This is a genomic window from Acinetobacter sp. T_3_1, from assembly GCF_025377055.1.
GTDB lineage: Bacteria > Pseudomonadota > Gammaproteobacteria > Pseudomonadales > Moraxellaceae > Acinetobacter > Acinetobacter kookii.
The window spans coordinates 1-54,405 of sequence record NZ_JACHVD010000018.1 but is presented as its reverse complement, the minus strand read 5'-3'; the positions used below and the strand labels follow the sequence as shown (position 1 = coordinate 54,405).

Here is a 54,405-nt window from a genome sequence, read left to right as displayed (position 1 = left end):
AATAAGACCAAACGCAAAGTCATAACAGTTGTGCTGGCGACCATAGCAAGAGTGAACCACCTGATCCCTTCCCGAACTCAGAAGTGAAACCTCTTAGCGCTGATGGTAGTGTGGGATTACCCATGTGAGAGTAAGTCATCGCCAGCTCATTATTCCAAAAGCCCCCTCTAATGAGGGGGCTTTTTTTTATGCGTAGAATTTTTATTAAAAAGAAGAATGATTCAAAAAAACAATTCAATTTTACTTTCCTTGCCCCCAATTCAGCATTGTCAATTTAAAAATGGTTAAAAACTAAACTCAAGGGTCTAGAATTCTGGTCATTTTTAATACTTTAGTAGAGTGTTTACTCGAAAATGGCTGTGTTCAACTTAGTCTGTTACGAAAGCATACTGCTATAAATCATCGAAAATAATAAAAAGATTACAGATCATGTGCTGTGTCGTAGTAATAACAATTAATTAAAACTCACAATTGGAGGTGAGAAAAAAATGGCAGCAAACACGGTTAGTGTGAATGATGTGATTGATCAGGCAAAATTCACTAAATTTCACTTGAGCATTGTATTATGGTGTTTATTCATTGTTCTATTTGACGGATATGATTTAGCGATCAATGGTGTGGTTCTGCCTCTGCTGATGCAGGAGTGGGGCATGAGTGCTGTTCAAGCCGGTATGCTGGCAAGTACAGCACTCGCTGGCATGATGTTTGGAGCAATGCTGTTTGGTATGCTTGCAGACAAAATTGGTCGTAAAAAAGTTATTTTAATTTGCGTCTCTTTATTTAGTGGTTTTACATTTTTAGGTGGATTTGCAACGAATCCAACAGAGTTTGGTATTTTACGTTTTATTGCAGGTTTAGGGATTGGTGGCGTATTACCGAATCTCGTTGCTTTAACATCTGAATATGCGCCTAAACGTTTAAAAAGTACACTTGTAACCACAATGTTTAGTGGTTATGCCGTAGGCGGTATTATGGCTGCATTATGTGGTTCCTGGTTTGCACCAAGCTTTGGCTGGAAAATTATGTTCTTCATTGCAGGTATTCCATTACTTTTTGTGCCACTTTTTTGGAAATTCTTACCTGAGTCTTTAACTTTCCTGGTTAAAGAACAAAAAATGAATGAAGCACGTCGTTTTATCAAACGAGTTGAGCCAACTGCAGACGTACGAGCAGATACTGAACTCGTTCTAGCAACAGGCGATCAGACACACAGTGCATCTGTAAAAGCTTTATTTTCAGAAAATCGTGCAACAGGAACATTCTTATTTTGGGTTGCTTTCTTCATGTGCTTACTCATGCTTTACGCACTTGGAAGTTGGTTACCAAAACTGATGATGGCTGCAGGTTATTCTTTAGGCAGCAGTTTAATGTTCTTATTAGCACTGAATATTGGTGCAGTGATCGGAACGATTGGTGGTGGTATTTTAGCAGACCGTTTTGACTTTAAACCTGTTCTTATTGGCATGTTAATTGTCGGTGTACTGTCTTTGGTTGGTTTAGGCTTTAATTCTCCACAGCCTGTTATTTACTTACTTGTCAGCTTGGCAGGTGCATCATCGATTGGTACAAGTATCTTGTTATATAGTTTTGTTGCTCAATACTATCCTGTTGCAGTACGTTCTACTGGTATTGGTTGGGCTTCTGCTGTGGGACGTACCGGTGCAATTGTTGGTCCAATCGTGATTGGTATGCTGCTTGGTATGGAATTACCACATAAATGGAACTTTATCGCGGTTGCAATTCCAGGCATTATCGGCATGATCGCTATTTCAATGATTCGTCAACCAAAACCTGTTCGCGTTGTAGTGAAACAATTGAAAACAGCCAAAATTTAAACTGCCGTCATTGGTCCATCCAGTTAAAAAAGCCCCTTTGAATTAAGGGGCTTTTGCATATCTTTTGTACAGAATCAAACCCATCAAAAAAGATAATCGATCTAAAAGGCCTGAATAGCCTAATTTACTTATAAAAATGATCATAAATTAATCTAATAATAATGTGATATATCAATCAAATAAATGTTATTCCAGTGCTCATAGAAGAATATCAATTAGTCTTATTGTGCGTTAAATCCGGCTTGCGTATATTGCGTCGAATTAAATATTCAGCCGAATATTTAAAGGATGTTACGGACAAGTACTCATGGGAGATGAGAACGATGACAATGGAAACTGTAGATATAAATTCTGTAGTCGACAATGCGAAATTTACGCCTTTTCACTTCAATGTAGTTGCTTGGTGTTTACTGGTAATTTTATTTGATGGTTATGATTTGGCAATTAATGGTGTAACTTTACCACTATTAATGAAGGACTGGGGCTTAAGTGCCGTTCAAGCGGGAATGCTTGCCAGTACAGCTCTTGCAGGCATGATGTTTGGTGCGATGATCTTTGGTTCCTTGGCGGACAAGATTGGTCGTAAAAAAGTGATCATGATCTGTATTGTTTTATTCAGTGGTTTAACCTTTGCAGGTGGTTTTGCTTCTAACCCAACTGAATTTGGTATTTTACGCTTCCTGGCCGGTCTGGGTATTGGCGGTGTGATGCCAAACCTGGTGGCATTGACTTCTGAATATGCTCCACAAAAAATGCGCAGCACACTTGTGACCACCATGTTTAGCGGTTATGCCGTTGGTGGTGTGATGGCGGCATTATTAGGTTCATGGTTTACGCCTGATTTTGGTTGGCAAATCATGTTCTTTATTGCAGGTATTCCTTTATTTTTGCTGCCTGTAATCTGGAAATTCTTGCCTGAATCTTTGGCGTTTATGGTAAAGCAAAACAAGCAGGCTGAGGCACGTCGTATTGTGCGTCGCCTGTCGCCAAATACCAAGGTTACGGACCAGACCACATTTACTTTGCCACAGGAAAGTGTACCTGAAGCGGCAAACGTAGTGAGCCTATTCCGTCGTGGTCGTGCAACCAATACCTTATTGTTCTGGGTTGCATTCTTCACCTGCTTGCTGACCATGTATGCCTTGAGTAGCTGGTTACCGAAGCTGATGATGGCGGCAGGTTACTCGATGGATAACAGCCTGATGTTTATGATGGTCATGAACGTGGGTGCAGTGGTCGGTATTGTGGGCGGCGGTATTCTTGCAGACCGTTTCCACTTGAAACCGGTATTGATGTGTTTAGGTATGATGGGTGCGATTGTGATGAGCTCAATGGGCTTTGCGTCTAACCAGTTCTTACTTTACATCTTGGTGTTCTTGGCGGGCGCGGCTTCAATCGGTTCACAAATGTTGCTGTATAGCTACGTGGCGCAGTTCTATCCACTTGCAGTACGTTCGACAGGTATTGGCTGGTCGTCTGCGATTGGTCGTATGGGCGCGATTGTAGGGCCGATTTTGATTGGTGGCTTACTGGGCATGAACCTGCCTGCACATTTCAACTTTATTGCAGTCGGCTTACCGGTGCTAATTACTGCAATTGCAGTTGCATTGATTATGCATGACGATGAGTCTGAAAAGATTAGTTCAGCTGAACCGGCTGTGTCTAAAGCTTAAAAGTTAAGTTTAAAAAGAAGCCTCCGAAAGGGGGCTTTTTTATTTACTGATCATCTAAAGCAATTTAAATTAAAAAATCATGAGCTTAAAATTTATAAAAAATGGATTATCGCGAACAATGGGAAAGCTTTTTAAATCCTGAAGTATTTAGAGATCGAATAATTAATATTTCGATGTATATAACTATTTATGAAATGTTGAAAGATTCGATTATTAGTCGAATCAAAGACTTTTATGTTATGACTTTAATTGGTGCTAAGGATTTAGAAGGAGAGGAAGAATATAGATTAGAAGTTTTATCAAGACATAAAAATCATTTCTACGCTTCTATTTCTTGGTTAATAGAAAATGAAGTAATTAATGAAGAAGATAAGGAAAATATTGAAGTTTTAAAAAGTTATAGAAATTATTTGGCACATGAAATGAGTGATATCGTTTTTAATGGTGAAAGGCTTTGTTGCATAAAGATTTTAAAGATAGAGCTTTCCTAAGTTGTTCAAATTTAAGTGACAACCTGGGTGTGAGGTCGGCCGAGCTCCGTAAACTTATTTAAGATGGCCACACGTGCATGCATCTCGTTGACTTGGCTATCAAAATTCCGAGCACTGAGCTTATCGCCTAATAATTTGATGCAGTGCATCTTGGTTTCTACCAGACTTCGCTGATGGTAGCCCGACCATTTTTTCCATAGTGTCCTGCCTAAACGTTTAACAGTGCGAAGTAATTCATTTCGCTCTAGCGAATGAACTTTTGTACCTTTCCAAGGCTTCGCATTTTTTCTGGGTGGAATAATCGCATGGGCATTTCGATCTGTGATCAACTGGCGACACCGCTTTGTGTCATAAGCACCATCGGTATAAACGGAGTCAATATGCTCATCTTGAGGAATCTGATCGAGTAAATCACCAAGTACTTGTGAATCACTGACATTATTTGTCGTAAGCTGAACGGCACGTATTTGCAGTGTTTCAGCATCTATACCAATATGCAGTTTACGCCATTGCCGACGGTATTCAGGCTGATGCTTCTTACGCTTCCATTCACCTTCACCTAAAAATTTTAAACCCGTAGAGTCGATGAGTAGGTGTAACCCATCACGACTTTTCTGGTAGCTAATTTGAATATCAATATACTTTTGTCTTCTACAAAGCGTCGTGAAGTCTGGTGCTGTCCAATCTAATCCGCAAAGTTTAATTAAGCTTTGAACAAAACCAGTAACCATGCGTAAAGTGAGTCTAAATAGAGATTTAATCATCAAACAGCATTGAATCGCTATGTCGGAGTAGGTTTGACTTCGACCTTGTTTGCCTTGAGGTTCTGCATACCATTGTGTTTTTGGATCGAACCAAATGGCAATATTCCCACGATTAATGAGAGCTCGGTTATATGCGGGCCAATTGGTTGTGCGGTAGATTTTGTGTGTAGGCTTCTTCATTTGGAAATTATATTGCCGAAGGAGTCCTTAAGAACAGCTTTGTGCAACAAAGCCATGGTGAAATAAAAGACCTGACGAAGAACTTTCTATGTGCTTACCAATTAATTCATAAAATTGAAAACTGGTGGATCGTTAACTTTGAAATGGCAATCAATCCAGATTTTACTGATGCTAATTTGGAAGATATAGATATCGATAATATACAATCAGGGAAAAAATTAATGATTGATATGGCTTTGTCAGTGTTATCAGGAAGTGAAGAACTATTAAAAAAATTCAAAAGTAATTAACCAAAGATTTATATATGATGAACTTTCTTGATGTTGACTGGATAAAATCAACCATTTCATAATTAGAAAAATTTTAGGTAATACAATTATGACTATTAAATCATTCTCCCCAATCCCTGAAGATGATGACGAACTACATCTTCCTGAACTGGTTTATTGGGCATCACTAGGCGACATCGACCAGGTTGAACAGGCTTTACAGGAAGGTCTGGACGTCAACTCTGCCGATGAAGAAGGCTATAGCGCCTTACATGCAGCAGCTGAAAATGATCATTTAGAAGTCGTTAAACTATTGATCAGTAAAGGCGCAGATGTCGATCATCGCAGTACCTATACCGCTTTGGAGCTTGCTGAAATGGCAGGTAATAAAGAAGTCGTAGCTTACCTTAAAAGCTTAAAAGGACTATCCTGATAAAAAAGAAGCCCCATCATCCTGATAGGGCTTCTTTATATGGGTTGCCTAGGTATAACTCCTGTCGTACCTCACATCCTGATGCTCAAACATTATTATTGTTGTTTTCTGTTTGGGAAACTTCCTGTCTCCTGATGAGTTCAGAATAAGAAATTTATCTTGAAGGAGATAGAGGCCAATAGAACCATTTTGTGTACGCTATGTCTTACATAACCCACCAGACCAAATGAAAGTTTGTTACCAATAAAAAATAGTGATTTTCAATATTGTACTTAGAATAAAACGGGTGAGCTCTTTGAATGGCAGAGGATAATCAGAATGAAAATATTCCGACAGCGTATGCTGAGCACCATCATATTGATCAGTACAGCAGGTTTAACCGCATGCAATGCACAAACTGACGCTGTCAATCCAGCAGCCAAGTCAGCCGCAGAAACTGCAACTTCCAAACCTTCTTCAGGTTCAGTCAATCAAAGGTATAAACTGACGCGCATTGCAGAATTTAATGAACCCTGGGCCATGACAGGGCTGAAGGATGGCCGTTTACTGGTCACTGAACGAAAGGGAAAGTTACAGCTATTTGACCCCAAAACCAGACAAAAAGTTGAAGTCAAAGGCATACCTAAAGTGGCCTATGGCGGGCAAGGCGGTTTGGGCGATATCGCCTTGCATCCACAATTTGAACAAAACCATATCATTTACTTCAGTTATGCCGAAGCAGGACAGGGCGGTTATGGTGCTGTCGTTGCCCGGGGTGAATTAGATTTATCTAATAGTCAGAAACCGCAAGTTAAAAATTTAAAAACCATATGGAAACAGGTACCTAAAGTACAAGGGCAGGGACATTATGCCCATCGGCTCCTGTTTGGTCAGGATGGAAAGTTATGGATTAGCTCGGGTGAACGCCAAAAGTTTGATCCGGCGCAAAATATGCAATCCAATTTAGGCAAAATATTGCATCTTAATGAGGATGGAACGCCTGCTGCAGGTAATCCGTTTAGCAGTCAGGGCGAAGTTGCAAAACAGGTCTGGTCGTTGGGACATCGCAATCCATTAGGCATTGCATTTGATGCACAAGGCAAACTTTGGGTGGTTGAAATGGGTCCCAAAGGTGGCGATGAACTGAACCTGATTGTAAAAGGTGAAAATTACGGTTATCCGCTGGTTTCAAATGGCGATCATTATGATGGCAGAGATATTCCTGACCATCATACCCGCCCTGAATTTAAAGCACCTGAAATCAGCTGGACACCTGTCATTTCCCCATCCAGCCTGATTTTTTATCAGGGTTCCCAATTTCCTGCATGGAAAAACAAAGCCCTGATTGGCGGTTTATCTTCCAAATCCATTGTGGTGGTGGATACAGCGATGAAACCTGTGACTGAAGTACAACGCGTGGATATGAAGCAACGTATCCGTGATGTGCTGGAAGCCCCGGATGGCTCTATTTGGGTGCTGGAAGATGGTAACAATGCCAGACTGCTGAAAATGACGGCGAAATAAGGTGATTAATAGATATCTTTCATAAATCAAAAATATGTTCAATCTTAATTTTTTTTAATTCAGCACAGCCTCATTTGATGGATTTCATTTTGATGCCTTTGCGTAGGCAATATCGCTACTTTTGAANATCTTAATTTTTTTTAATTCAGCACAGCCTCATTTGATGGATTTCATTTTGATGCCTTTGCGTAGGCAATATCGCTACTTTTGAAAGGTCAAAAGTAGCCAAAAACCTTTTGTTTCCCATACACGACTTCCTTGTCGTGATGGGAAACGTGTGGCATCCATGCCACACTCATGAATCCAATACCTGCTAAAAAATCAATTTTTTATTTTAGTATTATTAAATACTTATAGTCATTGAAAATGATTTATGAAATAAATTTAATAAAGTTCAAAAGCCCCTGATGGGGCTTTTAGAATAATTGATATTCATGACTGCACTGAATCAGGCTGCGTAATGTTCATCTGTATTAAACGCATTGGCCTGAATCTGGATCAGTTTACGGTCGCCTTGTTTGCCATTCATGCGCCAATCGACAATCCTGATATTAAACACAATGGCTACATCACCTTTCTGTCATTGTAGTAACAGGGCATCACGGTAGGTACATGGCATCAAAAAAGGTCTGCTTGTCTTGATCGTTCCATTTTATTGTTTTGTTCAGGACGGCTGAAATAATTCTGAGGATTATTCCTTTGATTCCTCATTTTTGCATGGGTGTAATTATAGAGTTTGAAATTTGCATCTCATGTAAATTTTGATCGTTTGGGTTCAAGTTCTCGATAAATGGTCATTCAGATCACAATCATGTATAAAGAAAAAACCCCGACATCCTGTCGGGGTTTTTCATATTCATTCTAAGGTATAACTCCTGTCGTACCTTGCAGCATCCTGCTGTTATTTTCGCTTATCTTTTTAGTTTTAAGCTTAGAGACTTCCTGTCTCGGTATGAGTTAAATATATCGTGAAAAATAATGTGTGAAAAGGAGATATATTCTTCAAATCTTGTAAGCTTAAACGTACAACGTTTTCCAACACATCAAGAACTTACGTATTGAATCAGTTTATTCAGCACGTCCTTTAAGGTCTTCTGGTCAAACTCATTTGGTTCAAATTCTTCGGTTTTATTACGTGAAAAAATATCGCGAATTTCAATGACCGCATTACTGTCGATTAAACCGAGTTGTGTGCCCACCTGGCGAATCTGGTCTATGGAACGGGAGCCATTGGTTGCACCGTAGCCAATATAGGCAGCCGGTTTGCCTTGCCATTCTTTACCGACGTAATCGAGTGCATTTTTAAGCGCCGGACTGTAGCCATGATTATATTCAGGACTGATAAAAATAAAGGCATCGCCCGAAGCCACTTTATCTGCCCAGTCTTGTTGTTTGGGTTGATCATAAATGCCTGTTATGGGCGGATGGCTACCGGCAAAAATCGGCAGATTCCATTCTTTTAAATCGACCAGTTCGGCCTGAACGGTACTAAAATTGGCCTGATCTATACTGCGCTTTACCCAGCGTGCCACTTTAATGGCGGTCCGCCCTTCACGCACGCTACCCACGACAATATATATTTTCATGTATGCTCCCTAGTTTTTTGAATTTTCGTCTTTAACTTATTATGAATGTTATTTATTGAATATTAGGGATTTGTATCTTCTAGCCTGTTATAAAAACAGAAAATAAAAAGCTCCCGAAGGAGCTTTGAAAGGTATAGGGCTGAAACCTTACATAATTTTAATGCCTTGCTGACCCGCAGGCGTTACTTTAAAGATTTCCACTTCAAAAGTAATATCCTTACCGGCAAGCGGGTGGTTAAAGTCAATTTCGGTAATGTCTTCACCGACAGATTTCACCACACCAAACAGGCTTTGCTTGGCTTTATCTTCAAACTCAATCATATGACCCACAACAGGTGTCTGTTCGAATTTAACCGTGTCAAACTTTTGTACGTTTTCAGGATTCCATGGACCAAAAGCCTCTTCAGGAGGAAGACTCACGGTACGACGGTCCCCGGCACGTAGACCAAACAGGGCTTTTTCGAAGCCCGGCAACAAACTGCCATCACCCATTACCAGGCTGACAGGCGTTTCACGGCTGCGGGTGTTGTCAATTTCCACGCCATTTTCAATAGCGACCGAAAAATGCAGCTCAACTTTAGAGCCTGCTGCAATTCGGGTTTCTTCATTCGGATTAATAATTTCAGTCATTTTGTTGCGCTTCCGCACGTTGAATACGGTGTTTTTCCAGAAAAAACGTATCGATCAGGAGCAAGATCGTGCCTACGGTAATGGCACTATCGGCAATATTAAAAGCAGGAAAGTGGCTGTTGTTGTAATAAACGTGAATAAAATCGACCACATAACCCAAGGTGACCCGGTCAATCAGGTTACCGATGGCGCCACCTAAAATCAGGGCAATCGCCATGGGTAAAATCACGATTTTTTTCGGCATACGCATCAGCCAAAATACAAAAATCACAGACACTAACGCTGCCAGTGAAGTAAAGAAATAACGTTGCCATCCACCGGCATCGGACAAGAAACTAAAGGCTGCGCCATAGTTATGTAGCAATGTCCAGTTTAAAAAGGGCAGTACAGGGACCGGATCTGCATAGTTCAGATGGGTCGTTGCAAACCATTTGGTCCATTGATCCAGAATAATCGCCACAATGGATAATCCGACCCACACTAGATTGTGCGGGTAGAAATGAAATAAGCCCTTTTTGTTTTGCGGATTAGGCATACTTTCTCTCTTCGCCTTGACCTGTAGGAAGGTTAATAATACAACGAGAACAAAGACCTGGATGTTCATGATGTGTATTCACATCAGGCAGGACATGCCAGCAGCGTGCACATTTTTCACCATCGGCCGCTGAAACTTTCACGCGTAAACCTTCCAGATCGCTTGCTTCGCCTTGTGCTTCATCAAAGGCATTTACCGCCACTTGTGAAGTAATCAGGACAAAACGAAGTTCATCGTTTAACTGATCCAGTACCGCTTTCAATTCGGCATTGGCCCACAGTTCAACTTTGGCAGACAGGTTAGAACCAATCAGTTTGGCATTACGCGCTGCTTCAATTTGCTTGTTCACCGCAGACTTAACGCTAATTAAAGTCTGCCAGTCAGCTTCTGAAACCAGATTGGCAGTTGAAGCCACCGGAATGTCATACCACTCGGCAGTGAATACGTATTTCTCGCTTTGACCTGGAATTAAAGGCCAAGCTTCTTGTGCAGTAAAGCTCAAGATTGGCGCCATCCAGCGTACAAAGGCCTGTACCAGATGATACAAGGCAGTTTGGGCAGAATGACGTGCCTGTGAATCTGCCTTGGTGGTGTATTGACGGTCTTTGATGATGTCGAGATAGAAACCACCCAAGTCATTGATACAGAAGTTAGTCAAGGTATTGGTGACGATATGGAAGTTCATATCTTCATACGCTTGCTGAATGGTTTTTTGTACGTCCGCAGCACGTTGCAGGATGTATTGATCCAGCGCGATCAATTGATCCACTGGCAAGGCATCAGTAGCTGGCTGGAAGCCATTCAGGTTGGCCAGCAAGAAACGCAGGGTATTACGAATACGGCGGTAACCATCCGAAGCACGGCTAAAGATTTCTTTACCGGCGGTCATTTCATAACGGTAATCGGCAGATGCGATCCAGAAACGCAGACCGTCAGCACCCATATCTTTAATGATGTCTTGCGGGGTAATGATGTTACCCAGTGATTTAGACATCTTGCGGCCTTTTTCATCGACTACGAAGCCGTGAGTCAACAAGCCCTTATACGGTGCGCGTTCGTTAATCGCAATTGAAGTCAACAATGAAGACTGGAACCAGCCACGGTGCTGGTCTGAACCTTCAAGGTACAAATCAGCAGGGTCTTGCAGTTCTTCACGTTCACGTAATACCGCGTAGTGGGTTGTACCTGAGTCGAACCACACATCTAGCGTATCGCGTACGGCATTGTAGTGTTCAGCATCATCACCAATGAAGTCTTTCGCTTCACGGTTGTACCAGCCATCAATGCCTTCCTGTTCGATCAGCTTCGCAACTTCTTCGATTAGTTCAGGGGTACGCGGATGCAATTCGTTGGTGTCTTTATGCACAAAGAACGGGATTGGCACGCCCCAAGTACGTTGACGTGAGATACACCAGTCCGGACGGCCTTCAATCATCGCCTGAATACGGTTTTTACCCCAATCCGGCACAAAGCTGATTTCATTTTCAATCGCGTTCAATGCACCTTGGCGTAAACCTTTGGCATCCATACTGATAAACCATTGTGGCGTAGCACGGAAGATAATCGGGGTTTTATGACGCCAGCAGTGCGGGTAGCTGTGCTTGATTGGGTGATGCGCCCAAAGTTTGCCCGCTTCACTTAATGCTTCAATGATTTTTGGATTGGCTTTATAGATGTGTTCACCGGCAAAAATAGGTGAAGTTGGCAGGTAAACACCATTACCACCGACCGGATTATCGACTTTTAGGTTGTATAATAGGCCGACTTTATAGTCGTCCACACCGTGGCCTGGCGCGGTATGTACTGCCCCTGTACCACTGGTTGCAATGACGTGTTCACCCAGGATGACCGGTACTTGACGATCAGCGATTAACGGATGTTGCAGTTGCAGGTTTTCAAGTTTTGCGCCGGTAAAATCGGCAATCACTTCAACAGTGCTAAAGCCATAACGTTCAGTCGCAGATTCAACCAGATCTTTGGCCAAGATAAAGTTTTGCGGTTGTTTATCTTCACCACGTGCTTTGACCAATTGATATTCAATTTCAGCATGCAGGGCAACGGCCTGGTTGGCAGGTAATGTCCAAGGTGTTGTGGTCCAGATCACGATGTCAGTGCAGTCAGTTACTTGAACGCCTAAACGTGCAGATAGGTCTGCTAAATCAACCACGCTGAAACCGACGTCAATCGCGTCTGATTTTTTGTCTTCATATTCAACTTCAGCTTCAGCCAATGCCGAACCACAGTCCAGACACCAGTTCACCGGTTTTAAACCCGGTTCGATATGGCCTGCTTTGGCAATTGCACCTAATGAACGCACGATGTCGGCTTCTTGTTTGAAGTTCATGGTGAGGTAAGGGTTATCCCAGTCACCGAACACGCCCATACGCACGAAGTCTTTTTTCTGTAATTCAACCTGGGTGTAGGCATACTCACGGCAGTGCTTGCGGAAAGTGGCGGCATCGACTTTCACGCCGACTTTGCCGACTTTTTCTTCAACTTTCAGTTCAATAGGCAGACCGTGACAGTCCCAACCCGGAACATAAGGGGCATCATAACCATCCATCACGCGGCTTTTGATGATGATGTCTTTAAGGACTTTGTTGACGGCATGGCCTAAATGGATTTGACCGTTTGCGTACGGAGGGCCATCATGAAGCACATATTTTTTCTTGCCAATACGCGATGCACGAATCTGCTGATAAATGTTGTCGGCATACCACTCTTCTAACCATTTTGCTTCACGTACTGCCAGATTTGCTTTCATTGCAAATTCAGTACCTGGGAGGTTTAGCGTGGCTTTATAATCCACTGCATTTTCAGGAGTTTGCTTATCGCTCATGCAAGTTGTCTTCCAATTTAATCAGTCTGAGGCTGACGCGTTTTACAATAAAAAATCTGGGATTTAAAAGGGAAAATGCGGCGTGTTTTGTCGAAACTCAAGCAGTTTCTCAACATCGTCATCAATTCCGGCTTTTAATGCTTCAAGCGAAGGGTAGTCCTTTTCGCCATGTAAATAGTTCAAGAATGTCACCCGCATTAACAGGCCATACAGATTAGCAGAAACATCAGGAAAATGTACTTCTAATCGCCATTCCGGATGGACTTGTTTGATGGCCGGTCGGGTACCGACATGTCCGGCACCGAACAGGGCGGTAGGTTCATAGCCTGCAATGCCTGATTTTTCAGGATTGTCGGCTTTCACTTTATCTTTTAACGATAGGGTTTCACACATCACCTCTACGCCGTAAATGCCTTTCAAGCACGGTTTATGACGGTTTAGCGCGACATTAATGGTTGGAAAATCAAGGGTTCGTCCAATCTGGTCACCGTATTGTACCCGACCGGTGATGCTATAGGGACGGCCAAGTAATTTGGCAGCAAGGGCTAAATCGCCTGCTTGCAAGGTCTGGCGAATACGGGTCGAACTGACGCGTTCACCATCCAGTGCAACCGTAGTTAAATTGGTGACCTGAAAACCATAGGCTGTTAAAAATTCACTATTGCCCTGACGGTTTTTGCCAAAGTGGAAGTCATCGCCCAATACCAGGCTGTGGGCATTCAGTTTGAGTTTTAACAGCTCAGCAAAGCTTTCCGCATTTAGACTGCGGAAATGGTTATCAAATTTTGCAACGGCAATGTAGTCCACGCCCAGTTTGGTTAGATATTCCACTTTTTCACGCAGTGAGGTAATGCGTGGAGGAGCATCATAACCCTTAAAAAACTCTAGAGGTTGCGGCTCGAAAATCATCACCAGCGTTTTTAGATTTTCTGCGGCTGCCAGCTGTTTTAACTGGCTAATCATTGCCTGATGGCCCAAATGTACACCGTCAAAATTACCAATGGTTACGGCCGTTTTTGGCAATTGAAAATTGGGCGCTAAAGCATTCAGGCGGAGCAGCTTCATAGGCGAATCAATAAGTGAAAAGTTATCAGGGCTATATATTGCCATAATCTTACGCGTTCGTCTTGTTGTTGTGTTTTCATACAAAAAAATATTAAATTTCTTGCAAAAATAGTATTTGAAAAAAATCTGCATCCAGAAGATTCATTGCATGGAATGGCTTCGAAATCGGTGATGACAAGAAGAATAAATTTAAATATTCAAGTGAATCGGGGGATCGAATTTTTGTACGGGAACGTGCTTATGATTTTAAATTTGCACTTAATTGGTAATTCTTTTCTAATGTGCACAATTTTAAAATTTGCGCATCGATAAGGTTTTGCTATGTCTGATCTGGCTTTAATTATGGCTTTGCCCAGTGAATCTAAAGGTCTGTTTGAACAGGCAGGCATCGAAGTCCATTACAGCGGTATAGGCAAAGTCAATGCGGCGTTTAAAGCCTTCGAGGTGATTCACAAGACTGGTTGCAAGACCCTGCTCAATTTGGGTACCGCCGGAAGTTCGCATTTTAATGCGCATGAACTGGTAGAAGTCAGCACCTTTGTGCAACGGGATATGGATGTATCCCCGCTCGGTTTTGCAGTCGGAGTTACGCCTATGGATGAGGATCATCCGGCAGAAATTCATTTGCAGTCCTATTTTCAGCATTTGCCTCAAGGCATCTGCGGAACAGGGGACAGCTTTGAGACAGGCTTACCCAAAGTGCCATGCCATCTGGTAGATATGGAAGGCTATGCCATGGCCAAAGTCTGTAAAAAACTGGGGGTAAGATTCGTTTCTGTAAAATATATTACCGATGGTGCCAATGATACTGCGCATCTGGATTGGGAAGAAAATTTATTGTTGGGTGCGAAAAAACTGTCAGAATTATATCAAATGATAAAATAAGATGGGTAACAGTAGTAATTTGGCGACCATAGAAGGCTATGGTCGTATGCCAAAATTATCCTTGGGGATAATTTAACAGTTATGAACGAGGAATGACGCCATATAACATCATATGTACAGTATGTTGAATACAACGTTGTTGCATACTGCGGTTGCGTAAGGTTTTACCCGTGACCATTTCCATTTGTGTGGCAAAATCTGCATAGTTTTGCGTCAATGCCCAAATATTCAAAATCAGCAGTTCAGGATCAATTTCTTTGGCAATTTTCCCCTGTTCCTGCCATACGCTAATCACTTTAGCCTTGCGCTTAAACAGTTTCTTTAAAGGACCTTTTAGAATTGGCAAAATATGTGGGGCACCTTGAATCACTTCCAGCGCAAACAGGCGGGATGCTTTCGGTTGAGTACGTGACACTTCAATTTTTTGCAATAAATAATTGGTAATCGCTTCTTCGGGTTCCAACTCTGATTCCAGCATTTGCAGTGGCGCAAGCCATTTCTGTAGAACGGTGGTGAGCACTTCTACATATAAAGCTTCTTTATTTTCATAATAGTAGAAAATATTCGATTTATGCATTTCAGCAATCTGAGCAATCTCGTCTAAGCTTGCCCCATTAAAACCGTAAAGGGAAAATACATCGAGTGCAGCATTTAGCAATTGATGTCTTTTTTGTGTACTCTTTTTTTGTTCCATTGGCAAATTTAAAAAAATTAAAGGGGAAAGGCAAATTGTACGGCAAATCGACAGATTTGTGCATTACTAAAAATTGCATTTTTATCATAATTGATAGTTTATTCTGTAGGTTAGCTATTTAATGAGTTAAAAATCCTATAGAACCTACCGATAGGCAATGATTGCATTTCTTATATAAATGATTAAATGGGATTGATTTTTTTTGGTAAATGATACGACTGGTTTTTTGTGTTTAGATTTGGTGCAGTTTTAAAAAAACTAAAGAGTATGTTTAAGCTGGACTAAAAGATGCATAAACCGAGGAAGGATAACGGATCGTTTAGATTCGTTATCGCCGTGTTGCATGCTCAGGTTGCCAATACAGCCTTTAATACTTGCTGTTCCAGCTCGGTAAATGAGTAATCTTTTTTACGTGGTCGAGGCAAATCCACTTTAAACTGCTGGGCAATGTGCCCCTTATCTAACAGGATAATCCGGTCGGCCAGTTGTACGGCTTCACTGACATCATGAGTGACTAAAATGGCGGTAAAGCCCTGTTCAGTCCAGAGTTTTTCAATCAGGTTCTGCATGTCCAAACGGGTGAGTGCATCCAGCGCACCTAAAGGCTCATCAAGCAGCAAAATGCGAGGTTTATGCGATAAGGCTCGGGCCAGTGCAGTACGCTGACGCTGACCGCCTGAAAGTTGTGATGGCCAGAGTCCGGCCTTTTCTTTCAAGCCGACTTTTTCCAGTAGTGCAGAAGCGTTGGCTTGCTGTTCTTTGGCTAAACCCAATTGTACATTTTGCTCAATGCTACGCCACGGCAACAGTCGTGGGTCCTGGAACATGACCCGAATGTCATCGCTGGTGATGCCTTCGCGAATATGACGTGCTGATTTAAACTTGATTTCGCCATAGCTCGGTTGTTCCAGATCGGCAATCAGACGCAGCAGGGTACTTTTACCACAGCCACTGCGTCCGACAATGGCCAGGAATTCACCCGGTTGAATATGCAGGTCCAGATCTTCCAGAACTTTCACTTCGCCATAGAATTTGTGCAGCTGTTCAATCAGAATTTCTGCACCCACCACTGCGTTAGGATTGATATCTGTAGGGTCAGGTTGTTGCGATATTGAGCGTTCTTCAGATACATGACGCCCGATGCTTAAATCAGTCATGTCTTATTCCTTATTTTTGATAGCCAGCGTGCCAACGCAGCAGGTATTTTTCTAAAGCGACGGCCAATACATCGGCCAGTTTGCCCAGCAGGGCATACAGTAAAATCCCTACCAAGACCACGTCAGTTTGTAAAAACTCACGCGCATTCATGGTCATATAACCAATGCCGGATTGTGCAGAAATGGTTTCGGCCACAATCAGCAGCACCCAGACCAGACCCAGTGCAAAGCGTAAACCGACCAGAATCGACGGCATCGCACCCGGTAAAATAATTTCTTTATACAACTGCCAGCGCGTTAAACCGTAACTTTTGCCCATCTCGATCAGCTGCGGATCGACTGAACGAATGCCATGATAGGTATTGATATAAAGCGGAAAGAATACCCCGACAGCAACCAGAAACAGCTTGGCAGATTCATCAATGCCGAACCATAAAATCACCAGCGGAATTAAGGCCAAAGCCGGAATATTACGGATCATCTGTAACGTGGTATCCAGCAGGGTAGAGGCGGTTTTAGAAGAACCATTCAGCAGGCCGAGTAATAAACCCAAACCGCCGCCGACCAATAAACCGAGCAGGGCACGTCCGGCACTCACCTTGACGTGTTGCCAAAGTTCACCACTGACCAGCAGCTGCCAGAATGCGGCCACGACCGCCGTCGGTGCAGGTAGAATGCGGCTTTCCAACAGCCCGGTACTGGAGGCAATTTGCCAGATAACAATCAGTGCAATCGGGAACAACCAGGGCAGCAAACGCTGCCCAAATTGTGTTCCACGTGAAACCTTGAGTTTCTCCAAGGCTCCCGCAGAAATGCTTGTGTTCATTAAGCCGGCTCCTGATGTTTCACTTCCTTCTTGGCCTCATCAGCAACATAGTTATTTGCCACGATTTCGCCAAAAGGACCAGTCAAGTTCGGTTGAGCCAGTTTTTTACGGGTTTCTAAAGGCAACAACGGGAATACCAGTTCGGCAAAACGGATGGATTCTTCCAGATGCGGGTAGCCTGAGAAAATGAAGGTATCAATGCCTAAATCGGCATATTCCTGAATGCGTGCAGCCACAGTTTCAGGGTCACCGACCAGTGCCGTACCTGCACCGCCACGAACCAGGCCTACACCTGCCCAAAGGTTTGGAGATACTTCAAGTTTAGTACGGTCACCGTTGTGCAGTTCAGCCATACGGCGTTGACCGACGGAATCCATCTGCTTGAATTTTTGTTGTGCAGCCGCAATGGTGGCATCATCCACATATTGAATCAGCTCTTCAGCAGCAGCCCATGCCTGTGCATTGGTTTCACGCACGATCACGTGTAAACGGATACCGTAACTTAAACTACGGCCTTTGGCGGCAGCTTTGGCTCTGACATTTTCAATTTTTTCTTTTACGGCTGCTGGTGGCTCACCCCAAGTCAGGTAAGTATCGACCTGGTCGGTGGCCAATTCCACGGCTGCATCGGAAGAACCGCCAAACCAAAGCGGTGGATAAGGCTGCTGTACCGGTGGATAAAGCAGTTTTGCATCATCGACACTTAAATGTTCACCGTGGAAAGTGAAGCTTTCACCAGTATGTGAACGTTTTAAAATTTCACGCCAGATGGTGGTGTATTCAGCCGCAGTTTTATAGCGCGTCGCGTGATCTTCATACACGCCGTCACCTTTCAGCTCTTGCTCATCACCACCGGTGACCAGGTTCAGCCGAACGCGACCGCCAGACAAACGGTCAAAGGTTGCTGCCATACGCGCAGCCAGTGCAGGCGTGGTCACGCCTGGACGTAATGCCACCAGGAATTTCAGGTTTTTGGTGGCATCGATCAGGCTGGCGGCGGTAATCCATGGATCTTCACATGAACGGCCGGTTGGAATCAGTACGCCTTCATAACCCAGGTTATCTACCGCGACCGCAATCTGTTTCATATAAGCATGATCGACCTGACGAGCGCCTTTGCTTGTGCCTAAATAACGACTGTCACCATGCGTAGGAATAAACCAGAAAATTTTCATTGCATTGATCCTTAGATTATTTGCCTGCCCAAACGGCTGGCTGAATATTGATAGATTTCGGAATGATTTTGAGTTCGCTAAAACGGTTAGCCAGTTCTTGCTGATCGGCAATCACTTTTTTGTTGAGCAGAGCAGCACCAGACGGGTTCGGACGGCGCTGGATAAAAGTCTGGCTGACCACCGGTTTCAGACCTGTGCTTTTCGCAAACAGGCTTGCGGTAGCGGCTTTATTGTTTTGTACCCATTTATCTGCAACGTTCACTTGCTGGATAATGCCTTTAAGTGCCTGAGGATGATTCTTAACCAAATCATTTGAAGCCAGATAGAAGGTGTAATTTGGGCTTAAGCCTTTACCTGTAGTCAGTACCTTGGCTTTATCTTCCAGTTGTGCCGCAGCATAGTACGGATCCCAAATGGCCCAGGCATCAATCGCGCCTTTCTGGAACGCTGCTCGTGCATCAGCCGAGCTGAGCCAGATGGGTTGAACATCTGTCCATTGCAAACCAGCTTTGCGTACTGCCTGCACCAATAAATAATGCGAGCTTGAACCGCGATGCACTCCAATACGTTTGCCCTTCAACTGGCGGAGCTGGGTAATTTTGGAGTTGCTTGGCACCAAAATGGCAGAAGCCAAAGGTTTTGCCGTTTCATACGCAAAATAATGCAGTGGCTTGTTGCCTGCCTGAGCGTACACAGGCGGCGTATCCCCTGTGGCACCGATATCAATCGAACCGACCGCCAGGGCTTCTAAGATTTGCGGACCACCTGGAAATTCATTCCAAGTGATTTTTGCATTAGGAAATTCCTGTTCAAACAGCTTTTGTTGCTGCGCAATCACCAGATTGACGGAAGATTTTTGATAACCGACGCGTAGCTGTTTTACTGAAGCATCCACAGCCCAGGTGGCGCTTGAACCCAACATCGCGCAAGCAACCAATAGGGCATTCATGCCATGACTGGAGGTTTTGAACCATGTGTTTGCTTTGTGGTGTGGCTGATGCTGAGTCATGTTAAATCCCCTAAGTTTTATCTATGCTTTACTTCGCTAAAATTGCGGCTTGAATATTGAGTTTGTTTGGAATCAGTTTCTGGTTATAAAAGGCATCGGCAACATATTGCTGCTTTTGCACCACTTCAGCAGAAATCGGTTGTACCCCAAAGCCCATGCGGGAAATGGAGGTTTTCAGGATTTCGTTAGACAGTCCTGTTGGTTTTTCCAGCAGCTTGGCGGCTTCGTCCTGATGCTGGGATACCCATTGGGTGGTGGTGTTGAGTTCATTCACGACCGCTTTCAGCACATCCGGATGCTGCTCGGCAAATTTGCGGTCAGCCAGATAGAACTGATGGTTACTGACCAGGTTTTCACCGGTGGCAATGACACGGGCACCAATCTGCTTTTCTGCAGCAGCAAAGAACGGATCCCAAATTACCCAGGCATCGACCGCACCCCGTTCAAAGGCAGCGCGTGCGTCCGAAGGCGGCAAGTACACCACCTGGATGTCATTTAGAGTGAGCTTGTTGGCTTCTAACACTTTTAACAGTAGATAATGAACATTTGAGCCTTTATTGAGGGCAACACGTTTGCCTTTTAAATCCTGGATGCTATGAATGGCTGAATCTTTTTGTACAATCAGGGCTTCAGCTTTAGGCGCTGCCGGCTGGTTGGCGATATAAACCAGATTCGAATTGGCTGCCTGCGCGAAAATTGGCGGCGCTTCACCTGCTTCGCCTAATACAACACTGCCGACATTCAAGCCTTCAAGTAATTGAGGACCGGCAGGGAATTCCACCCATTTCACATTGACGCCCTGGTCTTTCAATGCCGTTTCTAAAGTGCCGCGTTCTTTAATAATCGGTAACAAGCCATATTTTTGAAAGCCGATATTTAAAGTGACCGTTTCAGCTTCTTTTTTTCCGCAACCTGACATCATCATTGCGCCAGCAACTACTGAAGAAAGGACCAGTGATTTCGCCCAGAATTTTGCTTGAATGGCGCTCATGTATGTGTGCTCCGCAATAAGGAAGTGTTGAATATTGAACACATACGCTAAAGCCTTTTCTTTTTCGAAAAAAATAAGAAAAGATAAATTTCTAATGAGGAAAAAAGATAAATAAAAAAAAGAAAAACTTATGCAGAAATGTGATTTATCAGGACAACTTAATATCCAGTTTTATTTTTTTAAAATATTGATATTAAATAATTTAAATTCTAAATCTTTAGCATGGATAAGGATATGCAAAAACGCCATAAACAAATCAGGAAGACTTTCAAGAACTTCATCATAAAGATATAAAAAATAAAGCTATAGCAGGCGTAAAAAAAGCCACTTTAGAGTGACTTTTTAAAGACCAGGGAATTTCGTTGATAGTTGTACAGCGCCTGACGGGCATTGGGCAAGTCATCCACACTGGCTGCTTCAAAACCATGTTCGACAAACCAGTGTGCAGTACGTGTGGTCAGTACAAACAGCTGCTGAATGCCCAGGCTTTTGGCCTTGTCTTCCAGGTAATGCAGAATCTGGCTGCCGCGGTTAGATTTGCGATAGGTTGGATCGACCGCGACACAGGCAATCTCGGCCGATTTAATTTCATTGGCTGAGGTGGGAATAGGGTACAGCGCGGCGCAGGCCAGAATCATGCCATCCCGTTCAATCACGGAAAACTGTTCAATTTCACTTTCTAATCGTTCACGTGAGCGATACACCAGAATGCCTTCAGCTTCCAGTGGACGAAGCAGATTCATCAAGCCGCCGACATCCTGAATGGTCGCCGTACGCACATCTTCATAATGGGCATCGGTCATCATGGTGCCTGCACCATCACGGGTAAACAGTTCTTCCAGCAAGGCACCATCGTAAGTATAAGAAATCAGATGCACACGATGTACCCCTTGCAGTGAGGCATTTTTGGCACCGCGCAATTGCAGGGCAATATCCGGGTTAGAATCCTGATATTGCAGGATCTGCCGATCCAGCTGATGCGGTGCTATTTCACGCTGCAATTGTCCAAATTCATTGACCAGACCTTGCTGTTTCCCCAAAAAGATCAGCTTGTCGGCTTTTAGCAGAATGGCGGTATTGGTGGCCACTTCTTCCGCGACCAGGTTAAACACTTCACCCGTGTTGGAATAACCGGTTGGACCCAGCAACACAATATTGTGGTTTTTCAGATGTCTCTGAATGGCGTCGGTATCGACGGTACGCACTTCACCCGTCAGCTGGAAATCCACGCCGTCCCGAATGCCATAGGGTTTGGCAGTGACAAAATTGCCCGAGATCACATCAATACGGGCACCGTACATGGGTGAGTTGGCGAGTCCCATGGAAAGCAGGGCTTCAATTTGCAGGCGAATAGACCCCACCGCATTCATGACGCAGCTTAAGGATTCTCGTGTGGTAATCCGGCGGTGGTTATGAAAAGGGGTTTGAATACCGCCGGTTTTCAGGTTCTGGTTGATTTGCGAACGGGCGCCATGTACCAGAATCAGACGAATGCCTAAAGAATGCAGCAGGGCAATGTCATGAATAATATGCTGGAAATTTTCATGCTGTACCGCTTCACCATCAAACATGATGACAAAGGTTTTGTTGCGATGGGCATTGATATAGGGCGCAGAATGTCGAAACCAATGCACATATTGCAAATTTGTGCTTTGTGAAGTTTCAGATGAATTCGTTTGCATACCTATCTCAAAATTAAAAAATTTCTTTCCTTGATTCTAATCAAAAAATGACTGGGGGGAAGCTAAAAAATAAAAAAACACCTGAATGGAGTTCAGGTGTTTTTTTTAGGGAAGAGGAAACTTAGGCCGTTTTAGTTGATGATGCGCACAATACGGTCGGTACGTTCATTCACTAACACATAGTCACCATTGATTTTATACCACTGTTGATAACGGTTGGCATTTGGTAAGCGGCGTGCTTCACGGTCGCTGACTTTATAACGTGATGAGTCGTAAAAACGTGGGAAACTCTGGCCAGCACGCCAGTCACGACTTGGGTTGAGCTTTTTATTGTCGTAACGGTTGTGGTCATAACGGTTATTATTATCCCAACGTTTATCCTGATGTGATGGGGCATGGTTATAACGATGATCATCATAACGATGGTCCGGTGCGGCCATTGCAGAAGTTGCCATCAATGCAGATAAAGAAAGCGCAATTGTAGTCAGAACTTTTTTCATTACTTTCACCCTGAATCATTTAGGAAGATGTTTTCGATGATTCAAAATTAGAAGAAAAGTAGAGATAAACGATGTTGGAATCTTAGTTGAATTGTGAAATTGATGGAGAAAAAAAGAAGATTGTAAAGGTCTGAAAGTTATAGCGTTAAAAAGGGGAATTTGAAAATAAGAGCATAAAAGTAAAAAAAGCCCAAACTGAAGTTTGGGCGTGGAGAATTAAAAACGGCGTTTAGAAACCTTGAATACGTACAATATTATTGCTGTCTGTATCCACTAAAATATAGTCATTGTTGATTTTGTACCATTGCTGGTTACGCGACGGTTTGGGTAGGTCATGGCTTTTATAGTCCACCTTGTAGCCATTGCCACGATAATGCTGTGGCATCACATATCCCGGTTGCCATTTATGCTGTTGGAGACGCTTAAATCCGCGTTCTTCACGCATACGGCGTTTGTCCTGCATATCATTATCATCTTCACGAAAATCACGGCCTTTATTGAATTTTGGATGATCGGATTGATCCCAGCCACGATTATCATGTTTTTCATGAGGTGCAGCAGTAGTGATACTGTTTGCCATCAATGCACTGAAAGAAATTGCCAGAATTGTCAAAATCTTTTTCATGTTGAGCCCTCATAAAAAAAGTATTAATTTCATTGATGCTAATGTACGCAAAAATTGCAGAGAAACTGTGAAGATAAATCACTCATTTCTTAAAAAATGCAGAGATAATAAGGATATTACTGGAAAAATATCTCATCATTTAAAAATCTTCAGCAATTTTATAGGGCTATTAAATACTAAAAAACTTTGTGTTGATGAAAACTTTGTATCAAATTTTTGAGATCACGCTTATTCATTCAAAAATGTTCTCAGAAACTGGCTGCACAGCTGGTCTGGTTTGACTGCCCAATACCATTTTACTTTTAGTTCCATTGTTCAACCAGACCTTGTAGTGAGCTGACTGCCTCAGCAATGGCTTCTGCCTGTTTGGCATCCTCCAGACCAATGATTAAAGTATTTGATAGCTGGAGTTTTTCAATACCACGAATCGTTTCAATTTTACGTTTTTGGTCTGCCATGTTGCACTTCCTCATGTTGAAGGTTTTTTCATGCTGTTCAGCATAGCGGTATTTTCATTATTTATAAAAACGAATATTTTTGTAAAATTTATTTGAAAATTCGATTTAACATTTGGAACACTCAGAATCTGCTTTTTAAGTTTTTTTATCAGTTTGCATCTGTAATAAAAAAGGAGCGGTATTCGCTCCCTTTTCATCTTTACAGATCAGTCTTGGGCATCAATGCTTTGACCATTCAGATGCAGGCTGTCATCTCCCATTAAATACAGGTAAGCCGGCATAATGCTTTCCGGTGTTGGCAAGGTTTTTGGATCTTCCTCAGGATAAGCCTTGGCACGCATGGCGGTCCGGGTGGCACCCGGATTGATGCAGTTAAAACGCACATTCGGATAGACATTTTCCTTGGCAAAAATCTGGTTCACCGCTTCAATGGCAATTTTAGAGACCGAATAAGCGCCCCAGCGTTCCCGCGCTTCACGTCCTACACCGGAACTGGCAAATACCACCGAAGCATGCTCGGATTTTGCCAGTAAGGGCAGCAGTTCCTGGGTCAAAATAAAGGGAGCACGCAGATTCACCGCCATTACATCATCCCAGGTATCCACCGGGTAATGCGCCAGTTCGGTACGTTCTCCCAATATGCCGGCATTGTGCAAAATGCCATCCAGGCGGCCGAACTGTTGCGTTAAAGTATCGACCAGCAATTCATAGTCACGAGGAGAGGCGCTGGAGAGCTGCAAAGGCAGAATAGCCGGTTGTGGCGCACCCAGGCTTTCAATTTCATCATAGATGACTTCAAGCTTGTTTAGGGTGCGTCCATGCAGCACTACAGTGGCACCATGCAGGGCATAGCTTATTGCAGCCGCACGGCCAATACCATCGCCCGCACCTGTAATCAGGATAATGCGATCTTTTAACAGATCGGGGCGAGGCTGATATTCTGAATATTTCATTGCATACCTCCTCGTTTATATTGTTATGTCGTTATGAAATGAGTGAATGATGATCTTGTTTTACGCCGACTAGTTGATTAATCACTTGATGTAATTCTGCAACTGTCTTCACTATACAATCCGCCTGCCATGCTGTTAAGTCATCTTTGTGTTGCAATGGTAAATAGCCATAACCCGCCAGGATGGTGTACATATGGGCATTGCGGCCCGCATCGATGTCACGCGGATGGTCACCGACATAAATGCAGTCTTCAGCTCTGACCTGAATTTGCCTGGCTGCCAGATACATCGGTTCCGGATCGGGCTTGGTGTTGCTGACATCTTCCGGGCAAACCAGAACCGCACAGCGTTCAGTCAAATTCAGTGCCTGAAGCAAGGATTCACTGAGCCAGCGTGGCTTGTTGGTGACAATTCCCCAGGGAATATTCTGACTTTCCAGTTGCTCCAGTAAGGGATACATGCCTTCAAACAGGTCAGTCTCTACCGCAATATCTTCGCCATACAAATCCAGAAAGCGCTGGCGATGTGCAAGGAAAACAGGGTCGTCGACTTCCAGTTCTGGATAGACCAGTTTCACCATGGCGCGTGCGCCTTCAGACACCTGGGTACGAATTAAATCAGCCGCCACGATGTCACAGGGTTTATCGCGGCACATGTCCTGAATAATGCGAATGAAGTCGGCCGCCGTGTCAATCAGGGTGCCATCCAGGTCAAACAGTACAGCTTTCATCAGGCACCTTCTTTTACCGTGTGAACCATGTAGTTCACATCGACATTCGGTGCCAGCCAGTAACGTTTGGTGAGCGGGTTGTAATGCAGGCCGGTCATGTCTTTCAGTTTCAGATTTGCCGCACGGATATCATGTGCCAGCTCGGAAGGTTTAATAAACTTGCTGTAATCATGTGTGCCTTTGGCCAGCATACGCAGGACATATTCTGCACCAATAATGGCAAACAGATAGGATTTCGGATTACGGTTAATGGTCGAGAAGAATACGTGACCACCCGGTTTGACCAAGGTCTGGCAGGCCTGGATAATCGATGCCGGATCGGGTACATGTTCCAGCATTTCCATACAGGTGACCACGTCATATTGTCCAGCCTGTTCTTGTGCCAACTGCTCTACTGGAACCTGGCGATATTGAATATTCTGTACGCCTTCCTGTTCGGCATGAATGCGTGCCACATTTAACGGTGCTTCACCCATGTCGATGCCCAAAACATCGGCGCCACGACGCGCCATGCTTTCCGACAGAATACCGCCACCGCAACCGACATCGAGCACTTTTTTACCGCTGAGACCGCCAGCATGCTCATCAATCCAGTTTAAACGCAGCGGATTGATCATATGCAAGGGGCGGAACTCAGAATGCTGATCCCACCATATGGCAGCGAATGCTTCAAATTTGGCAATTTCTTGTGGATCAACATTCAATTGCGACATCGGTATCACCTTAATCAAGTCGTTATAATTTAAAAAAGTTACAGAAGCTTAGTGTAGCGTTAATTCTAAAAAAAGCGATAAATGCCGTAAAAAAGTTCACAGAATGAAAACGAAATCGGCATAATTGATTTATAGTGATCGCATAAATTAAGCATAATGATTTAGAGGACAATAAGGTCAATGAAAAAATTTCTTTTAGGTAGCGTAGCGACGGCTATTTTTGCCTTATCCGGCACTGCAATGGCAGCAAATTTTGTTGCAGGTAAAGATTACACCGTGGTGGCCAACCCGGGTAAAGTTCAGGTACCTGGAAAAATTGAAGTGCGCGAATTCTTCTGGTACGGCTGCCCGCACTGCTATCGCTTAGAGCCACATATGCAGACCTGGCTGAAAAAAATGCCTAAAGATGTCAACTTTGTGCGTACTCCGGCTGCCATGAATCCGGTTTGGGAACAAGGCGCACGTGGCTACTTCGTGTCTGAAGCATTAGGCGTGCGCAAGAAAACTCACCTGCCTTTATTCCATGCCATTCATGCCAATGGCCAGCAGATTTTTGATCAAAACTCACAAGCCAAATTCTTTGTAAAATATGGTGTTCCTGAAGCCAAATTTAACAGCATGTTTAATTCATTCGCAATTACCTCAAAAGTGGCACAAGCCAAGCAATTGGCACAGCAATATCAATTGAGCGGTGTGCCTGCGGTCGTGGTCAATGGTAAATATGTGGTACAAGGTGAAGATGCCAAAGTGACGCAAGTGATCAGCTACCTGGTCGAAAAAGAGCGTAAAGCCAAATAAGCAACAAGCTCTAAAAAAACCGCAATCATGGTTAATGCTGATCAGTTAAGGAGTTTAGAAATAAACTCCTTAATTTTTAGTAATTCATGACGGAGTCTTACCGTTTTAAATCAAACTTTTGCAGCTCATTTGTTACTTTGGTTTCGCCCTGAGAAGCACTGCTTCGTAAGACCAAAGGCATCTTGCGGAGCAATGCTCCTCACCGCAAAACTCGTCAGCCACTATCAACTAGCAAATCTGTCGCAGAAACAATCATTTTTTTATGTAGTCCTGCCTCAAACAGTTGCAGATGACTTTCCCACATATTAAATACAATCATGAATTTAAAAAAGAAAATGCCAGTCAGTTTGTTAACTGACTGGCATTAGCCATTATGGCGGTTTTTTATATCGGCTAGTCTTCAATTATGAAGAGGCAGAATCTTTGGATGGGTCCCAGTTGGAGATGCCACGGAAAATCAAATGCACTTGAGTCATGGTTTGCAGCTTAAACTGGTTTTGCTGTGTTGACCGTTCCGGACCCTGAAATTTCCGGCTAATGTCCATCCAGGTCATGGCCCAGGTAAAAGACAAGTTAATTAAAATATTGGAAAATACTTGCAGGTCTTGGGCATTACCAATGTGCTGCATGGTCTTAACTTGACCCAAATCGTTGGCCAGGTCTTCAATTAAAAAATTAATTTCCCGTGCAATGGCATGGCGGATCACTTCTGAGCCACCCCAACGCTCGGCAATCATAAAGACCCAAGGTTCAGGATGATGTTCAACCGCCTGAAAAAACAGGTCCAGGCTGATTTCGGTTTTGGTATTCGGTTGATAGATATAGGCCTGTCCCAGCTGATGCAAAATGCCTTTTAAATGCATGGCAACCTGATCGACCAGTTCCAGTCCCAGCTCGTTCATGTCCTGAAAATGACGATAGAACGCCGTCGGCACCAAGCCGACATGACGTGCGATTTCACGCAAACTGATGCTGCTAAAAGAACGCCCAGACGTGCTTAAAGCCAGCGCGGCATCTAAAAGTGCTTGGCGGCTCTGCTGTTTACGCTCATCCCGTATCGACATTCGACTACTCTAAAAAAATTCTGCATGAAGTCTATCAAAAAAAAACAAAATAAACGATGAATGTCAGTGAACAGGTGTTGACTGAATTGAAAAATCCTTATAGTGTACAAGTGTTCACTGTAAGAACACCTGTTCACTCAAATAAATAGCCAGCAATAAAAGAGGAACGTCATATGAGTCATGTGATGCAATATCAGCCGCAATGGATTCGAGAAGATTTTGTCGATTTTATTGCCGAAAAAATCAATCCGGTATGGGCCTGGAAAAAAGTCAAAGCCAGCATTGTTGATGTACACATGCTCAGTTCCGATTTTTATCAAATTGAGTTGCAGCCGAATCATAATTTTCGCGCTGACGCTTTTCGTGCCGGACAAAGTATTTTAGTGACTGTCATGATTGCAGGTGTGCATGAGCAACGCAGTTATTCCATTGTCAAAATTGCCGCAAACGGTCATGTCGTGATTGCAGTGAAACGTCAGGGCAAAGTGTCCAATGCTTTAACCCGTTTGACGGCGGGCAGCGTGGTGGAAATCTCTCAGGCTCAAGGTGATTTCACTTTAAGTTCATCTCAGGCGCCTATTCTGTTGTTGGCTTCTGGAAGTGGCATCACCGCTATTTATGCCTTATTGCACCAGGCGATTCGTCAACAAGTCAGCCAGATTGATCTGATTTATTTCACGCGTGATGATGCTTTTCATAATGAATTGCAGCAATTCGCCGAGCAACATCCTCAGTTTAAATATCATCATTTTAATACTCTGGCACATAAGCAACATTTAACCGCAGAACTGCTTGAAAGTACCGTGCCGGATTTTCAGCAACGTCAAAGTTATGCCTGTGGTGCCCAAGGCATGATGCAGAGTCTGAACCAGATTTATCGACAGCTAGGAATTGCCGACAGACTTAAACAGGAATATTTCCAGGTCGTGGTTGATGAAAATGCAGCAGTGCAACCTGTGGTGTTTTTACGTGCTCAACAACAGTTTGAAGCCAAAACCAATTTGCTGGAAAGTGCCGAACAGGCGGGATTAAGACCCGCACATGGTTGCCGTATGGGTATCTGCAATACCTGTACCTGTACCAAAGTCAGTGGTTCGACCAAAAACCTGCTGACCGGTGAAATCGACCACGATAGCAATACCCAGATCAAGTTATGTATTAGCCAGGCCGTGAGTCCGGTAGTGATTAACCTTTAAAAAATAAAAACGCTTTAATAGCGCCGTTTAGTGAGTGATCGCACTTTTAAAAACAGGGTTAGATGCTCACTCAGGAGAAAAACAATGAATATGTCAGTGAAGTTTCAAGAAAACAGTAAATCAAAATATTTAAGCCCTGAACAAATTGCCGAATTTGGTGAAAAAGTCGATGCCATTCGCCGTGAAGTGATGGACAATATTGGCGAAAAAGATGCCGAATATATTTATAAAATCCGCGATTTTGTCCGTTATAGCGAAATTGCCTCCCGTGGCATGTTGATGTTTGGCGGCTGGATTCCGCCAGTCTGGTTATTGGGCACAGGCTTGTTGGGTATTTCCAAAATTGTGGAAAATATGGAGCTGGGCCATAACGTGATGCACGGTCAGTTTGACTGGCTGAACGACCCGAATCTGAACGGTGCCAATTATGACTGGGATACCATGGCAACCGGAGATGACTGGAAATACACCCACAATTATATCCACCATACCTATACCAATATTATTGGCAAAGACCATGATGTGGGTTATGGCCTGATTCGGGTCAGTGAATCGCAAAAATGGGAACCGCGTTTTTTATTTAATATTCCTTTAACCATTCAGCTCATGCTGTTCTTTGAATGGTATGTCGGCGTACAGGGTTTACATCTGGAAGATGTGCTGGTTTATAAAACAAAAACCTGGAAAGAGGTGTGGAAAGAGTCGGCAAAATTCCGTAAAAAAGCCACCCGTCAGATTGCCAAAGATTATGTATTTTTCCCGTTAATTGCAGGTCCGAATGCACTGCCGGTCTTTGCCGGCAATGCCGTGGCCAATGTCATTCGGAGCCTCTGGGCATCCGCAGTGATTTTCAATGGACATTTCACGGAAGATGCTGAAACCTTTGAACCGGACAATACTGAAAATGAAACCCGCGCCGAATGGTACTTACGTCAGATTCGTGGATCGAGCAATTTTAGCGGCACAGAATGGCTGCACATTTTAAGCGGTAATTTGAGTCATCAAATTGAACATCATTTGTTCCCGGATATGCCGGCAAACCGTTACGCAGAAGTGGCGCCTAAAATTCGTGCCTTATGTGATGAATATGGCATTCATTATAACGAAGCCAGCTTTTTTAAACAGTTCGGCAGTGTCTGGGTACGTTTGGCCAAATGCTCATTGCCAAATTCATGGACCTCAACCCTTGAACAATCCAAACAGAAATTAAAAGGCTTATTGGGCTTTTAATATTCCCTCACAAGCTTAAGGACATGCAGGGCAGGTAGCGAATTTCATGAGAGCTTAAATGGACGCGTCTGGGCTTGATGGTTTTTGCCAATGGAGAATCTCCGGGCAAAACCTGAGAGCCCGCTTCTGTTATACTAGGCCGCAATGAATTTTAGCCAAAACAAGGACTCATTATGCGTATCGACCAACGTACATTAGATCAATTACGTGAGGTAAAAATTACCCGTAACTATACACGTTATGCGGAAGGTTCAGTGTTGATTGAATTTGGTCATACTAAAGTTCTTTGTACCGCAAGTATTGATAATTCGGTACCGCGTTTCTTGAAAGGGAAAGGACAAGGCTGGGTGACTGCGGAATACGGCATGTTGCCACGTTCTACCCATACCCGTAGTGACCGTGAAGCCGCGCGTGGTAAACAAAGTGGCCGTACTCAGGAAATCCAGCGTCTGATTGGTCGTAGCCTGCGTGCCATGGTCGATTTGAAAAAACTGGGTGAAAACACCATTACCATCGACTGTGATGTGATTCAGGCGGATGGCGGTACCCGTACAGCCTCTATTACCGGTGCAGCAGTGGCTTTAGTCGATGCCATGAATGTATTGCTTGAAACCAAGAAAATTAAGCAAGATCCGTTGAAAGGTCTGGTGGCCGCGATTTCTGTCGGCATGTATCAGGACAAAGCCTTACTGGATCTGTGTTATGAAGAAGATTCAAACTGCCAAACTGACTTAAACGTGGTGATGACTCAGGCAGGCGAGTTTATCGAGCTGCAGGGGACGGCTGAAGACAAGCCATTTACCCGTGCGCAATGTAACGAAATGCTGGAATTGGCAGAAAAAGGCATCCAGGAACTCATTAAAAAACAGCAAGAAGCTTTAGGCTGGTAAGTTGTTAGTTTAAACATCTCAGCAATAAAAAACGCACCCATCGGTGCGTTTTTTATTTACTCAATCTTTATTGAGTTGAGCGGGGGAGATCAAGCATTAAAACGCATGGATAAATCCACGGCTTTCACGTCTTTGGTCAACACACCCATCGAAATATAGTCCACACCTGACGTTGCCACTTCACGTAAGTTTGCAATGGTAATATTGCCAGATGCTTCCAGCTTGCAACGACCGGCAACATGCTTCACCGCATCAATCATTTGCTGTTGGCTAAAGTTATCCAGCATCACGATATCCGCTTTTGCTTCTAAAGCCTGGTTCAGCTCATCCCAGGTTTCCACTTCCACTTCTACCGGTTTACCCGGTGCGATGTTATGTGCTTTGGCTATCGCCTGCGCAATACCACCTGCTGCCATAATGTGGTTTTCTTTAATTAAGAAGGCATCGAATAAACCGAGGCGATGGTTCTGACCGCCACCAATCGCCACGGCATATTTTTGTGCAATACGTAAGCCCGGCAAGGTTTTACGGGTATCCAGCAATTTGGTATTCAAGCCGTCAAGTTCTTTAACATATAAAGCAGTTTTGGTCGCAACCGCAGAAAGGGTTTGCACAAAGTTGAGGGCAGGGCGTTCCACCGTGAGCAGGCTGCGTGCAGAGCCGGCCAGTTTTAAAAAGGCTTCATTGGCGTTTACGCGGTCACCATCATTTTTTAGCCAGGTCACCTGTACTTTTGGATCATAGGCCTGAATCAGGGCATTGACCCAAGGCTGACCGGCCAGCACCATGTCTTCACGGCTAATGATGGTTGCTGTAGCCTGTTCATCTTCAGGGGTTAATAAAGCGGTGATATCACCTTCGCCAATATCTTCTTGTAATGCTTGCTGAATGTTGATTTCGATTGATTGTTCAAGCAAAGATTGAGATATGCTCATCAGTATTTCCGTATCTTTTTTAACCCATGAAAGTTGCGCGTTATTTTAGCACTGTTCATTTAAAAGAACTGTTTTTTTGCAGCAATTTTATCTGGGGAATTTGAGATTTTAAGTTTAAAGTTTTAGGATTGCGCTAAAATCATCAGCTTATGTGAACAGGACTCAGGATCGGCATATGCAACAGGCACCCTTTTTTCAGGTCATCGACGGTCAGTTAATCGGTGCCAGGCAAGTGGCTTCCCCCAATTATAATCAGCGTCCCGAACAGACTGAAATTCAACTGGTGGTGGTACATAACATCAGTCTGCCACCGTCACAGTTTGGTGGGGGATATATTGAACAGTTTTTTCAGAACCAGCTGGACTGGTCACAGCATCTTTATTTTCAAAGCATTGAAGGCATGCAGGTTTCTGCGCATCTGCTGATTTTACGCAGTGGGGAAGTGCTGCAATTCGTGAACTTCAATGATCGGGCCTGGCATGCCGGACGTTCCACTTACCTGGGCAAAAAAGAATGTAATGACTATTCCATTGGCATTGAACTGGAAGGCAGTGATGATTTGCCTTTTGACGAGATTCAATATGCAGTGCTGGCGCAAGTGACGGCTGCATTGCAGGCGGCTTATCCAAAAATTTTACAACATTTGGCTGGCCACTCGGACATTGCGCCTGGACGTAAAACCGATCCGGGCCCATTTTTTGACTGGGTCAAATTCAGAACATTATTGCAGCAGCATAAAATCCATCAAGAATGAATGGGTTTTATGATTAAACAACGAAATTCCCTGTGGAGTTTCATTACAATAGCGACTTAATTTTTTCACTGGGTGGTTACGATGGCGCTTTGGCGATCGACCTTTATTGTTAGTACAATGACCATGTTGTCTCGGGTGCTGGGCTTGGTCCGAGATGTGGTGTTGCTGAATGTGTTTGGTGCGGGTAAAGATTTCGATACCTTTGTGGTGGCCTTTCGTATTCCGAACTTTTTCAGGCGCTTATTTGCCGAAGGGGCATTCTCGCAAGCGTTTATTCCGGTTCTAACCGAATATAAAACCACGCGCACTCATGCAGAAGTGCAAATTCTGATTAGTCGGGTCTTTGGCTGTCTGGCCACCTTTATGACTGCCCTCACCTTTATTGCCATGATTGCAGCGCCGGCCGTGCTATATATCTATGCACCCGGTTTCCATGACGACCCGGAAAAATTTGCCCTGGCGACGGACATGTTCCGCCTGACCATTCCCTATCTGCTGTTTATGTCGTTAACGGCTTTTGCCAGCAGTATCCTGAACAGTTACGGTTCTTTTTCAACTCCGGCATTTTCACCGGTGTTATTGAATATCACCATGATTGCAGGTGCGTGGTGGCTCACGCCCTATATGGCCGAACCGATTATGGCACTCGGCTGGGCGGTGGTGATTGCCGGTATCTTGCAGCTGGTGATTCAGATTCCAGAGCTGTGGCGCAAAAAACTGCTAATTCCACCTAAAGTGGATTTCAAGCACGAAGGTGTGGAACGCATCATGAAATTGATGCTCCCGGCACTGTTTGGTGTTTCGGTCACGCAAATTAACCTGCTGTTGAATACCATTTGGGCATCCTTCATGCAGGATGGTTCGGTATCGTGGTTATACAGTGCCGAGCGGATGACGGAATTGCCTTTAGGTTTAATTGGTGTGGCGATTGGTACCGTGATTTTACCTTCGCTGTCTGCACGTCATGCCGAACAGGATCAGGCCAAGTTCCGCAGCATGATTGACTGGGCTGCCAAGGTGATCATGCTGGTCGGTATTCCTGCCAGTATTGCCTTATTTATGCTGTCTACGCCAATTATTCAAGCTTTGTTCCAGCGTGGGCAATTTACCTTTGAAGATACGCAAATGACGGCTTTAGCCCTGCAATGTATGAGTGCCGGGGTGATTTCCTTTATGTTAATTAAAGTCTTTGCCCCAGGTTTTTATGCCCAGCAAGATACCCGAACGCCGGTGCGTGTGGGCCTGATGGCGGTAGCCGCGAATGCCATTTTAAACGTGGTGTTTATTGGTTTCTTTAAGCTGATTGACTGGCATGCAGAGCATATGGCTTTGGCCCTGGCTTCTTCCGGTTCGGCACTGGTCAATGCCGGCATGCTGTATTTCTATTTGCATAAACGCAATATTTTCCGCTTTGCCGGACACTGGAAAAAGCTGTTTCTGCAATATGCGATTGCCAATGCCGCGATGGTTGCTGCACTGTGGTATGGCTTGACCTTGTACAATGGAGATGTATCGCAGTGGATGCGGATTCTGGAAGTGATCGGTTTATGTGTCGCCGGTGTGGTGGCTTATGCCATTGGTTTATTGGCCACAGGTTTTAGACCCCGTCACTTACGCCCTTAATTTTGAGCTTACAACTCTCCACAGCCAGATAAGTTAGATAAAAAGATAGCTAACTTTGATTCGGTTCTTTTGAGAGGTAGATGATGGAAAGCTGAATCAAAAAAACCGGATATAAAAAAGAGCCTGAACAGGCTCTTTTTTTGATTAAGTGAGATGTTTTTAACAGAGGTTATTCAACTAAACCCTTCCACGAGAGAGGAAGCCGACGATTGCCAGAATAACGGCAATGACGAGTAAAATAATTGCAAAATCCTTCGATAATCCTGCGACGCCAGCAAAACCGAGTAGACTCGCAATCAGTGCAATCACTGCAAAAATAATCGCCCAACGGAACATAAGCTTTCTCCATGTGTTGTTATTTTCAAAGTAGATTCAGTATAGGGGGGGATAATTTCCAACAGTGTTATGCTTATGTTTAAAAAATGTTCACTTTGACAGCAAATATATGATTTGAAGTAAAAATCATATTCCTACATTGTGAACTTGAACACGTTATAATAAGCAGCTTCTTTTAATTTCTCACTGTTATGACTGAACAATTGCGTCCACAATTCTGGAAAAAATACGCTTTAACTGAACTTAATCCTGCCGAATGGGAGGCATTATGTGATGGTTGTGGTCTCTGCTGTTTAATCAAGCTGGAAGATGAAGACCTGCAAGAAGTCGCTTATACCAAAGTGGCTTGCAAACTTTTAGACTGCCAGACTGCACGTTGTAGCAATTATGAGCAGCGACTTGAGCATGTGCCGGATTGCATTCAGCTGACACCAGAAAAGTTAGATACTATTCACTGGCTGCCGCCGAGCTGTGCTTATCGCCGTTTAAAAGAAGGTAAGACTTTACCTGCCTGGCATTATTTAAATACCGGAACACGTGACAGTGTGATAAAGGCGAGAAAATCGGCAGCCGGCCGCTGTATTTCCGAAACGCAAGTCAATGAAGACGATCTTGAAGAATACATTGTGCGCTGGGTGCGTTAATTGCCTGTTCATCCTCCTGTCAGCTTCGGCTGAAATCACCTGAAAACCTTAATCCTCGACAGCTAATAAAGTCACTGCCTGAGTCTGTAAAGTAGAGGATGACTGCAAGCATGAATAAACTTGAATGGCTAAGCAGAAGAAATGAGGGGCTGAGCGGCATCAGCCACAGGATTTAATAAGGGGGTGGCTTCCTGAAAGATCAGGGGATGATAAAAATAAAAACCTTGCCCGGTAGAACAGTCGCAAGCTTTCAGCACTTCAACCTGTTCTGAACTTTCAATGCCTTCGACCAGGATATCTAAGGCAATGCTTGCGCCGATCTGGCTGATGGCCTTCGCAATTGCCAAATCAGAAGGGTTGTCCGGTATATTTTTAATAAAATTTCGATCAATCTTTAGACAATCAATCGGATAATCCCTTAATCGGGTCAAGGAAGAATGACCGGTCCCAAAATCATCCAGTGAAATTTTCAGCCCGGATTGTTTTAACAGGTTCAAGGCACGGATGACATAGTCGGAACCATGCTCTGAAAGACTTTGTTCGGTAATTTCTATTTCAATCAGAGGGTGGGGAATCTTAAATTGAGCAAGCCGGTTTAACAGGGTTTCTGCATAATTGTCCCTTAAGAATTCAACCGGTGCCGCATTGATGGAAATGGGTAACAGTTTCAGGCCTGCTTCCTGCCACTGGCTCATATCCTGAAAGACTTTGAGCTGAATAATTTCGCTGATTCGCGTGGCCAGTTCATAATCCTGAAAAGCGCAAGAAATGTGCAAGGGGAGCTGGGTTTGATCTTCTGCATCCTGCCAGCGCAGCAACGCTTCAAAACTGGTAACTGTTCCGTCTGCGAGCTTGACCTTGGGCTGGTAGACCGGAAAAATTTTATCGTGCTGAATAATTGCCCGCGCCAGCGAAAGCTGTTTGGTGGTGACGGCGATGCTGTTAAACATGGTACTCGTGAACATTCGAATACCGCCACGGCCACTGATTTTAAGATCATTCAGCGCTACATCGGCACAGCGTAACAAGGTCGAGCTATTTTTTGCATCACGCGGGTATATGGCACAACCGATGCTCATTCCGCCATTAATATATTGCCCGGCATAACAGATCGGCTTATCCAGTTGCTGGCGTGCTATTTGTGCAATGTTCAGCAATTCAGCCTCATCACGCAGATGTGGCACGATAATCGCAAATTCATCACCGCCCAGACGTGACACCATGACTTTTTCATTAAAACAGCCACTTAAGCGCTGACCAAGAATCTGGACTAAATAATCGCCTGCACTATGACCCAAGATATCATTGATATGCTTGAAATAGTCTAAATCAATCAGCAAAAAACCAACAGATTCTTGTTGATGCTGGGCATTTTGAAGGGTCTTTTTAAAAATTTTATGGAATGCACGACGGTTATATAAGCCAGTCAATTCGTCAAGTTCAGTCACCTGTTGCAGATTTTTTTCCGCCATCTTTTGTTGGGTGACATTCCGGGAAACACAAAGAATACTTTGGGTCGAACCATCCTCATTCAGTATGGGAGTTAACATGGTATCCCAATATTGCGGAGGCTGACCGGCAATGATGCTGATGCCATCAAAACGCGCATTTTTTCCCGTAGAGGCCTGTTTTAATGCGTGTTGTCCCGAATGCTGAATGGATTCGGGCAGTAAATTTAACCAGGACATACCCAACTTATTTTCATTGACCGGTACGCCTAAGGCGAGACAACTGGAACGGTTCATATGGGTCAACTGACCCTGTGGTGTTAAAAGCTTGATGCAGTCTACGCTGGCATCCAGCATTTTGCCCTGTACAAGCACTTGCTGATGCAATTCGCTATGCTTTAAATAATGATCATGAATATCTGTGGCAGTGATCATCCATTCAATATTATCTAAATGTTGTGCCGGTTGAACGGAAACCCGGCAAACCCGGTAATCCTGTTGATGGTGTTGAATACGGCATTCGTGTTCGAAGCCTTGTTGAATGTGCAAGGCATTTTGCCAAAGTACCTTAAAGTTCGGGTAATCTTCAGGATGAATGAAGCTTTGACATTCATCATTATGCGATAAATTGACAGGGCTACCGATGTAGTCACAAATTGCCTGATTATAATAATACTGGTTCTGTTTGTTCTTGACCCAGACCAGCTGGGGTAATTGATTAAGGATATTTTGGATAATAATGTTTTCGGCAGATAATTGAGTTTGAGGGGTTTTAATGCACTGCTGATCGGGTGTTTGGCCATCCTGACTGAAAGGTTTTCGCTTGTTTTTGAAAATATATTCCATAAAGCTTACCCATTTAAATAATCAAAATGCTTAAAAGTGTGATTTATTTCACACAATAATTATATCCGTGAACATACAAAAGGAGAATGATTCGGTTTGTATCTCTGATGGCCTGCTTGTTTTGGATAAGCCACTTTACTCTATTTAAAAGTAATTCACGTAAAATATCCATCATGATGATGGATATTTTTTTTAAAATAACAGTATGATTTTTTGTAAATCACTTGATTTGAAATACGCGATATTAAAATTACATAGTAGACTTGTTTTAAGTACAGCAAAGAAATAACAAGATGTCCGAGAGCCATATTCCACTCCCTGAACGCCTTCGCCCACGTGACTTGTCCGAAATTATTGGTCAAGATCATCTTTTGGGAGCAGGTGCACCCTTACGTCAGATGATTGATCAGGGACATTTGCCTTCCATTATTTTTTGGGGACCACCGGGAGTCGGAAAAACCACCATTGCTTTGCTTTTGGCTCAAGCGGTAGATCGGCCATTTATCAGTTTATCGGCACTCAATACCGGAGTAAAAGAACTGCGTGAAGTAATTGCCGAAAGTGGCGATTTACTGACCCCGGTCGTGTTTATTGATGAAATTCATCGTTTTAACAAGTCACAGCAAGATGCCTTATTGAATGCGGTGGAAAAAGGCAAAATTACCTTAATTGGAGCGACCACAGAAAATCCATCTTTTGAAGTGAACAATGCCTTGTTATCGCGTTGTCAGGTGTATACCTTAAATGTGCTGGATGACGAGGCAATTAAGACCTTGGTGAATAAGGCGATTCAGCAAGATGCATTTTTAAAAGAACGCTATATTCAAATTGAAGAATACGAAGCATTACTGCAATTTGCGGCTGGAGATGCACGTAAAGCACTTAATTTATTAGATTTAATTGCCAGTACCTTTGAACCGGAACTAGAAAATAGCATTAGCAATGCCATTGTTGTGAGAGTAGCCCAGCAGAACATTGCCCGCTATGACAAATCGGGTGAGCAGCATTATGACCTGGTCTCTGCCTTTATTAAATCCATCCGCGGCAGTGATCCGGACGCTACCTTGTACTGGATGGCGCGTATGCTGAAAGGTGGAGAAGATCCGGTGTTTATTGCCCGTCGTATGCTGATCGCAGCTTCGGAAGACATTGGCAATTCTAACCCTAACGCCTTGCTGCTGGCAGGCGAATGTTTCCGCTCGGTACAGGCTGTGGGCATGCCGGAGTGTCGTATTATTCTCGGCCAGTGTGCGGTGTATTTGGCCACCAGTGCCAAAAGTAACAGCACTTATCTGGCCATCAATAAGGCCTTAGATTTAGCAGAAAAAACGGCCAATTTGCCTGTGCCGCTACATTTACGTAATGCCCCAACCAAATTGATGAAAGAGCAGGGTTATGGGGTGGATTATTTATATCCGCATAATTACCCAGAGCATTTCGTACTGCAAGAGTATATGCCTCCTGAATTAAAAGGCACCAAGCTCTACGAATCTGCACGGAACAAGCGTGAAGTTGAAGGAGAAAAACTGCAACAGCGCCGCTGGATGCAACAGCAACAACAGCAGTAAAGTAAGTAAAAAAAACCCCAATCCAGAGCACGGATTGGGCTGAAAATAGGATGTCTTAGGGGAGATACATCCTGGAGGGTAAACTAAAAATCTGGGTCGTTAAGCAGGAGTTTATAAAGCCATTGACTTCAATCTTTTGCTACCTGCTATGTAAGATAGATTAAGTAAAAAAACCAATATTGTAAAAACGATCATTTTTATTAACTAAATCTGTTTTTTCGATTTTTGAAGATATAAAAAACCGGGCAGTTTAGCCCGGTTTTTTAAAATTCGATGAACGAATTAGATATCAGAAAGGTCGATACCCAAACGTGCAGCAACTTCTTCATAAGCTTCAACAACACCGCCTAAACCTTGACGGAAACGATCTTTGTCGAGTTTCTTCTTGGTGTCTTTGTCCCATAAACGGCAACCGTCTGGAGAGAATTCATCACCCAGCACAATACGGTCGTGGAACACACCGAATTCAAGTTTGAAGTCTACAAGTAACATGTTACCTGCATCGAACAGACCTTTAAGCACTTCGTTCACTTTGTAAGTGAGTTCTTTCATTTGAACCAGTTGCTCAGCAGTTGCCCAACCTAAAGCAATCGCTTGAGATTCGTTCACCATTGGGTCGCCAAGCGCATCATCTTTGAAGAACAATTCGAAAGTAGGTGGAACAAGTTCTTTCCCTTCTTCTACACCTAAGCGACGGCATAAAGAACCCGCTGCATAGTTACGCACTACACATTCAACCGGAATCATTTTTAATTTTTTCACTAAAACTTCAGTCGGAGAAAGAAGTTTTTCAAAGTGAGTTTCAATGCCGGCAGCAGCCAATTTTTCCATGATGAAGGCGTTAAAACGGTTGTTCACCTTGCCTTTACGATCCAGCTGTTCGATTTTTTCGCCGTTAAATGCAGAAGCATCGTCACGGAAAACCAGGATAAGGTGATCTGCACTGTCTGTTTCATAAACAGATTTGGCTTTACCAGTATAGAGCAAGGTTTGTTTCAACATGGGGGAACCTTTTTCAAAAAAAAATGCCTAGTACGACTAGGCTGGCCAATTTTGGTAAATCTGGGTTAACAGTTCTGCAGCTTTTTCTTTGTCTGCAAAGCTGTTATCGGCATTGAATACAGCTAGGTTGTTACTTGTGCCTACAGAGCTTAGTCTTAATACATAAATCTGCTGATCAATCTTAATGGTTACTTCGTAACGATTTTTGCTTTGACCAACAATGCTATGGTTGAGGCTGCTGAGGGTGGCAAGTGTGTACTGCCAAATTGTAGCAGAATTTCCGTCTATTTTGAGCAGTGGATTTTGGTTTCCATCACGAACCAGCTGTGGACGACCGATATTTGTGCTGTCCTGTTGAGTATCAGCTGCAGTATTCTCCTGAGCCTTGTCAGGACGGGGCAGAGCAAAGCGGTTACCACGCTTGTTTTCAAGCTGTGGTGCATGCTCAATCGCCAGCGGGTCAATTGTTGGGGCAGGATACAACGGCGTTGCCGGGCGAACCATTGAACCTTCAGGATATTTCAGAGGCTCAAGGGTTGTTGTATTTTTATAGTCCAGTGAACCATTGCTGATTCCCATTGAACTACAACCCGCTAAACTGAATGCTGAAAGTGCAAGGGTTAAACCGAAACGTAATTGCATAGTGTTGTGCTCTTTATTTAATGACACCCGCAGCGCTGAGTGCTTCACGCAATGGGGTACGATATTGTTCTGCAAGAGGAGTTAATGGTAAGCGAATACCGGTACCAATTAAGCCCATTTCATGGAGTGCCCATTTCACAGGAATTGGGTTAGATTCACAAAATAAAATATTGTGTAAATTTGCAACTTTATTATTTAAAGCTTCAGCACCTTCTGCATCACCTGCAAGTGCAGCAGCACAGATCAGGCTCATTTCCTTCGGCGCGACATTGGCAGTGACAGAAATATTGCCTTTGGCACCCACACCCATGAGCTGGTATGCTGTAGCATCATCGCCAGAATAAACCGTCATGTCTTTGCCGGCTAATCCTTCAATAAGTTCTTTACCACGAGCAACGTCGCCAGTCGCATCTTTAATGCCGACAATTTGCGGAATGTCAGCCAGACGGATCACGGTCTCATTCAGCATGTCCACGCCGGTACGGCCCGGGACGTTATACAGAATTTGCGGCAAATCAACGGCTTCAGCAATCGCTTTGTAGTGCTGATATAAACCTTCCTGGGTAGGCTTGTTGTAATAAGGCGTAACCAGTAATGCGGCATCTGCACCGAGCTCTTTTGCTTCTCTGGTGAGCTCAATGGCTTCATGGGTCGAGTTTGCACCGGTGCCGGCAATAATCGGAATGCGTTTGTTGGCTACACGGATGATTTCTTTAATCACCCGGGTATGTTCGGCCATGCTTAGAGTTGATGCTTCGCCTGTGGTCCCTACAGCCACAATACTGTTGGTGCCTTGTTCTATATGCCACTCAACCAGCTTTTCTAGACCCTTCCAATCTACGCTGCCATCTTCAAACATCGGGGTGACGATTGCGACAATTGAACCTTGAATGATCTGTGCTTGCTGAGTCATTTTAAAAAATTATCCTATTTGGCCATCCGCTCAGGTAGAAAAACATCAATTTGGATGGTTACGTATTTTGATTTATAGCAAATTCAATGCAATTGAATAATGCTTATGCAAATTATGAACGAACAAGTGGTGAAGAACAATATGCTTTAGTCAAACCATCTAAAAACTTTATGAAAAGCAAGTGAAAAATCTAACAATTAAAAAGCCAGATAATTTTTTAAATGGATATGTCCTGAAATGCTTATCCGCTTTAATCGCTCAAGATCACTTTTTTGGACTGTAAAAATTGCGACTTATATTTCAAAAAACTATACTGAGCCCAATCAACTCGCCAATTCCGGGTAAAAACCTCAGAATTTAAGATTTATTAAAGATCAGTATAGACTTTAAAGCTATATAAAATAGGCATTTAATCTATCAAAATAATTATTCAAAACTACCAGAATAATTAATAAAAACTATTAATCTATTTTAACTCTTTTCGCATAAGATGATTTTCAGAATTGAAATGATAAGGGGCATGTTGATTTTTTGTGTGTGGATTAAACTTGATTAAGTGCTTTTGCGACTATGTGTGTTGGTATCGAAAAGTTTTAAATTTCCCGTATTTTTGTCAATAAACTGTAGATTCTTCCACTTATTGGTAGTTATTTGAATGTCCAGACTCATGGATGATGGCCTTCTTTTTAGTAACGCTGATTGAACAAGGATAATCCAATGGAAAAATCAGATAATAAGCATGCCATCGTCACGGTAGCGATCTGTTTTCTGATTGCTGTGATTGAAGGTCTGGATATTCAGGCAGCCGGCATCGCCGCTGCAGGTATTCGTGAACATTTTGGTCTCGACAGCTCTCAGTTGGGTGTGTTTTTTAGTGCAGGGATTCTGGGGTTATTACCAGGTGCACTGATCGGTGGCCGACTCGCTGACCGGATTGGTCGTAAAAAAGTGTTGATCTGGTCGACAGCAACATTTGCCGTATTTACTTTATGTACGGTTTGGGTGAACAGCTTTAACACGTTGCTGGCCGTGCGTTTCCTGGCGGGTGCCGGTCTGGGTGGTGCGATGCCAATTCTGATCACGCTGGCATCAGAAGCCGTGTCTCCAAAAAACCGTGGTCGTGCCGTGGGCCTGATGTACTGTGGTATGCCGGTCGGTGCAGCAATTTTGTCTTTAATTGCCGCCACTGAATTCGGTGCGAACTGGAAGAATGTGTTCTACTTGGGCGGTTTATTGCCGATTTTCGTGATTCCACTGATGATGGTATTCCTGCCTGAATCGAAAGAATACCTGAAAGCACAGAACAAAACCGCTGCTGAACTTGCTGCTGCACCGCAAGGTTCATTCAAGGATCTGTTTAACTCCGATAACCTGTTACGCACAATCTGTATCTGGGTGAGCTACTTCTTCACGCTGATGGTGGTTTACATCATGCTGAGCTGGTTGCCATCATTGTTTATGGAATTGGGCTTTACCCGTAAAGACGGTTCAACTGCACAGTTCTACTTCATGGTGACTGCGACCATCGGTACGATTATTCTGGGTATGTTGACTGACCGCTGGAAAAAAGCCTACGTGATTCTGTTGATGTACGGCGGTATTTTGGCAGGCCTATTGGCATTAAACGGTGCAAACTCGCTGAACCAGATGTATATGGCTGCAGCATTGGCGGGTGCCTTCGTAATCGGCTGTCAGGGTGTACTGTACGCTTTCGGTAGTATCGTGTATCCAACCGAAGTACGTGGTACCGGTGTAGGTGTTGCTTCTGCAGTAGGCCGTATTGGCGCAATGCTGGGTCCTGTCATTGCAGGTCAGTTACTGACTGCAGGCTTCGGTGCAGCAGGCGTTATTACCGCAGCGATTCCATGTATCATTATCTCGGCAGTATGTATGCTGATTCTGGTCAACCGCACCAAAGTGTAAAGATAAAAACATTTCAAAAAGCCTGCATTTGCAGGCTTTTTTGTTTTCATGCCCGCTCTGGATAAGGCAGCAAGAATGGCTCCCTGTTTCACTACTCGCTTTGAACAAGCCAAGTCAGCTGATGATTTTTATCCGAACCGGCAGTCATGCTATTTTTAGCCCCAAGGCTAAAAATCTGCTCCGCTTTTAGGCTATGCTTGCTCGCAAACTCAGATTGCAAGGGATGAAAATAATGCAGAATGCGGCTTTGATTGTTGTAGATGTACAAAATGGTTTTACCCCCGGTGGCAACTTGGCTGTGGCCAATGCGGATCAGATTATTCCGAACATTAACCAATTGGGGCAGCATTTTGACAATATTGTCATTACCCAGGACTGGCATCCACAGAATCATGTGTCATTTGCTGAAAATCATCCAGCAAAGCAACCGTTTGAAACGATTGAACTGGATTATGGCACTCAGGTGCTGTGGCCTACACATTGCGTACAAGGTACTGCTGATGCAGAACTCCATCCTGACCTCCATTTACCGAAGGCACAACTGGTTATCCGCAAGGGCGCGCATGCCCATATCGACAGCTATTCAGCCTTTTTGGAAGCAGATCAAAAAACCACAACCGGTTTGGCCGGCTATTTAAAAGAACGCGGCATTGATAGCGTTTTTATTGTCGGCATTGCCACTGATTTTTGTGTGGCCTGGACGGCAATAGATGCCAGCAGACTGGGATTAAAAACCTATGTAATTTCCGATGCCACCAAGGGCATTGATTTACACGGTTCATTGCAACATGCCTGGCAAGACATGCTGGCAGCCGGAGTAAAGCGTATTCTGGTTAAAGATATTATTCAGCCACAGGCAGCATCGACAGTTTAATCCGGGAAAATATCCGTTTTTGCTGCTGAATATGGTAAAAGCTCCTGCATCGGTTAGATACCGGAATAAATATCGGGGGATTAATCTTCATGCCTTATTTCTTGCGCTTTACGCAATTTATTCAGAAAACCTTTGCCCTATGGGTCGTACTATTTGCCGGTATTGCTTTAATTTTCCCGGAAGCCTTTGTCTGGCTGAAAGCCTATATCGCCTGGATGCTGGGAATCATCATGTTCGGTATATGGGCATGACCATGACAGTCGATGATTTTAAAGGGGTGCTGCACAGTCCTAAAGCCGTAGTGATCGGGGTAGCTGCCCAATTTATTGTCATGCCGGGACTGGCCTATGGCTTATGTCAACTGTTTCAGTTGCCCCCTGAAATTGCCATAGGCGTGATTCTGGTGGGCTGTTGCCCGGGCGGGACAGCCTCCAATGTGATTACCTATATGGCCAAAGGGAATACGGCTTTGTCTGTGGCCTGTACTTCAGTTTCCACTCTTTTGGCGCCTGTATTGACCCCGGCAATTTTTTATCTTCTGGCCAGCCAGTGGATTGAGATAAATGCCCTGTCGATGCTGGGTTCGATTCTTCAGGTGGTGTTGTTTCCAATCATTCTGGGTTTAATTGTTCGGGCTGTCCTGAAGTCAAAAGTGGACTCTTATATTCAGGTGATGCCCTTAATTTCAGTGGTGGCGATTGTGGCCATTGTGGCGGCAATTATTGCAGGCAGTAAGACCCAAATTTTGCAATCCGGCTTATTGATTCTGGGGGTAGTGGCCTTGCACAATGGTTTAGGTTATTTGCTGGGTTTTTGGGCAAGCCGCCTGTTTAAACTGCCTTATGCAGACTGTAAAGCCGTTGCGGTAGAAGTCGGCATGCAAAACTCGGGTCTGGGCGTGGCCTTGGCTGCGGTACATTTTGCAGCCTCACCGATTACGGCGGTACCAAGTGCCATCTTTAGTTTATGGCATAACATTTCGGGTCCTGCATTAGCCAGTTATTGGGCAAGCAGGACAGATAAAATAGAAGAATGATCAGGAGATTTCTGCAGGGCACAGTGGTACTTCAGCATAGAATCAGAAATAAAAGCCGAGTCCATGAACTCGGCTTTTTTTATTGAGTTATTTTTTAAGATGCTTTGGATTGCTTGGCTTTTAAAATTTCAGTTCTAAAGGTTTGTGCCAATTCGGCCACTTCGCTATCCATACCGTTCATCATAAAGGCATGACGGGTCAGCACATTGGTGGGATTCGGCAGGCTGACCAGCTGGTAACGGTCTGAAATGGCTTTCAGTAATTCATTCGGCAAATGAATGGCACTTTCTTTGGCTGCCAATTGTTGTACCAAACGTTCTGCCGCCTGGACAGGGCTGAGGTGCATAGCCTCAACATGGCTGGAAATGGCACTGCGGGTTTGCAACACGAAACGCTTTTCTTCTCGATAACGTTTGTACAGCACATCCGACAAGAGCTGGAATACGGTACTGATCATCACCAGACATTGCACCGCATTGGGCGTTTCTACCGACATGCTGATGGTGGCGCCATGTTCATCAAATTTATGGATGGTGGCGATATCCGAACTGTTTAACTTGTAGTGCTGGACACAGAGTTCAGCGGCTTTGTTCAGAAAAATCTGGCATAAATTGAAATAGGGAACAGAAACGGTTTTATTGACCGAATCCATCAGCTGTTTTGGATCATAAAACTGGATATTCAGGGCAATACAATTGTCATCCAGAATGACCGGTTTCGATTCTTTGACTTTAGCTTTGGTCTGGGCATTGTTCTGTGCCTGGGCAATCGCAACAGCGGCATTGTGCTGTTCCTGTTCCAAAGCCTGGGTCAGGGTTTGAATTTCATGTTTGAGGCGCGATTCATTGTTAATACGCGCCAGATATTCGGTACGGCTTGGACGGGCAATGGCACGATAGGCCAGCCATAACAAGCCATGAATCAGCAGCGATAGTAAAATCGCCAGCCATTGGGTACGTAAAATTTCCCCAATGCTGGGTTGAATGAGGGTAATTTCAATGCTGCCAACTTTCTTTTCATTTTGAAGGGCTTCACGAACAAACACTTCGCCTTGGCGTGTCTTGGTTAAGCCACCTGTTGCCAGTACCTGATTATTCGCATCCAAAATACGGATAGAGGCCACACTCGGGTTGGTGGCATAACGGTCGGCCAGTAAAGCCAATGACACCGTATTGGCCGGTTCCAGCTCGGACAGGCTGTCCGTGACCAGTTGTGAGGTCATCAGCTGTCCCTGACTGGCGCGGTTAGCATTCAGCTGATGCGTTGTCGCAAGGACCAGTAAAAAGGTGTGTAAAGCAAAACTTACAATCAGTAGGCTAGCAAATAGCCCTTGTCTAGGCGCATTCAACGTAAACTTCCAAGGCATTTATGTTCAAATTCGATTATGATTCTAACAATAGTTGTAGCTCAGATCCGAGTCAATTCATGCGAGAAATCATTCTTATATCATTTTTGGGACCCGACCAGCCTAATCAATTTACACGATTAATGCAGGTATTGTCCGTACATTCTTTACAAATTTTGGACGTTGGACAAGCCGTCATCCATAACCAACTGACTTTAGGTATTGTTGTTTCGTCAGATGACCAAACTGCTACAGCATTAGCCATGAAGGAGATCCTGATTCTAGCACATGATATTGGCTTAACAGTGCGCTTTAAGCCAATCACTGCATCAGAATATGATCAATGGGTGAGTGAAGGGGGGCAGACCCGGTATATCGTGACTGCTCTGGCACCTGAATTGACCGCTTCACATTTGCAGGCGGTGACCCAGATTGTCTCCAGTCAGGGCTTTAATATTGAAACTGTGACCCGTTTGTCGGGCCGTCCGGAACTCAATGGTGCAGTTGAAGGGCCAAAACGCTCTTGCGTGCAATTTGGCCTCAAAGGACAAATGCTGGATGCGACTGCCATGCGTGCAGCCTGCTTGCGTTTATCGGCTGAACTGAGTGTCGATGTCGCGGTTCAGGAAGATAATGCGTACCGCCGTAACCGCCGTCTGGTCTGTTTCGACATGGACTCTACCTTAATTGAACAGGAAGTCATTGATGAGCTGGCCATTGAAGCCGGTGTCGGTGAGCAAGTGGCTGACATCACTGAACGTGCCATGCAAGGCGAACTGGACTTCCAGCAAAGCTTCCGTGCCCGCGTGGCCTTGCTCAAAGGCATGGATGCATCTGTTTTACCTAAAATTGCCGAGCGTCTCACCGTGACCGAAGGGGCAGAGCGCCTGATTTCGACCTTGAAAGCGTTGGGGTATAGAACGGCAATTCTTTCCGGTGGTTTCCAGTATTTTGCCGAATATCTGCAAGAAAAACTGGGGATTGATGAAGTACATGCCAATATTCTGGATGTCAAAGATGGTGTGGTCACTGGTGAAGTCAAAGGTCATATTGTGGATGGCGCTCGCAAAGCCTTGTTGCTGCGTGAATTGGCGGACAAGATGGATATTTCACTGGAACAGGCCATTGCCGTCGGTGATGGGGCCAATGACTTGCCAATGCTGTCGATTGCCGGTTTAGGGGTGGCTTTCCGTGCCAAGCCTCTAGTACGCCAGAATGCCAATCAGGCGATTTCAAGTGTGGGCCTGGATGGGGTGTTATATCTTTTAGGTGTACATGACAAAGACCTGAGCCGTGCTTAAGGAGTAGGTCTAACTGTAGATGTTCATTGACAAAACGCGACATTGATGTCGCGTTTTTTTGTGATAAAAAGAGTCAAATTACGATGAGCGGTTGACTTAAATGGCTGATAAAAACCACAATCTATCCATTCGTAAAAAATATTTTTTTAATGCTTTTACTACGTTGTTTTTTTGTAATGACACGGCAAGTCTGAGCCCATCTCACTTCCAGAAAAAGTTAAAAATAAAAAAATGTAATGACAAAATAATATTGCGACAAGGTGTGTCGCTTGCTGAAAATACAAGACTTTTTTTCTTAAAAAAACTCCGCATAATGCTTGCATAAAGATTGATATCAATATTTTTCATCATTTATTCACGGTATCGGGGATTTGATTTAGACCCATATAAAAGTGTCAAAATCCTATTAGGACGGAGGTTTTTATGGTTACAGCGAATTTAGCAACCATCATAGGCTTAAGCTTGATTGCCGCTGCTTTGATAGCTGTTTTCTTCTCGCCTTATCGTCGTTTGTTAAGCTTTATGTTTGCAGGTATGCTGTTTTGGGGATTGATTGAAGCCATTCGCCTCAGTACTCAAGTGGTGTTTGATTTACCTATGGGATACAGTTATCTGACTGCCTTAATGTCAGTCATGGCAATTTTAACCCTGCTGTTAATCCGCGAAGATCGTCGTGCAGAACGCGCTTTAGCCAAACGTCGCTATATTGAACATACCCCAGTCTATGACGATGAGCAGCAACATTATTCAAGCCGTTAATTCGAAAGACTTATAAATCAAAGAATTCAAAAGATGTGCTCCGGCACATCTTTTTTTATTGATTATTGTTATACAAAGCCTTACTTCAAAAAACCCAAGTTATGGTAGGATAACTCGTCAATTTTCCAACAATTACAATAGGCTTAAATGTCATGAAACTATCTTCGATTCCTGTCGTAAAATTACCGCTGGTCGATGTAAGCACGGATCCGCTTGATTTGTTAGTTGCGGGCTTAGCCTTGCGTATGAAGCAATTGGCGCGTACCAGTCCAAAATTTATTGAGCTGGTTCATGAACGTCAATTCCGTATTCAAATTGGTACCGACTTGGGTGTTGCACGTCAAATTATTGTAAACAATGGGCAAATTGACACAGTAGCAGGCGATGCAGAAAAAGCGGACTTCATTTTGCAGTTTGCAGACAGTGAACAGGGCGTAAAAACTTTAATGAAAGGTGATCCAAGTGCTTTCATGACTGGCATGCAAAATGGCACCATTAAGATGGAAGGCGATTTTGGCCTTTTGGTCTGGTTTAATAAAGTTGCCAAACTCATTCCGCCAAAATTACCTAAACCGGTCCAAGAAAAAGTGAAACTGGTACGTTCATTTATTCGTGAAAAAACCGGTAAGTAATTTAAAAAATGCTCTTAACTGAGTCATGTTGGTCAGTTAAGTAAGATGATTAGATAAATCATTATAAAATCTCCCCCCAACCCCTCTTTAAAAAGAGGGGAGCTGTCAAAAAACTAAGATAATTTTAGTAGAAATAGCTCCCTCCTTTGAAAAAGGAGGGTTGGGGAGGATTCAAAAAGCCCTCAAAAGAGGGCTTTTTTTATAGCTGAAGCCTTATGCTGTTTATTCAACTTCCAGATTAAACGTGACAGGCCCATCATTGACCAGATGCACTTTCATGTCGGCGGCAAAAATGCCCGTTTGCACATTTTCAAATTGGGATTGTGCATATTCTACTAATTGTTCATAAAGCGCTTTGGCTTCACTCGGTGGCATGGCTGGACCAAAGTCCGGACGTAAACCTTTTTGCGTTTGTGCCATTAGGGTAAATTGCGAAACCAGTAATAATCCACCGCCGGACTGAGCCACATTCCAGCCCATTTTGCCCTGTTCATCATCAAAAAAACGGTATTTCAATATCTTATCAATCAGCTTTTTACCTTTGTCCAGATTGTCTTCTTTGCCTAGGCCCAGAAAAACCAGAATGCCTTTTTCAATCTGCCCGGTGGTTTCACCATCCACCACAACTTTTGCTTCCAGAACCCGTTGCAATAATGCACGCATAACTTAACCAATTTAAATCTTCAATTTATCCGCAGCATTGTAGCAAACAGGCAGAAATTTAAGCTTTAAAATACACATAATATCTCCACTGGATTATCAGGTTTGGTTAAAGATATTTTGCGCTATCTTTGCATGAATAAATTCAAGCAGATTTTCACGAAACTGGATATGAGTAAGTAAATGTGAGAGTCGTGACCCAAGGCATCTTAGAGGAAATGAAATACGGCTCTATTACTGAATAACAGTGAGGTTTAGCCCTTATGCTATGGGCTTGACGGGTACAGCTGTACGCAAAACTAGCAATATCAAGATAAAAAGTGTGTTTTAATGCAGTCAGCACAGCGAAATTTCATTAGATATGGCTCCAATCATTCAATCTTTGCTTGATACCGACTTGTACAAATTCACCATGCTACAGGTGGTACTGCATAAATTTCCTCAAACGCACAGTGTTTATCATTTCCGTTGCCGTAATTTAGAGGATACCGTTTATCCGCTGACGGATATTCTGGACGATTTGAACCAGCAACTCGACTCTTTATGCCAGCTTAAGTTTAAAGAAGATGAGCTGCTCTATCTTCGCAGTTTACGTTTTATCAAAAGTGATTTCGTGGATTATCTGGAACTGTTCCAGCTGAAACGCCGTTTTATTAAAGCCAGCATTGATGAGCAAGGCCGTCTGGACATCTGGATTGAAGGTCCGATGGTTCAGGCCATGATGTTTGAGATTTTTGTTCTGGCCATTGTCAATGAACTGTATTTCATGCGTATTCGCAGTGATGACGTTCTGGCAGAAGGTGAACGCCGTTTGCAAGCTAAAGTCGAACTGTTAAAGCATTATGAAAAAGAACTGAAACCTCATGATCCACCTTTTTTGGTGTCGGATTTCGGTACGCGTCGTCGTTATAGCTTTGCATGGCAAAAACATGTGATTGAAGTATTTAACCATGCTTCACCGAATATTTTCCGGGGTACCAGCAATGTGTTGATTGCCAAGGAATTGGGTATTACGCCGATTGGAACGATGGCGCATGAGTTTTTACAGGCCTTTCAGGCTCTGGATGTGCGTTTACGCGATTTTCAGAAAGCGGCACTGGAAACCTGGGTGCAGGAATATCGTGGCGATTTAGGGATTGCTCTGACGGATGTGGTGGGGATGGATGCATTCCTGCGTGACTTTGATTTGTACTTTGCCAAACTGTTTGACGGTCTGCGGCATGACAGTGGCGATCCCTATGAATGGGGTGACAAAGCCTATGCCCACTATAAGAAATTAAAAATTGACAGCAAAACCAAGATGCTGACCTTTAGTGATGGTCTGAATCTGGAAAAGGCCTGGGACTTGCATCAATACTTTAAAGACCGTTTTCAGGTCAGCTTTGGGATTGGCACCAATTTAACCAATGACTTGGGACAAGCGCCTCTCAATATTGTGTTAAAACTGGTGGAATGCAATGGTCAATCGGTGGCAAAAATTTCCGACAGCCCAGGAAAAACCATGACCGATAACGATACCTTTCTGGCCTATTTACGTCAGGTATTTAATCTTACCGAAACGGAATAATCATGATGGCTATAGCTGATTTTCTGCTAAATGAATGTAAAAAATCAGCATAATAGTGAAAATGACTTATGCTAAGATCGGCAATGTTGATCTAAATAAAACATGAAAAAGTATGACTGTATCTGCACTTAATTTTGGTCTGCTGATAGAAGCAGAAGAGCTGGTTCCATTTTTAGGCAATGAAAAATTACGCATTGTCGATTTAAGCCGTCGTTCTGTTTATGATCAATTGCATATTCCGCATGCCATTCATGTGCAGCCGAAACAGCTGGTACACCAAGAAGAGCAAGCATCAGGTTTATTGCCCGATGTAGAGGGTTTAAAAGCCCTGATCGAATACCTGAACATTTCGCCTGAACATCATGTGGTGGCTTATGATGATGAAGGGGGTGCCTGGGCAGGGCGCCTGATCTGGAACCTGCATTGTCTGGGTTTTGAAAATACCAGCCTGTTGAATGGAGGCATTCATGCCTGGCTGGCCGCCGGTTTGCCTACTTCTTCAGACGTGGAAAAATTAGTTCCCGTAGGGTCTCTAGTGGACATTAACCAGAGCAATATTGAAAAGTACCGTATTGAATATGCAGAGCTGTTAGAAAAAGTCCAGAACCATGACATTCAATTGTGGGATTGCCGTACCGAAGATGAATATACCGGTCTTCGACTCGCAGCGCGACGCGGCGGTCACATTCCAGATGCGCGACATTTTGAATGGAGCACTGCCCTAAATCGTGAAAATCATTTAAAATTGCATCCCCTAGAACGCACTCAGCAGCGCTTGGAACAACTGGGTTTCAATTTAAATGAACCTGTGGTGGTGTATTGTCAGTCACATCACCGTTCGGGTCTGGCCTATATTCTGGGTCGATTACTCGGTTGGAAGATACAGGCTTATGATGGTGCGTGGAGTGAATGGGGCAACCGCCTCGACAGTCCGATTATTACCGGAGAGTTACCGTCTTGAGTTTCACATCACGTTTAAAAAAACAATTATTTATTCAAGCTCAACGTGTTGTGCCCCAACACCAGTTATCACGTGTCGTGGGTAAACTCGCAGCGAGCGAAAACCCAATCATCAAAAATACCGTGATTCAGGCTTTCAAAGCCCAGTATGGGATTGATATGTCGATTGCTGAACAAAGCAATGCATTGAAATTCAAATCATTTAACGAATTTTTTACCCGCTCTTTAAAAGAGGGTGTGCGTCAAATCGATACGGATCCGCACAGTATTGTGTCGCCTGCAGATGGTGCCATTTCACAATTGGGTAAAATCGAAGAAGGCGATATTTTTCAGGCCAAGGGACAAAGCTTTTCGGTGGAAAAACTGATTGCCGATCCGCAATTGGCTGAACCCTTCAAAAATGGTCATTTTGCGACAGTGTATTTATCACCTAAAGATTATCACCGTGTGCATATGCCTTTTGCCGGAACTTTGACTGAAACCTTATATGTGCCAGGGGAATTGTTCTCGGTTAATCAAACTACGGCAGAAAATATTCCAGGCCTGTTTGCGCGCAATGAACGTATGGTCTGTCTGTTTGATACTGAACTGGGGCGTATGGCGGTGGTTCTAGTCGGTGCCATGATTGTTGCAGGCATTGAAACCGTGGCAACGGGTAAGGTAAAACCGAGTGGACATCTGGAACTCAACCAGCACAACCTGTTTCTGGAAAAAGGCGCAGAGCTGGGCCGTTTCTATTTGGGTTCAACCGCTGTGGTGTTATTTGAAAAAGATAAAATGCAATGGAACCCGATGTTTAAAGCCAATTCCGTTGTAGTGATGGGCGAAGCTTTGGGGCATACGGTTTAATAATATTCCTTCTCCCTATGGGAGGAGGTTAGGTGGAGGGGCTTTTAAGTATTACCTCTCCCTAACCCTCTCCTTCTAGGCATAGGTATCTACACAATTCCCGAGCTTTGCATTAAATTGAAGAGCATGCTCTTCAATTTAACATCTCCGGTCTGGATCAGCGTCTGGTTAAACGCTATAACAGCCTTGTAAAGCTCAATATGAATCCTCTCGCTTCACTTGCTCCCGCAATCAAAGACCTGGCTTCTGCCCAAAGGTCGAGTTTCGCAACCACACAGGCCGTCTGGCGATTCCTGAATAATGACAAGATTTCTTTTAGCCAGTTAAACCAGCCGATTGAACAGCTTGCATGTGAGCAGATCAACTCGTCACAGCATCGCTATGCATTGATCGTTCATGACTGGTCTCA

General features: G+C 43.8%; 51 protein-coding genes, 1 rRNA gene and 2 pseudogenes. 26 read left to right on the top strand and 28 right to left on the bottom strand.

What is annotated here, in order from left to right; genetic code table 11:
* The first annotated feature begins 32 nt into the window (after positions 1 to 32).
* From rrf to H4I94_RS13945, 4 genes are all read left to right on the top strand, one after another.
* Positions 33 to 147: ribosomal RNA gene (rrf, locus tag H4I94_RS13960) — 5S ribosomal RNA — on the top strand.
* Positions 148 to 488: 341 nt separating this feature from the next.
* Positions 489 to 1,835 carry an MFS transporter gene (locus tag H4I94_RS13955; protein ID WP_092820555.1) on the top strand — a complete coding sequence of 449 codons (1,347 nt, stop codon included), beginning with the start codon at positions 489 to 491 and terminating at the stop codon, positions 1,833 to 1,835.
* Positions 1,836 to 2,158: 323 nt separating this feature from the next.
* Positions 2,159 to 3,508 carry an aromatic acid/H+ symport family MFS transporter gene (locus H4I94_RS13950; RefSeq protein WP_261183483.1) on the top strand — a complete coding sequence of 450 codons (1,350 nt, stop codon included), beginning with the start codon at positions 2,159 to 2,161 and terminating at the stop codon, positions 3,506 to 3,508.
* Between the two features lie 101 nt (positions 3,509 to 3,609).
* Positions 3,610 to 3,999 carry a hypothetical protein gene (locus tag H4I94_RS13945; protein ID WP_261183482.1) on the top strand — a complete coding sequence of 130 codons (390 nt, stop codon included), beginning with the start codon at positions 3,610 to 3,612 and terminating at the stop codon, positions 3,997 to 3,999.
* Positions 4,000 to 4,010: 11 nt separating this feature from the next.
* On the opposite strand, the gene H4I94_RS13940 is transcribed toward H4I94_RS13945, so the two are convergent.
* Positions 4,011 to 4,943, bottom strand: coding sequence for an IS5 family transposase (locus H4I94_RS13940; RefSeq protein ID WP_261183481.1), 933 nt, complete (start codon positions 4,941 to 4,943; stop codon positions 4,011 to 4,013).
* A 41-nt stretch (positions 4,944 to 4,984) separates the two neighbouring features.
* Between H4I94_RS13940 and H4I94_RS13935 the strand changes: the two genes are divergently transcribed.
* From H4I94_RS13935 to H4I94_RS13925, 3 genes are all read left to right on the top strand, one after another.
* Positions 4,985 to 5,233 (top strand): hypothetical protein, encoded by a 249-nt coding sequence (locus H4I94_RS13935; RefSeq protein WP_261183480.1) that lies wholly within the window; start codon positions 4,985 to 4,987, stop codon positions 5,231 to 5,233.
* A gap of 88 nt (positions 5,234 to 5,321) precedes the next feature.
* Entirely contained in the window at positions 5,322 to 5,645 is a 324-nt protein-coding gene (locus H4I94_RS13930) for an ankyrin repeat domain-containing protein (protein WP_261183479.1), read from the top strand.
* A gap of 318 nt (positions 5,646 to 5,963) precedes the next feature.
* Positions 5,964 to 7,148, top strand: coding sequence for a PQQ-dependent sugar dehydrogenase (locus H4I94_RS13925; RefSeq protein WP_261183478.1), 1,185 nt, complete (start codon positions 5,964 to 5,966; stop codon positions 7,146 to 7,148).
* A 1,043-nt stretch (positions 7,149 to 8,191) separates the two neighbouring features.
* Here the strand turns inward: H4I94_RS13925 and H4I94_RS13920 are convergent.
* From H4I94_RS13920 to ribF, 5 genes are all read right to left on the bottom strand, one after another.
* The gene (locus H4I94_RS13920) at positions 8,192 to 8,734 is read right to left on the bottom strand and encodes an NADPH-dependent FMN reductase (protein ID WP_092820563.1); all 543 of its coding nucleotides are present in this window, start codon (positions 8,732 to 8,734) and stop codon (positions 8,192 to 8,194) included.
* 147 nt (positions 8,735 to 8,881) lie between these two features.
* Positions 8,882 to 9,364 carry a peptidylprolyl isomerase gene (locus H4I94_RS13915; protein WP_092820565.1) on the bottom strand — a complete coding sequence of 161 codons (483 nt, stop codon included), beginning with the start codon at positions 9,362 to 9,364 and terminating at the stop codon, positions 8,882 to 8,884.
* Positions 9,357 to 9,899, bottom strand: coding sequence for a signal peptidase II (gene lspA, locus H4I94_RS13910; protein ID WP_261183476.1), 543 nt, complete (start codon positions 9,897 to 9,899; stop codon positions 9,357 to 9,359). The genes H4I94_RS13915 and lspA overlap by 8 nt, the downstream gene beginning before the upstream one ends.
* Positions 9,892 to 12,738: an isoleucine--tRNA ligase gene (gene ileS / locus H4I94_RS13905; RefSeq protein ID WP_261183474.1), complete on the bottom strand. Its 2,847-nt coding sequence runs from the start codon at positions 12,736 to 12,738 to the stop codon at positions 9,892 to 9,894. Before ileS ends, lspA begins: the two co-directional genes overlap by 8 nt.
* Positions 12,739 to 12,801: 63 nt before the next feature.
* Entirely contained in the window at positions 12,802 to 13,803 is a 1,002-nt protein-coding gene (ribF, locus tag H4I94_RS13900; protein ID WP_261183473.1) for a riboflavin biosynthesis protein RibF, read from the bottom strand.
* A gap of 321 nt (positions 13,804 to 14,124) precedes the next feature.
* Between ribF and H4I94_RS13895 the strand changes: the two genes are divergently transcribed.
* Positions 14,125 to 14,688, top strand: a complete 564-nt coding sequence (locus H4I94_RS13895) for a 5'-nucleosidase (RefSeq protein ID WP_180043993.1) — start codon at positions 14,125 to 14,127, stop codon at positions 14,686 to 14,688.
* A gap of 79 nt (positions 14,689 to 14,767) precedes the next feature.
* On the opposite strand, the gene H4I94_RS13890 is transcribed toward H4I94_RS13895, so the two are convergent.
* The 13 genes from H4I94_RS13890 to ubiG all read right to left on the bottom strand — a co-directional run bounded on the left by H4I94_RS13890 (position 14,768) and on the right by ubiG (position 26,201).
* Positions 14,768 to 15,382, bottom strand: coding sequence for a TetR/AcrR family transcriptional regulator (locus tag H4I94_RS13890; RefSeq protein ID WP_086196602.1), 615 nt, complete (start codon positions 15,380 to 15,382; stop codon positions 14,768 to 14,770).
* A 347-nt stretch (positions 15,383 to 15,729) separates the two neighbouring features.
* A complete protein-coding gene (locus H4I94_RS13885; protein WP_180043995.1) occupies positions 15,730 to 16,539 on the bottom strand; it encodes an ABC transporter ATP-binding protein in 810 nt (269 codons plus the stop codon).
* A gap of 10 nt (positions 16,540 to 16,549) precedes the next feature.
* Positions 16,550 to 17,365: an aliphatic sulfonate ABC transporter permease SsuC gene (gene ssuC, locus H4I94_RS13880; RefSeq protein ID WP_261183472.1), complete on the bottom strand. Its 816-nt coding sequence runs from the start codon at positions 17,363 to 17,365 to the stop codon at positions 16,550 to 16,552.
* Positions 17,365 to 18,540, bottom strand: coding sequence for an FMNH2-dependent alkanesulfonate monooxygenase (gene ssuD, locus H4I94_RS13875; RefSeq protein WP_092820577.1), 1,176 nt, complete (start codon positions 18,538 to 18,540; stop codon positions 17,365 to 17,367). The genes ssuC and ssuD overlap by 1 nt, the downstream gene beginning before the upstream one ends.
* Before the next feature lie 16 nt (positions 18,541 to 18,556).
* Positions 18,557 to 19,489 carry a sulfonate ABC transporter substrate-binding protein gene (locus H4I94_RS13870; protein WP_261183488.1) on the bottom strand — a complete coding sequence of 311 codons (933 nt, stop codon included), beginning with the start codon at positions 19,487 to 19,489 and terminating at the stop codon, positions 18,557 to 18,559.
* Positions 19,490 to 19,577: 88 nt separating this feature from the next.
* Positions 19,578 to 20,540, bottom strand: a complete 963-nt coding sequence (locus H4I94_RS13865; protein ID WP_092820581.1) for a sulfonate ABC transporter substrate-binding protein — start codon at positions 20,538 to 20,540, stop codon at positions 19,578 to 19,580.
* Positions 20,541 to 20,869: 329 nt separating this feature from the next.
* Positions 20,870 to 22,222, bottom strand: a complete 1,353-nt coding sequence (gene argA / locus H4I94_RS13860) for an amino-acid N-acetyltransferase (RefSeq protein ID WP_261183471.1) — start codon at positions 22,220 to 22,222, stop codon at positions 20,870 to 20,872.
* A 131-nt stretch (positions 22,223 to 22,353) separates the two neighbouring features.
* The gene (locus tag H4I94_RS13855) at positions 22,354 to 22,722 is read right to left on the bottom strand and encodes an RcnB family protein (protein WP_131274238.1); all 369 of its coding nucleotides are present in this window, start codon (positions 22,720 to 22,722) and stop codon (positions 22,354 to 22,356) included.
* A 229-nt stretch (positions 22,723 to 22,951) separates the two neighbouring features.
* Positions 22,952 to 23,347, bottom strand: coding sequence for an RcnB family protein (locus H4I94_RS13850; RefSeq protein WP_131274237.1), 396 nt, complete (start codon positions 23,345 to 23,347; stop codon positions 22,952 to 22,954).
* Positions 23,348 to 23,649: 302 nt separating this feature from the next.
* A complete protein-coding gene (locus H4I94_RS13845) occupies positions 23,650 to 23,805 on the bottom strand; it encodes a hypothetical protein (RefSeq protein WP_261183470.1) in 156 nt (51 codons plus the stop codon).
* Between the two features lie 206 nt (positions 23,806 to 24,011).
* Complete coding sequence (locus tag H4I94_RS13840) at positions 24,012 to 24,758, bottom strand: YciK family oxidoreductase (RefSeq protein ID WP_131274236.1); 747 nt, start codon at positions 24,756 to 24,758, stop codon at positions 24,012 to 24,014.
* A gap of 31 nt (positions 24,759 to 24,789) precedes the next feature.
* On the bottom strand, positions 24,790 to 25,491 hold the full coding sequence (locus H4I94_RS13835) for an HAD family hydrolase (protein ID WP_261183487.1): 702 nt from the start codon (positions 25,489 to 25,491) through the stop codon (positions 24,790 to 24,792).
* Positions 25,488 to 26,201 (bottom strand): bifunctional 2-polyprenyl-6-hydroxyphenol methylase/3-demethylubiquinol 3-O-methyltransferase UbiG, encoded by a 714-nt coding sequence (ubiG, locus tag H4I94_RS13830; protein WP_131274234.1) that lies wholly within the window; start codon positions 26,199 to 26,201, stop codon positions 25,488 to 25,490. Before ubiG ends, H4I94_RS13835 begins: the two co-directional genes overlap by 4 nt.
* A gap of 180 nt (positions 26,202 to 26,381) precedes the next feature.
* Here ubiG and H4I94_RS13825 point away from each other — a divergent pair, with 180 nt between their 5' ends.
* Entirely contained in the window at positions 26,382 to 26,999 is a 618-nt protein-coding gene (locus H4I94_RS13825; protein WP_261183469.1) for a thiol:disulfide interchange protein DsbA/DsbL, read from the top strand.
* Between the two features lie 404 nt (positions 27,000 to 27,403).
* Here H4I94_RS13825 and H4I94_RS13820 read toward each other — a convergent pair whose 3' ends face one another.
* Complete coding sequence (locus tag H4I94_RS13820) at positions 27,404 to 28,063, bottom strand: TetR family transcriptional regulator (protein ID WP_092820599.1); 660 nt, start codon at positions 28,061 to 28,063, stop codon at positions 27,404 to 27,406.
* A gap of 173 nt (positions 28,064 to 28,236) precedes the next feature.
* On the opposite strand from H4I94_RS13820, the gene H4I94_RS13815 reads away from it, so the two are divergent.
* From H4I94_RS13815 to rph, 3 genes are all read left to right on the top strand, one after another.
* Positions 28,237 to 29,259, top strand: a complete 1,023-nt coding sequence (locus tag H4I94_RS13815) for a ferredoxin reductase (protein ID WP_261183466.1) — start codon at positions 28,237 to 28,239, stop codon at positions 29,257 to 29,259.
* Between the two features lie 84 nt (positions 29,260 to 29,343).
* A complete protein-coding gene (locus H4I94_RS13810) occupies positions 29,344 to 30,489 on the top strand; it encodes a fatty acid desaturase family protein (protein ID WP_409976765.1) in 1,146 nt (381 codons plus the stop codon).
* 173 nt (positions 30,490 to 30,662) lie between these two features.
* Positions 30,663 to 31,379: a ribonuclease PH gene (gene rph / locus H4I94_RS13805; protein ID WP_092820605.1), complete on the top strand. Its 717-nt coding sequence runs from the start codon at positions 30,663 to 30,665 to the stop codon at positions 31,377 to 31,379.
* Between the two features lie 89 nt (positions 31,380 to 31,468).
* Here rph and nadC read toward each other — a convergent pair whose 3' ends face one another.
* Entirely contained in the window at positions 31,469 to 32,314 is an 846-nt protein-coding gene (gene nadC, locus H4I94_RS13800; protein ID WP_092820607.1) for a carboxylating nicotinate-nucleotide diphosphorylase, read from the bottom strand.
* 175 nt (positions 32,315 to 32,489) lie between these two features.
* Between nadC and ampD the strand changes: the two genes are divergently transcribed.
* Together ampD and murJ are read left to right on the top strand one after the other, a co-directional pair.
* The gene (gene ampD, locus H4I94_RS13795) at positions 32,490 to 33,068 is read left to right on the top strand and encodes a 1,6-anhydro-N-acetylmuramyl-L-alanine amidase AmpD (protein WP_261183465.1); all 579 of its coding nucleotides are present in this window, start codon (positions 32,490 to 32,492) and stop codon (positions 33,066 to 33,068) included.
* A gap of 72 nt (positions 33,069 to 33,140) precedes the next feature.
* Positions 33,141 to 34,691: a murein biosynthesis integral membrane protein MurJ gene (murJ, locus tag H4I94_RS13790; RefSeq protein ID WP_171259720.1), complete on the top strand. Its 1,551-nt coding sequence runs from the start codon at positions 33,141 to 33,143 to the stop codon at positions 34,689 to 34,691.
* Positions 34,692 to 34,868: 177 nt separating this feature from the next.
* On the opposite strand, the gene H4I94_RS13785 is transcribed toward murJ, so the two are convergent.
* A complete protein-coding gene (locus H4I94_RS13785) occupies positions 34,869 to 35,027 on the bottom strand; it encodes a DUF1328 domain-containing protein (RefSeq protein WP_092820613.1) in 159 nt (52 codons plus the stop codon).
* Positions 35,028 to 35,218: 191 nt separating this feature from the next.
* On the opposite strand from H4I94_RS13785, the gene H4I94_RS13780 reads away from it, so the two are divergent.
* On the top strand, positions 35,219 to 35,671 hold the full coding sequence (locus H4I94_RS13780; RefSeq protein WP_261183464.1) for a YcgN family cysteine cluster protein: 453 nt from the start codon (positions 35,219 to 35,221) through the stop codon (positions 35,669 to 35,671).
* A gap of 128 nt (positions 35,672 to 35,799) precedes the next feature.
* Here the strand turns inward: H4I94_RS13780 and H4I94_RS13775 are convergent, their stop codons facing one another.
* Positions 35,800 to 37,965, bottom strand: coding sequence for an EAL domain-containing protein (locus H4I94_RS13775; protein ID WP_261183463.1), 2,166 nt, complete (start codon positions 37,963 to 37,965; stop codon positions 35,800 to 35,802).
* Between the two features lie 293 nt (positions 37,966 to 38,258).
* Here H4I94_RS13775 and H4I94_RS13770 point away from each other — a divergent pair, with 293 nt between their 5' ends.
* On the top strand, positions 38,259 to 39,533 hold the full coding sequence (locus tag H4I94_RS13770) for a replication-associated recombination protein A (RefSeq protein ID WP_261183462.1): 1,275 nt from the start codon (positions 38,259 to 38,261) through the stop codon (positions 39,531 to 39,533).
* A gap of 282 nt (positions 39,534 to 39,815) precedes the next feature.
* Here H4I94_RS13770 and purC read toward each other — a convergent pair whose 3' ends face one another.
* The 3 genes from purC to dapA are packed head-to-tail and all read right to left on the bottom strand — an operon-like array spanning position 39,816 to position 42,090.
* Positions 39,816 to 40,535 carry a phosphoribosylaminoimidazolesuccinocarboxamide synthase gene (purC, locus tag H4I94_RS13765; protein ID WP_261183461.1) on the bottom strand — a complete coding sequence of 240 codons (720 nt, stop codon included), beginning with the start codon at positions 40,533 to 40,535 and terminating at the stop codon, positions 39,816 to 39,818.
* 36 nt (positions 40,536 to 40,571) lie between these two features.
* Positions 40,572 to 41,177, bottom strand: a complete 606-nt coding sequence (locus H4I94_RS13760) for a lipoprotein-34 precursor (NlpB) (protein ID WP_092820624.1) — start codon at positions 41,175 to 41,177, stop codon at positions 40,572 to 40,574.
* Positions 41,178 to 41,190: 13 nt separating this feature from the next.
* Complete coding sequence (gene dapA / locus H4I94_RS13755; RefSeq protein WP_261183460.1) at positions 41,191 to 42,090, bottom strand: 4-hydroxy-tetrahydrodipicolinate synthase; 900 nt, start codon at positions 42,088 to 42,090, stop codon at positions 41,191 to 41,193.
* A gap of 717 nt (positions 42,091 to 42,807) precedes the next feature.
* Here dapA and mhpT point away from each other — a divergent pair.
* From mhpT to H4I94_RS13740, 3 genes and pseudogenes are all read left to right on the top strand, one after another.
* Complete coding sequence (gene mhpT / locus H4I94_RS13750; protein ID WP_261183459.1) at positions 42,808 to 44,013, top strand: 3-(3-hydroxy-phenyl)propionate transporter MhpT; 1,206 nt, start codon at positions 42,808 to 42,810, stop codon at positions 44,011 to 44,013.
* A gap of 229 nt (positions 44,014 to 44,242) precedes the next feature.
* Entirely contained in the window at positions 44,243 to 44,887 is a 645-nt protein-coding gene (pncA, locus tag H4I94_RS13745; protein WP_261183485.1) for a bifunctional nicotinamidase/pyrazinamidase, read from the top strand.
* Between the two features lie 89 nt (positions 44,888 to 44,976).
* A pseudogene (locus H4I94_RS13740) lies at positions 44,977 to 45,923 on the top strand (bile acid:sodium symporter family protein).
* A gap of 94 nt (positions 45,924 to 46,017) precedes the next feature.
* Here the strand turns inward: H4I94_RS13740 and H4I94_RS13735 are convergent.
* Positions 46,018 to 47,271 (bottom strand): hypothetical protein, encoded by a 1,254-nt coding sequence (locus H4I94_RS13735; RefSeq protein ID WP_261183484.1) that lies wholly within the window; start codon positions 47,269 to 47,271, stop codon positions 46,018 to 46,020.
* A 77-nt stretch (positions 47,272 to 47,348) separates the two neighbouring features.
* Between H4I94_RS13735 and serB the strand changes: the two genes are divergently transcribed.
* The 3 genes from serB (at position 47,349) to H4I94_RS13720 (ending at position 49,960) form a co-directional block, all read left to right on the top strand.
* Positions 47,349 to 48,569 carry a phosphoserine phosphatase SerB gene (gene serB, locus H4I94_RS13730; RefSeq protein WP_261183458.1) on the top strand — a complete coding sequence of 407 codons (1,221 nt, stop codon included), beginning with the start codon at positions 47,349 to 47,351 and terminating at the stop codon, positions 48,567 to 48,569.
* 423 nt (positions 48,570 to 48,992) lie between these two features.
* Entirely contained in the window at positions 48,993 to 49,328 is a 336-nt protein-coding gene (aciT, locus tag H4I94_RS13725; protein WP_092820635.1) for a ciprofloxacin tolerance protein AciT, read from the top strand.
* 152 nt (positions 49,329 to 49,480) lie between these two features.
* Positions 49,481 to 49,960, top strand: coding sequence for an SCP2 sterol-binding domain-containing protein (locus H4I94_RS13720; protein WP_131274221.1), 480 nt, complete (start codon positions 49,481 to 49,483; stop codon positions 49,958 to 49,960).
* Between the two features lie 222 nt (positions 49,961 to 50,182).
* On the opposite strand, the gene dtd is transcribed toward H4I94_RS13720, so the two are convergent.
* Positions 50,183 to 50,623 carry a D-aminoacyl-tRNA deacylase gene (gene dtd / locus H4I94_RS13715; protein ID WP_131274220.1) on the bottom strand — a complete coding sequence of 147 codons (441 nt, stop codon included), beginning with the start codon at positions 50,621 to 50,623 and terminating at the stop codon, positions 50,183 to 50,185.
* Between the two features lie 358 nt (positions 50,624 to 50,981).
* Between dtd and pncB the strand changes: the two genes are divergently transcribed.
* The 4 genes and pseudogenes from pncB to H4I94_RS13695 all read left to right on the top strand — a co-directional run.
* Positions 50,982 to 52,187: a nicotinate phosphoribosyltransferase gene (gene pncB / locus H4I94_RS13710; RefSeq protein WP_261183457.1), complete on the top strand. Its 1,206-nt coding sequence runs from the start codon at positions 50,982 to 50,984 to the stop codon at positions 52,185 to 52,187.
* Positions 52,188 to 52,299: 112 nt separating this feature from the next.
* A complete protein-coding gene (locus tag H4I94_RS13705; RefSeq protein WP_092820643.1) occupies positions 52,300 to 53,148 on the top strand; it encodes a sulfurtransferase in 849 nt (282 codons plus the stop codon).
* A complete protein-coding gene (gene asd, locus H4I94_RS13700) occupies positions 53,145 to 53,996 on the top strand; it encodes an archaetidylserine decarboxylase (protein ID WP_261183456.1) in 852 nt (283 codons plus the stop codon). The genes H4I94_RS13705 and asd overlap by 4 nt, the downstream gene beginning before the upstream one ends.
* A gap of 200 nt (positions 53,997 to 54,196) precedes the next feature.
* Positions 54,197 to 54,405 (top strand): annotated as a pseudogene (locus tag H4I94_RS13695) (transposase); the annotation flags it as partial.

Excerpts from the sequence above, each read along its gene's own strand:
- H4I94_RS13955 (WP_092820555.1), top strand. The coding sequence starts at position 489 with ATGGCAGCAAACACGGTTAGTGTGAATGATGTGATTGATCAGGCAAAA.
- H4I94_RS13720 (WP_131274221.1), top strand. The coding sequence starts at position 49,481 with ATGAAACTATCTTCGATTCCTGTCGTAAAATTACCGCTGGTCGATGTA.
- dapA (WP_261183460.1), bottom strand. The coding sequence starts at position 42,090 with ATGACTCAGCAAGCACAGATCATTCAAGGTTCAATTGTCGCAATCGTC.
- mhpT (WP_261183459.1), top strand. The coding sequence starts at position 42,808 with ATGGAAAAATCAGATAATAAGCATGCCATCGTCACGGTAGCGATCTGT.
- H4I94_RS13925 (WP_261183478.1), top strand. The coding sequence starts at position 5,964 with ATGAAAATATTCCGACAGCGTATGCTGAGCACCATCATATTGATCAGT.
- H4I94_RS13775 (WP_261183463.1), bottom strand. The coding sequence starts at position 37,965 with ATGGAATATATTTTCAAAAACAAGCGAAAACCTTTCAGTCAGGATGGC.
- H4I94_RS13885 (WP_180043995.1), bottom strand. The coding sequence starts at position 16,539 with ATGACTGATTTAAGCATCGGGCGTCATGTATCTGAAGAACGCTCAATA.
- H4I94_RS13915 (WP_092820565.1), bottom strand. The coding sequence starts at position 9,364 with ATGACTGAAATTATTAATCCGAATGAAGAAACCCGAATTGCAGCAGGC.
- H4I94_RS13705 (WP_092820643.1), top strand. The coding sequence starts at position 52,300 with ATGACTGTATCTGCACTTAATTTTGGTCTGCTGATAGAAGCAGAAGAG.
- H4I94_RS13815 (WP_261183466.1), top strand. The coding sequence starts at position 28,237 with ATGAGTCATGTGATGCAATATCAGCCGCAATGGATTCGAGAAGATTTT.
- ssuD (WP_092820577.1), bottom strand. The coding sequence starts at position 18,540 with ATGAAAATTTTCTGGTTTATTCCTACGCATGGTGACAGTCGTTATTTA.
- ssuC (WP_261183472.1), bottom strand. The coding sequence starts at position 17,365 with ATGAACACAAGCATTTCTGCGGGAGCCTTGGAGAAACTCAAGGTTTCA.
- ampD (WP_261183465.1), top strand. The coding sequence starts at position 32,490 with ATGCAACAGGCACCCTTTTTTCAGGTCATCGACGGTCAGTTAATCGGT.
- H4I94_RS13930 (WP_261183479.1), top strand. The coding sequence starts at position 5,322 with ATGACTATTAAATCATTCTCCCCAATCCCTGAAGATGATGACGAACTA.
- H4I94_RS13855 (WP_131274238.1), bottom strand. The coding sequence starts at position 22,722 with ATGAAAAAAGTTCTGACTACAATTGCGCTTTCTTTATCTGCATTGATG.
- H4I94_RS13895 (WP_180043993.1), top strand. The coding sequence starts at position 14,125 with ATGTCTGATCTGGCTTTAATTATGGCTTTGCCCAGTGAATCTAAAGGT.
- H4I94_RS13850 (WP_131274237.1), bottom strand. The coding sequence starts at position 23,347 with ATGAAAAAGATTTTGACAATTCTGGCAATTTCTTTCAGTGCATTGATG.
- ileS (WP_261183474.1), bottom strand. The coding sequence starts at position 12,738 with ATGAGCGATAAGCAAACTCCTGAAAATGCAGTGGATTATAAAGCCACG.
- H4I94_RS13945 (WP_261183482.1), top strand. The coding sequence starts at position 3,610 with ATGGATTATCGCGAACAATGGGAAAGCTTTTTAAATCCTGAAGTATTT.
- H4I94_RS13870 (WP_261183488.1), bottom strand. The coding sequence starts at position 19,489 with ATGAATGCCCTATTGGTTGCTTGCGCGATGTTGGGTTCAAGCGCCACC.
- H4I94_RS13760 (WP_092820624.1), bottom strand. The coding sequence starts at position 41,177 with ATGCAATTACGTTTCGGTTTAACCCTTGCACTTTCAGCATTCAGTTTA.
- H4I94_RS13940 (WP_261183481.1), bottom strand. The coding sequence starts at position 4,943 with ATGAAGAAGCCTACACACAAAATCTACCGCACAACCAATTGGCCCGCA.
- H4I94_RS13920 (WP_092820563.1), bottom strand. The coding sequence starts at position 8,734 with ATGAAAATATATATTGTCGTGGGTAGCGTGCGTGAAGGGCGGACCGCC.
- H4I94_RS13785 (WP_092820613.1), bottom strand. The coding sequence starts at position 35,027 with ATGTTCCGTTGGGCGATTATTTTTGCAGTGATTGCACTGATTGCGAGT.
- H4I94_RS13825 (WP_261183469.1), top strand. The coding sequence starts at position 26,382 with ATGAAAAAATTTCTTTTAGGTAGCGTAGCGACGGCTATTTTTGCCTTA.
- H4I94_RS13840 (WP_131274236.1), bottom strand. The coding sequence starts at position 24,758 with ATGAAATATTCAGAATATCAGCCTCGCCCCGATCTGTTAAAAGATCGC.
- H4I94_RS13890 (WP_086196602.1), bottom strand. The coding sequence starts at position 15,382 with ATGGAACAAAAAAAGAGTACACAAAAAAGACATCAATTGCTAAATGCT.
- rph (WP_092820605.1), top strand. The coding sequence starts at position 30,663 with ATGCGTATCGACCAACGTACATTAGATCAATTACGTGAGGTAAAAATT.
- ribF (WP_261183473.1), bottom strand. The coding sequence starts at position 13,803 with ATGAAGCTGCTCCGCCTGAATGCTTTAGCGCCCAATTTTCAATTGCCA.
- H4I94_RS13780 (WP_261183464.1), top strand. The coding sequence starts at position 35,219 with ATGACTGAACAATTGCGTCCACAATTCTGGAAAAAATACGCTTTAACT.
- H4I94_RS13950 (WP_261183483.1), top strand. The coding sequence starts at position 2,159 with ATGACAATGGAAACTGTAGATATAAATTCTGTAGTCGACAATGCGAAA.
- aciT (WP_092820635.1), top strand. The coding sequence starts at position 48,993 with ATGGTTACAGCGAATTTAGCAACCATCATAGGCTTAAGCTTGATTGCC.
- lspA (WP_261183476.1), bottom strand. The coding sequence starts at position 9,899 with ATGCCTAATCCGCAAAACAAAAAGGGCTTATTTCATTTCTACCCGCAC.
- H4I94_RS13845 (WP_261183470.1), bottom strand. The coding sequence starts at position 23,805 with ATGGCAGACCAAAAACGTAAAATTGAAACGATTCGTGGTATTGAAAAA.
- H4I94_RS13865 (WP_092820581.1), bottom strand. The coding sequence starts at position 20,540 with ATGAGCGCCATTCAAGCAAAATTCTGGGCGAAATCACTGGTCCTTTCT.
- ubiG (WP_131274234.1), bottom strand. The coding sequence starts at position 26,201 with ATGTCGCAATTGAATGTTGATCCACAAGAAATTGCCAAATTTGAAGCA.
- H4I94_RS13820 (WP_092820599.1), bottom strand. The coding sequence starts at position 28,063 with ATGTCGATACGGGATGAGCGTAAACAGCAGAGCCGCCAAGCACTTTTA.
- purC (WP_261183461.1), bottom strand. The coding sequence starts at position 40,535 with ATGTTGAAACAAACCTTGCTCTATACTGGTAAAGCCAAATCTGTTTAT.
- serB (WP_261183458.1), top strand. The coding sequence starts at position 47,349 with ATGCGAGAAATCATTCTTATATCATTTTTGGGACCCGACCAGCCTAAT.
- H4I94_RS13810 (WP_409976765.1), top strand. The coding sequence starts at position 29,344 with ATGAATATGTCAGTGAAGTTTCAAGAAAACAGTAAATCAAAATATTTA.
- dtd (WP_131274220.1), bottom strand. The coding sequence starts at position 50,623 with ATGCGTGCATTATTGCAACGGGTTCTGGAAGCAAAAGTTGTGGTGGAT.
- nadC (WP_092820607.1), bottom strand. The coding sequence starts at position 32,314 with ATGAGCATATCTCAATCTTTGCTTGAACAATCAATCGAAATCAACATT.
- H4I94_RS13770 (WP_261183462.1), top strand. The coding sequence starts at position 38,259 with ATGTCCGAGAGCCATATTCCACTCCCTGAACGCCTTCGCCCACGTGAC.
- pncB (WP_261183457.1), top strand. The coding sequence starts at position 50,982 with ATGGCTCCAATCATTCAATCTTTGCTTGATACCGACTTGTACAAATTC.
- argA (WP_261183471.1), bottom strand. The coding sequence starts at position 22,222 with ATGCAAACGAATTCATCTGAAACTTCACAAAGCACAAATTTGCAATAT.